Annotated in this window: 53 protein-coding genes (2 of these 53 running past the window's edge); 35 read left to right on the top strand and 18 right to left on the bottom strand. The window is 64.2% G+C overall.

The window, feature by feature from the left end:
- The 7 genes from ACVJ5M_RS39055 to ybaK all read left to right on the top strand — a co-directional run.
- Positions 1–654 carry the 3' portion of a molybdopterin molybdotransferase MoeA gene (locus ACVJ5M_RS39055; RefSeq protein ID WP_063985267.1) on the top strand. Its footprint begins 603 nt before the window's first position, so only the last 654 of its 1,257 coding nucleotides appear in the window; its start codon lies beyond the left edge, outside the window; the stop codon is at positions 652–654.
- 43 nt (positions 655–697) lie between these two features.
- Positions 698–961 carry a sulfurtransferase TusA family protein gene (locus tag ACVJ5M_RS39050; RefSeq protein ID WP_014497569.1) on the top strand — a complete coding sequence of 88 codons (264 nt, stop codon included), beginning with the start codon at positions 698–700 and terminating at the stop codon, positions 959–961.
- Positions 962–1,282: 321 nt separating this feature from the next.
- Positions 1,283–2,938 carry an OFA family MFS transporter gene (locus tag ACVJ5M_RS39045; RefSeq protein ID WP_063985266.1) on the top strand — a complete coding sequence of 552 codons (1,656 nt, stop codon included), beginning with the start codon at positions 1,283–1,285 and terminating at the stop codon, positions 2,936–2,938.
- Positions 2,939–3,048: 110 nt separating this feature from the next.
- Positions 3,049–3,321 (top strand): hypothetical protein, encoded by a 273-nt coding sequence (locus ACVJ5M_RS39040; protein ID WP_063985265.1) that lies wholly within the window; start codon positions 3,049–3,051, stop codon positions 3,319–3,321.
- 152 nt (positions 3,322–3,473) lie between these two features.
- On the top strand, positions 3,474–5,177 hold the full coding sequence (locus tag ACVJ5M_RS39035) for an NADH-ubiquinone oxidoreductase-F iron-sulfur binding region domain-containing protein (protein ID WP_063985264.1): 1,704 nt from the start codon (positions 3,474–3,476) through the stop codon (positions 5,175–5,177).
- Positions 5,174–7,942: a formate dehydrogenase subunit alpha gene (fdhF, locus tag ACVJ5M_RS39030; RefSeq protein WP_063985263.1), complete on the top strand. Its 2,769-nt coding sequence runs from the start codon at positions 5,174–5,176 to the stop codon at positions 7,940–7,942. Before ACVJ5M_RS39035 ends, fdhF begins: the two co-directional genes overlap by 4 nt.
- Positions 7,943–8,188: 246 nt before the next feature.
- Positions 8,189–8,662 (top strand): Cys-tRNA(Pro) deacylase, encoded by a 474-nt coding sequence (ybaK, locus tag ACVJ5M_RS39025; RefSeq protein WP_063985262.1) that lies wholly within the window; start codon positions 8,189–8,191, stop codon positions 8,660–8,662.
- A gap of 10 nt (positions 8,663–8,672) precedes the next feature.
- On the opposite strand, the gene ACVJ5M_RS39020 is transcribed toward ybaK, so the two are convergent.
- On the bottom strand, positions 8,673–9,356 hold the full coding sequence (locus ACVJ5M_RS39020; protein ID WP_063985261.1) for a GntR family transcriptional regulator: 684 nt from the start codon (positions 9,354–9,356) through the stop codon (positions 8,673–8,675).
- Positions 9,357–9,506: 150 nt separating this feature from the next.
- Here ACVJ5M_RS39020 and tcuA point away from each other — a divergent pair, with 150 nt between their 5' ends.
- The 4 genes from tcuA (at position 9,507) to ACVJ5M_RS39000 (ending at position 12,798) form a co-directional block, all read left to right on the top strand.
- Positions 9,507–10,898: an FAD-dependent tricarballylate dehydrogenase TcuA gene (tcuA, locus tag ACVJ5M_RS39015; RefSeq protein ID WP_063985260.1), complete on the top strand. Its 1,392-nt coding sequence runs from the start codon at positions 9,507–9,509 to the stop codon at positions 10,896–10,898.
- Complete coding sequence (gene tcuB / locus ACVJ5M_RS39010; protein ID WP_063985259.1) at positions 10,885–11,991, top strand: tricarballylate utilization 4Fe-4S protein TcuB; 1,107 nt, start codon at positions 10,885–10,887, stop codon at positions 11,989–11,991. Before tcuA ends, tcuB begins: the two co-directional genes overlap by 14 nt.
- A gap of 71 nt (positions 11,992–12,062) precedes the next feature.
- Positions 12,063–12,221 (top strand): DUF5993 family protein, encoded by a 159-nt coding sequence (locus ACVJ5M_RS39005; RefSeq protein WP_187387802.1) that lies wholly within the window; start codon positions 12,063–12,065, stop codon positions 12,219–12,221.
- 10 nt (positions 12,222–12,231) lie between these two features.
- The gene (locus tag ACVJ5M_RS39000; protein WP_063985258.1) at positions 12,232–12,798 is read left to right on the top strand and encodes a disulfide bond formation protein B; all 567 of its coding nucleotides are present in this window, start codon (positions 12,232–12,234) and stop codon (positions 12,796–12,798) included.
- Here the strand turns inward: ACVJ5M_RS39000 and ACVJ5M_RS38995 are convergent.
- The 3 genes from ACVJ5M_RS38995 to ACVJ5M_RS38985 form a co-directional block, all read right to left on the bottom strand.
- Positions 12,791–13,486 (bottom strand): esterase/lipase family protein, encoded by a 696-nt coding sequence (locus ACVJ5M_RS38995; RefSeq protein ID WP_063985257.1) that lies wholly within the window; start codon positions 13,484–13,486, stop codon positions 12,791–12,793. The two genes, ACVJ5M_RS39000 and ACVJ5M_RS38995, sit on opposite strands and share 8 nt — an antisense overlap.
- The gene (locus tag ACVJ5M_RS38990) at positions 13,479–16,883 is read right to left on the bottom strand and encodes an acyl-[ACP]--phospholipid O-acyltransferase (protein ID WP_063985256.1); all 3,405 of its coding nucleotides are present in this window, start codon (positions 16,881–16,883) and stop codon (positions 13,479–13,481) included. Before ACVJ5M_RS38990 ends, ACVJ5M_RS38995 begins: the two co-directional genes overlap by 8 nt.
- Before the next feature lie 361 nt (positions 16,884–17,244).
- Positions 17,245–17,511, bottom strand: a complete 267-nt coding sequence (locus ACVJ5M_RS38985) for a hypothetical protein (RefSeq protein WP_063985255.1) — start codon at positions 17,509–17,511, stop codon at positions 17,245–17,247.
- A 51-nt stretch (positions 17,512–17,562) separates the two neighbouring features.
- Between ACVJ5M_RS38985 and ACVJ5M_RS38980 the strand changes: the two genes are divergently transcribed.
- Positions 17,563–18,195: a TetR/AcrR family transcriptional regulator gene (locus ACVJ5M_RS38980; protein ID WP_283018848.1), complete on the top strand. Its 633-nt coding sequence runs from the start codon at positions 17,563–17,565 to the stop codon at positions 18,193–18,195.
- Between the two features lie 13 nt (positions 18,196–18,208).
- On the opposite strand, the gene ACVJ5M_RS38975 is transcribed toward ACVJ5M_RS38980, so the two are convergent.
- The 4 genes from ACVJ5M_RS38975 to ACVJ5M_RS38960 all read right to left on the bottom strand — a co-directional run bounded on the left by ACVJ5M_RS38975 (position 18,209) and on the right by ACVJ5M_RS38960 (position 24,983).
- Positions 18,209–20,797, bottom strand: coding sequence for an autotransporter outer membrane beta-barrel domain-containing protein (locus tag ACVJ5M_RS38975; protein ID WP_231144288.1), 2,589 nt, complete (start codon positions 20,795–20,797; stop codon positions 18,209–18,211).
- Between the two features lie 311 nt (positions 20,798–21,108).
- Positions 21,109–22,422 (bottom strand): GGDEF domain-containing protein, encoded by a 1,314-nt coding sequence (locus tag ACVJ5M_RS38970; RefSeq protein ID WP_041955081.1) that lies wholly within the window; start codon positions 22,420–22,422, stop codon positions 21,109–21,111.
- Positions 22,423–22,668: 246 nt separating this feature from the next.
- Positions 22,669–23,973 (bottom strand): nicotinate phosphoribosyltransferase, encoded by a 1,305-nt coding sequence (pncB, locus tag ACVJ5M_RS38965; RefSeq protein WP_028159033.1) that lies wholly within the window; start codon positions 23,971–23,973, stop codon positions 22,669–22,671.
- An 80-nt stretch (positions 23,974–24,053) separates the two neighbouring features.
- On the bottom strand, positions 24,054–24,983 hold the full coding sequence (locus ACVJ5M_RS38960) for a LysR family transcriptional regulator (RefSeq protein ID WP_063985254.1): 930 nt from the start codon (positions 24,981–24,983) through the stop codon (positions 24,054–24,056).
- Between the two features lie 95 nt (positions 24,984–25,078).
- Between ACVJ5M_RS38960 and pcaH the strand changes: the two genes are divergently transcribed.
- The gene (pcaH, locus tag ACVJ5M_RS38955; protein ID WP_063985253.1) at positions 25,079–25,861 is read left to right on the top strand and encodes a protocatechuate 3,4-dioxygenase subunit beta; all 783 of its coding nucleotides are present in this window, start codon (positions 25,079–25,081) and stop codon (positions 25,859–25,861) included.
- 4 nt (positions 25,862–25,865) lie between these two features.
- Positions 25,866–26,492, top strand: a complete 627-nt coding sequence (pcaG, locus tag ACVJ5M_RS38950) for a protocatechuate 3,4-dioxygenase subunit alpha (RefSeq protein WP_063985252.1) — start codon at positions 25,866–25,868, stop codon at positions 26,490–26,492.
- Positions 26,493–26,516: 24 nt separating this feature from the next.
- Here the strand turns inward: pcaG and ACVJ5M_RS38945 are convergent, their stop codons facing one another.
- Both ACVJ5M_RS38945 and ACVJ5M_RS38940 read right to left on the bottom strand, forming a co-directional pair.
- Positions 26,517–27,131 carry a LabA-like NYN domain-containing protein gene (locus ACVJ5M_RS38945; protein WP_063985251.1) on the bottom strand — a complete coding sequence of 205 codons (615 nt, stop codon included), beginning with the start codon at positions 27,129–27,131 and terminating at the stop codon, positions 26,517–26,519.
- 400 nt (positions 27,132–27,531) lie between these two features.
- Complete coding sequence (locus ACVJ5M_RS38940) at positions 27,532–28,437, bottom strand: helix-turn-helix domain-containing protein (RefSeq protein WP_354099742.1); 906 nt, start codon at positions 28,435–28,437, stop codon at positions 27,532–27,534.
- A 51-nt stretch (positions 28,438–28,488) separates the two neighbouring features.
- Here ACVJ5M_RS38940 and pobA point away from each other — a divergent pair, with 51 nt between their 5' ends.
- A complete protein-coding gene (pobA, locus tag ACVJ5M_RS38935) occupies positions 28,489–29,661 on the top strand; it encodes a 4-hydroxybenzoate 3-monooxygenase (RefSeq protein ID WP_231144289.1) in 1,173 nt (390 codons plus the stop codon).
- Between the two features lie 177 nt (positions 29,662–29,838).
- Positions 29,839–30,903 carry an SDR family oxidoreductase gene (locus tag ACVJ5M_RS38930; protein ID WP_063985249.1) on the top strand — a complete coding sequence of 355 codons (1,065 nt, stop codon included), beginning with the start codon at positions 29,839–29,841 and terminating at the stop codon, positions 30,901–30,903.
- 26 nt (positions 30,904–30,929) lie between these two features.
- Here the strand turns inward: ACVJ5M_RS38930 and ACVJ5M_RS38925 are convergent, their stop codons facing one another.
- The 3 genes from ACVJ5M_RS38925 to ACVJ5M_RS38915 all read right to left on the bottom strand — a co-directional run bounded on the left by ACVJ5M_RS38925 (position 30,930) and on the right by ACVJ5M_RS38915 (position 35,096).
- Entirely contained in the window at positions 30,930–33,080 is a 2,151-nt protein-coding gene (locus ACVJ5M_RS38925) for an adenylate/guanylate cyclase domain-containing protein (RefSeq protein WP_354099741.1), read from the bottom strand.
- A gap of 18 nt (positions 33,081–33,098) precedes the next feature.
- On the bottom strand, positions 33,099–33,770 hold the full coding sequence (locus ACVJ5M_RS38920) for a hypothetical protein (protein ID WP_283018482.1): 672 nt from the start codon (positions 33,768–33,770) through the stop codon (positions 33,099–33,101).
- Positions 33,771–33,956: 186 nt separating this feature from the next.
- A complete protein-coding gene (locus tag ACVJ5M_RS38915) occupies positions 33,957–35,096 on the bottom strand; it encodes a response regulator (protein WP_063985246.1) in 1,140 nt (379 codons plus the stop codon).
- A 286-nt stretch (positions 35,097–35,382) separates the two neighbouring features.
- Here ACVJ5M_RS38915 and ACVJ5M_RS38910 point away from each other — a divergent pair, with 286 nt between their 5' ends.
- From ACVJ5M_RS38910 to ACVJ5M_RS38855, 12 genes are all read left to right on the top strand, one after another.
- Entirely contained in the window at positions 35,383–35,706 is a 324-nt protein-coding gene (locus tag ACVJ5M_RS38910; RefSeq protein WP_063985245.1) for an STAS domain-containing protein, read from the top strand.
- A complete protein-coding gene (locus tag ACVJ5M_RS38905) occupies positions 35,706–36,071 on the top strand; it encodes a response regulator (protein WP_008142319.1) in 366 nt (121 codons plus the stop codon). Before ACVJ5M_RS38910 ends, ACVJ5M_RS38905 begins: the two co-directional genes overlap by 1 nt.
- Positions 36,068–38,155, top strand: a complete 2,088-nt coding sequence (locus ACVJ5M_RS38900; protein WP_063985244.1) for a chemotaxis protein CheA — start codon at positions 36,068–36,070, stop codon at positions 38,153–38,155. Before ACVJ5M_RS38905 ends, ACVJ5M_RS38900 begins: the two co-directional genes overlap by 4 nt.
- A complete protein-coding gene (locus tag ACVJ5M_RS38895; protein ID WP_166350025.1) occupies positions 38,155–38,616 on the top strand; it encodes a chemotaxis protein CheW in 462 nt (153 codons plus the stop codon). Before ACVJ5M_RS38900 ends, ACVJ5M_RS38895 begins: the two co-directional genes overlap by 1 nt.
- Positions 38,617–38,654: 38 nt before the next feature.
- The gene (locus ACVJ5M_RS38890; RefSeq protein ID WP_063985242.1) at positions 38,655–40,352 is read left to right on the top strand and encodes a methyl-accepting chemotaxis protein; all 1,698 of its coding nucleotides are present in this window, start codon (positions 38,655–38,657) and stop codon (positions 40,350–40,352) included.
- Between the two features lie 36 nt (positions 40,353–40,388).
- Positions 40,389–40,865 carry a chemotaxis protein CheW gene (locus tag ACVJ5M_RS38885; RefSeq protein WP_063985241.1) on the top strand — a complete coding sequence of 159 codons (477 nt, stop codon included), beginning with the start codon at positions 40,389–40,391 and terminating at the stop codon, positions 40,863–40,865.
- Between the two features lie 60 nt (positions 40,866–40,925).
- Entirely contained in the window at positions 40,926–42,728 is a 1,803-nt protein-coding gene (locus tag ACVJ5M_RS38880) for a methyl-accepting chemotaxis protein (RefSeq protein ID WP_354099740.1), read from the top strand.
- 138 nt (positions 42,729–42,866) lie between these two features.
- Positions 42,867–43,721, top strand: a complete 855-nt coding sequence (locus ACVJ5M_RS38875; RefSeq protein ID WP_063985239.1) for a CheR family methyltransferase — start codon at positions 42,867–42,869, stop codon at positions 43,719–43,721.
- A gap of 16 nt (positions 43,722–43,737) precedes the next feature.
- Positions 43,738–44,829, top strand: a complete 1,092-nt coding sequence (locus ACVJ5M_RS38870) for a protein-glutamate methylesterase/protein-glutamine glutaminase (protein ID WP_063985238.1) — start codon at positions 43,738–43,740, stop codon at positions 44,827–44,829.
- Between the two features lie 5 nt (positions 44,830–44,834).
- Positions 44,835–46,562: a chemotaxis protein gene (locus ACVJ5M_RS38865; RefSeq protein ID WP_187387801.1), complete on the top strand. Its 1,728-nt coding sequence runs from the start codon at positions 44,835–44,837 to the stop codon at positions 46,560–46,562.
- A gap of 149 nt (positions 46,563–46,711) precedes the next feature.
- Entirely contained in the window at positions 46,712–47,158 is a 447-nt protein-coding gene (locus ACVJ5M_RS38860; RefSeq protein ID WP_028150364.1) for a hypothetical protein, read from the top strand.
- Positions 47,159–47,282: 124 nt separating this feature from the next.
- Positions 47,283–47,567 carry a hypothetical protein gene (locus ACVJ5M_RS38855; RefSeq protein ID WP_063985237.1) on the top strand — a complete coding sequence of 95 codons (285 nt, stop codon included), beginning with the start codon at positions 47,283–47,285 and terminating at the stop codon, positions 47,565–47,567.
- 24 nt (positions 47,568–47,591) lie between these two features.
- On the opposite strand, the gene ACVJ5M_RS38850 is transcribed toward ACVJ5M_RS38855, so the two are convergent.
- The 3 genes from ACVJ5M_RS38850 to ACVJ5M_RS38840 form a co-directional block, all read right to left on the bottom strand.
- On the bottom strand, positions 47,592–47,957 hold the full coding sequence (locus ACVJ5M_RS38850; RefSeq protein ID WP_014497531.1) for a VanZ family protein: 366 nt from the start codon (positions 47,955–47,957) through the stop codon (positions 47,592–47,594).
- A gap of 499 nt (positions 47,958–48,456) precedes the next feature.
- Positions 48,457–48,708 (bottom strand): hypothetical protein, encoded by a 252-nt coding sequence (locus ACVJ5M_RS38845; protein ID WP_063985235.1) that lies wholly within the window; start codon positions 48,706–48,708, stop codon positions 48,457–48,459.
- Positions 48,709–48,932: 224 nt separating this feature from the next.
- On the bottom strand, positions 48,933–49,106 hold the full coding sequence (locus ACVJ5M_RS38840) for a hypothetical protein (RefSeq protein WP_187387800.1): 174 nt from the start codon (positions 49,104–49,106) through the stop codon (positions 48,933–48,935).
- A 435-nt stretch (positions 49,107–49,541) separates the two neighbouring features.
- Here ACVJ5M_RS38840 and ACVJ5M_RS38835 point away from each other — a divergent pair, with 435 nt between their 5' ends.
- The 4 genes from ACVJ5M_RS38835 to ACVJ5M_RS38820 all read left to right on the top strand — a co-directional run bounded on the left by ACVJ5M_RS38835 (position 49,542) and on the right by ACVJ5M_RS38820 (position 51,368).
- Entirely contained in the window at positions 49,542–49,793 is a 252-nt protein-coding gene (locus ACVJ5M_RS38835; RefSeq protein WP_063985234.1) for a hypothetical protein, read from the top strand.
- Between the two features lie 254 nt (positions 49,794–50,047).
- Positions 50,048–50,254 (top strand): hypothetical protein, encoded by a 207-nt coding sequence (locus tag ACVJ5M_RS38830; protein WP_283018484.1) that lies wholly within the window; start codon positions 50,048–50,050, stop codon positions 50,252–50,254.
- Between the two features lie 394 nt (positions 50,255–50,648).
- Positions 50,649–50,894 (top strand): hypothetical protein, encoded by a 246-nt coding sequence (locus tag ACVJ5M_RS38825; RefSeq protein WP_063985233.1) that lies wholly within the window; start codon positions 50,649–50,651, stop codon positions 50,892–50,894.
- 51 nt (positions 50,895–50,945) lie between these two features.
- Positions 50,946–51,368, top strand: coding sequence for a hypothetical protein (locus ACVJ5M_RS38820; RefSeq protein WP_028159056.1), 423 nt, complete (start codon positions 50,946–50,948; stop codon positions 51,366–51,368).
- A gap of 28 nt (positions 51,369–51,396) precedes the next feature.
- On the opposite strand, the gene ACVJ5M_RS38815 is transcribed toward ACVJ5M_RS38820, so the two are convergent.
- Together ACVJ5M_RS38815 and ACVJ5M_RS38810 are read right to left on the bottom strand one after the other, a co-directional pair.
- Complete coding sequence (locus ACVJ5M_RS38815; protein WP_063985232.1) at positions 51,397–52,131, bottom strand: metallophosphoesterase family protein; 735 nt, start codon at positions 52,129–52,131, stop codon at positions 51,397–51,399.
- Between the two features lie 132 nt (positions 52,132–52,263).
- Entirely contained in the window at positions 52,264–52,569 is a 306-nt protein-coding gene (locus ACVJ5M_RS38810) for a hypothetical protein (RefSeq protein ID WP_245328482.1), read from the bottom strand.
- Positions 52,570–52,914: 345 nt separating this feature from the next.
- Between ACVJ5M_RS38810 and ACVJ5M_RS38805 the strand changes: the two genes are divergently transcribed.
- From ACVJ5M_RS38805 to ACVJ5M_RS38795, 3 genes are all read left to right on the top strand, one after another.
- A complete protein-coding gene (locus tag ACVJ5M_RS38805) occupies positions 52,915–54,339 on the top strand; it encodes an undecaprenyl-phosphate glucose phosphotransferase (RefSeq protein WP_063985231.1) in 1,425 nt (474 codons plus the stop codon).
- Between the two features lie 141 nt (positions 54,340–54,480).
- A complete protein-coding gene (locus tag ACVJ5M_RS38800) occupies positions 54,481–55,575 on the top strand; it encodes a glycoside hydrolase family protein (RefSeq protein WP_063985230.1) in 1,095 nt (364 codons plus the stop codon).
- Positions 55,576–55,609: 34 nt separating this feature from the next.
- Positions 55,610–56,283: the 5' portion of an acyltransferase family protein gene (locus tag ACVJ5M_RS38795; protein WP_063985229.1), read on the top strand. The gene runs 487 nt beyond the window's last position; the window shows 674 of its 1,161 coding nt (coding positions 1–674); it begins with the start codon at positions 55,610–55,612; its stop codon lies beyond the right edge, outside the window.

Raw genomic sequence — 56,283 nt, 5'->3', positions numbered from 1 at the left:
TCGCCCGGCGAGCCGCGCGCGGCCTCACAGCTGTTCGATTCCAACCGCTTCATGCTGATGGCGATGCTGCGCCGGCTCGGCTGCGAGGTCTCCGACCTCGGCATCTTGCGCGACGAGCGCAATGCGCTCGCGGATGGATTGAAGCAGGTTGCAGGCAGCCACGATCTGATCCTCACTACCGGCGGCGTCTCGACCGGCGAGGAGGACCACGTCAAGGCGGCTGTCGAGAGCATCGGCTCGCTGGTGCTGTGGCGGATGGCGATCAAGCCCGGCCGTCCCGTTGCGATGGGCATCATCGGCGGCACGCCGCTGATCGGCTTGCCCGGCAATCCCGTCGCCAGTTTTGTCACCTTCGTCCATGTGGTGCGGCCGACGGTGCTGGCGCTTGCGGGCAGTCTGCCGGAGCCGCTGTTGCCGATCCCGGTGCGTGCCGCGTTCACCTACAAGAAGAAGATCGGCCGCCGCGAATATGTTCGCAGCTCGTTGCGACGCGGAGAGGACGGTGCGTTGGAAGCGGTCAAGTTTCCGCGCGAAGGCGCAGGCCTGTTGTCGTCGCTGGTCGAGACCGATGGCCTCATCGAACTCGGCGACGACATCACGCGTGTCGAGCCGGGCCAGAGCGTGGGTTTCTTGTCCTATGCGGATTTGCTCTGAGCCTCGCGTTGACGCCATCGCCTCACCCCGCCATGTTGCGCCCATGACCAGAACCACGCTCGATCTCACCGGGTTGAAATGCCCGCTACCTGCCCTGAAGACGCGCAAGGCGCTCAAACCGTTACAGCCGGGTGATCAGCTCGAAGTGCACTGCACCGACCCCTTGTCGGTGATTGACATTCCGAACCTGATCCGCGAGACGGGCGACACGGTGGAGATCACCGAGCGCAACGAGGCGCGCATCGTGTTCTTGATAGAAAAGATCAATGGATCGATAGAGAAAACCAATGGTGCGCTGCGTTCGTAGTGCACGGTCACTCTGCTGATACCTACCTTTTGTCTATCGACATCAATCGTGGCTTCTGCCCCAATTGACAACCTCCGTGCAGGCGCGGAGGTTGAGTCTTGTCTGCGATACGCGGATGAACGGGCCAAGCTCACGAAGCCTGCACGGTGTATCGGCATAGAGCCCCGCTCGAGGGGTTAACGACTCGGACGCGCGTGACGATCCTGGCGCGCGTCGAATGATTGTGCGGAGCAGCAGGGACCGTTGGCTGCGTCGCGAGGGCTGAGGACCAGGATTGCAGCGGCAGGCTTGCTCAGAAGGGCAACTGCAGGGGAGGACTACATGGCAACAATCGAGAGCGCTGGAACACTTTCGGGTGCCGGCGCAGGTTTTCTGGATCGCGAGCGAACCATCGCGACCGCCGGCTTCAATCGCTGGCTGGTGCCGCCGGCTGCGCTCTGCATCCATCTCTGCATCGGCATGGCCTACGGCTTCTCGGTGTTCTGGCTGCCGCTGTCGCGCGCGATCGGGGTGACCGCGCCGAAGGCGTGCGCAGACATGTCGCTGTTTCAGGAGCTGTTCACGACCAGCTGCGACTGGAAGGTCGCCAGCATGGGGTGGATGTACACGCTGTTCTTCGTGTTGCTCGGTATCGCGGCCGCGGTTTGGGGCGGCTGGCTGGAGCGCGTCGGTCCGCGCAAGGCCGGCTTCGTCTCGGCGCTGTGCTGGTGCGGCGGCCTCTTCCTCGGTGCGATCGGGGTCTACACCCATCAGCTCTGGCTGTTGTGGCTGGGTTCGGGCGTGATCGGCGGCATCGGTCTCGGCCTTGGCTATATCTCGCCGGTGTCGACGCTGGTGAAGTGGTTTCCGGACCGCCGCGGCATGGCGACCGGCATGGCCATCATGGGCTTCGGCGGTGGCGCCATGATCGGCGCGCCGCTGGCGAACCTGTTGATGAACTACTTCAAGACCCCGACCTCGGTCGGCGTCTGGGAGACCTTCGTCGCGATGGGCGTCATCTACTTCGTGTTCATGATGATCGGCGCGTTCCGCTATCGCTTGCCGCCGCCCGGCTGGCAGCCCGAGGGCTGGACCCCGCCGTCCAAGGCCAACGCGATGATCTCGAAGAGCAACGTCCATCTCAACGACGCGCACAAGACGCCGCAGTTCTGGCTGATCTGGTGGGTGCTGTGCCTGAACGTGTCGGCCGGCATCGGCGTGATCGGCATGGCCTCGCCGATGCTCCAGGAAATCTTCGCCGGCAAGCTGATCGGCCTGCCGGACGTCGGCTTCAACGCGCTCGACGCCGGGCAGAAGGCGCAGATCGCCGCGATCGCCGCGGGCTTCGCCGGATTGCTGTCGCTGTTCAACATCGGCGGCCGCTTCTTCTGGGCATCGCTGTCGGATAAGATCGGGCGCAAGAACACCTATTACACGTTCTTCATCCTCGGCATCGTGCTCTACGCGCTGGCGCCGACGTTTGCAGCGATGGGCTCGAAGCTCCTGTTCGTGCTCGGCTTCGGCATCATCCTGTCGATGTATGGCGGCGGGTTCGCCACCGTGCCGGCCTATCTTGCCGACATGTTCGGGACCCAGTTCGTGGGCGCCATCCACGGCCGGCTGCTGACGGCGTGGTCCACCGCGGGCATCATCGGTCCCGTCGTGGTGAACTACATCCGCGAGTTCCAGCTCGCGGCGGGCGTGCCGCGCGATCAGCTCTACAACACGACCATGTACATCCTGTGCGCGATGCTGATCGCGGGCCTGATCTGCAACTACCTGATCAAGCCGGTCGATTCGAAGTGGCACATGAAGGACGCCGACGTCGCCAAGCTGCAAGCGGCGAGCGCCAGCGCCGCTGCCGCGGGGCCGCACGGCTCCTACGGCATCGGATTTGGCGGGCTTGACGTCAAGGCGGCGCTGTTCTGGGCCTTCGTCGGCGTGCCCCTGCTTTGGGGTGTCTGGAAGACACTGGAGAGCGCGGTCAAGATCTTCTGATCGCCGTCGAGACTGCCGCGGGATGCTGATCATCGGCGTCCCGCGGCGTTCGCCTTTTAGACATCATCGAGAGTCGGACTTAATCAAGAGTGGGACTTAGGGGGATTGAAATGCTTCGCACCCGAATTTGCCTTGTGGCCGTGTTGCTTGTCGCCGGCCTTCATGCCGCATCCGCGCAGACGACGCCGCCGGCGGCGCCTGCCGCAACGACCGAAGCCAAGCCGGGCAAGATCAAGCTCACCATGCAGAAGCTGAAGGACATGAAGGCGAAATGGGCGGCCAACAAGCCGAAGCTCAAGGCCTGCCGCGCCGACGTGAAGTCCAAGGGCCTCGCTGGCGACGACCGCTGGTTCTACATCGAAGAGTGCATGAGCAAGACGTGAGGCCGCGCCGCAAATCGGGTCGATGAAGGGGCATGAAGCTGGGCGGCTGCATGCCCCTTAAATGCTTATCGGAACGCATGAATTCTCTTGGCATCTGGTATGCCAGGGGCTAGAGTTGGACTCGTTCTAAAGAAGAGATACGAGACGCATCGATGAGTCACGACGTGCACGAGGTCCGCCCGTTCGAACATCCGGGCGAGGGACGGAAGCGAGCCAAGGCCACGCCCAAGGGGCGGCAGGTCGATCCCACCGCCGCGCACGAAATCGAGCAGCTGCTCGGCGACAAGCCGCGGCGGCGCGATCTCTTGATCGAATATCTGCACCTGATCCAGGACAAATATCACCAGATCTCGGCCGCGCATCTCGCCGCGCTCGCCGACGAGATGAAGCTCGCCTTCGCCGAGGTGTTCGAGACCGCGACCTTCTACGCGCATTTCGACGTGGTGAAGGAAGGCGAGCCTGATATCGCGCCGCTGACGATCCGCGTTTGCGATTCTCTGACCTGCGCGATGCTGGGCGGCGAGAAGCTGCTCGCCGACCTGCAGAGCACATCGGGTCCGGGCATCCGCGTCGTGCGCGCGCCCTGCGTCGGCCGCTGCGATACCGCGCCGGCGGCTGAGGTCGGTCACAACTTCGTCGATCACGCGACCGTGGCCAATGTGATGGCGGCGGCGAAGGGCGGCGACACCCACGCGCATCTGCCTGAGTACGTTGACTACGACGCCTATGTCGCCGGCGGCGGCTACAAGCTGCTCAATCGCGTGCGCTCGGGCGAATTGCCGAAGGACGATCTGCTGAAGGCGCTCGACGACGCCTCGCTGCGCGGCCTCGGCGGCGCCGGCTTCCCCACGGGCCGGAAATGGCGCGCGGTGCTTGGCGAACCCGGCCCGCGGCTGATGGCGATCAATGGCGACGAGGGCGAGCCTGGCACGTTCAAGGACCGCGTCTATCTCGAAAGCGATCCGCATCGCTTCATCGAAGGTATGCTGCTCGGCGCGCATGTCGTGCAGGCCTCCGACGTCTACATTTATCTGCGCGACGAATATCCGGCATCGCGCGAGATCCTCGAGCGCGAGATCGCAAAGCTTCCGCCAGGCGGTCCGACGCTGCACATGCGCCGTGGCGCCGGCGCCTATATCTGCGGCGAGGAATCCTCGCTGCTCGAAAGCATCGAGGGCAAGCGCGGATTGCCCCGGCACAAGCCGCCTTATCCGTTCCAAGTCGGCCTGTTCGGCCTGCCGACGTTGATCAACAACATCGAGACGCTGTGGTGGGTGCGCGACATCGTCGAGAAGGGCGCGGACTGGTGGAAGGGCAACGGTCGCCATGAGCGTCACGGCCTGCGCAGCTTCTCGGTCTCGGGCCGCGTCAAGAACCCCGGCATGAAGCTGGCACCCGCCGGCATCACCGTGCGCGAATTGATCGACGAATATTGCGGCGGCATGGCCGACGGGCACCAGTTCTATGCGTACCTGCCGGGCGGCGCGTCGGGCGGCATCCTGCCGGCGTCCATGGACGACATCCCGCTCGATTTCGGCACGCTGGAGAAATACGGCTGCTTCATCGGTTCGGCCGCGATCGTGATCCTGTCGCAAAAGGACAGCGTGCGCGCGGCGGCGCTGAACCTGATGAAGTTCTTCGAGGACGAGAGCTGCGGCCAGTGCACGCCGTGCCGTGTCGGAACCCAGAAGGCGGCGCAGCTGATGCAGAAGCCGGTCTGGAACCGCGCACTTCTGGAAGAATTGAGCCAGGCGATGCGCGATGCCTCGATCTGCGGGCTCGGACAGGCGGCATCGAATCCGCTGTCTACCGTGATCAAATATTTCCCTGACGAGTTCAAGGAAGCGGCCGAATGACCAAAATTACGTTCGAGCTCGACGGCAAGCAGGTCGAGGCCAAACCCGGCGAGACGATCTGGCAAGTTGCAAAACGCCAAGGCCGCGAGATTCCGCATCTGTGCTATTCGCCGGCGCCCGACTACCGCCCCGACGGCAATTGCCGCGCCTGCATGGTCGAGATCGAGGGCGAGCGCGTGCTCGCCGCGTCCTGCAAGCGCACCCCGTCGGTCGGCATGAAGGTGAAGACCGAGTCCGCGCGTGCGGTGTCGGCGCAAAAGATGGTGATGGAGCTGCTCGTCGCCGACCAGCCGGCGCGCGAGACCTCGCACGATCCGGATTCGAAGTTCTGGCACTGGGCCGAGACCACAGGCGTCACCGAGAGCCGCTTCCCCGCAGCCGAGCGCTGGGCGACCGACGACAGCCATCCGGCGATGCGCGTCAATCTCGATGCCTGCATCCAGTGCGGCCTCTGCGTGCGCGCCTGCCGCGAGGTCCAGGTCAACGACGTCATCGGCATGGCGTATCGCAGCCATGGTTCGAAGATCGTGTTCGACTTCGACGATCCCATGGGCGAGTCCACCTGCGTCGCCTGCGGCGAGTGCGTGCAGGCCTGCCCGACCGGCGCGCTGATGCCGGCCGTCATGCTCGACGAGAAGCAGACCCGTGTCGTCTACGCCGACAAGAAGGTGGATTCGCTCTGCCCGTTCTGCGGCGTCGGCTGCCAGGTGACCTACGAGGTCAAGGACGAGAAGGTGATCTACGCGGAAGGCCGCGACGGCCCCGCCAATCACAATCGTCTCTGCGTCAAGGGCCGCTTCGGCTTCGACTACATCCACCATCCGCATCGTCTGACCAAGCCGCTGGTTCGGCTGCCGAATGCGAAGAAGGATTCCAACGACCAGGTCGACCCCGCCAATCCCTTCACGCATTTCCGCGAAGCGAGCTGGGAAGAAGCGCTCGACATCGCAGCCAAGGGCCTCGTCAGGATCCGCGATGAGAAGGGCGTGAAGGCGCTGGCCGGCTTCGGCTCGGCCAAGGGCTCGAACGAAGAGGCCTATCTGTTCCAGAAGCTGGTGCGCACCGGCTTCGGCTCGAACAATGTCGATCACTGTACGCGGCTCTGCCACGCCTCGTCGGTGGCGGCGCTGTTCGAAGGCCTGAGCTCGGGCGCGGTGTCGGCGCCGTTCTCGGCTGCGATGGATGCCGAAGTCATCATCGTGATCGGCGCCAACCCGACCGTGAACCATCCGGTCGCCGCGACCTTCATCAAGAACGCGGTCAAGCAGAATGACGCAAAGCTGTTCGTGATGGATCCGCGCCGGCAGACGCTGTCGCGCCATGCGACCAAGCATCTGCAATTCAAGCCGGGCTCCGACGTCGCCATGCTGAATGCGATGATCAACACGATCATCACCGAGGGTCTGACCGACGACCAGTATATCGCCGGCTACACCGAAGGATTTGAGGACCTCAAGGAGAAGATCAAGGAATTCACGCCGGAGAAGATGGAGGCGATCTGCGGCATCCCGGCGCAGACGCTGCGCGAGGTCGCGCGGACCTACGCGCGGGCAAAGTCGTCGATCATCTTCTGGGGCATGGGCATCAGCCAGCACGTCCACGGCACCGACAATGCGCGCTGCCTGATCGCGCTCGCGCTGATCACCGGCCAGGTCGGCCGTCCCGGCACAGGTCTGCATCCGCTGCGCGGCCAGAACAACGTGCAGGGCGCCTCCGATGCCGGCCTGATCCCGATGTTCCTGCCGGACTATCAGCCGGTGAGCCGCGACGATCTGCGCGGCGCGTTCGAAAAACTGTGGCACCAGGATCTCGATCCCGTCCGCGGCCTGACCGTGGTCGAGATCATGAACGCGATCCATGCCGGCGAGATCACGGGCATGTATATCGAGGGCGAGAATCCCGCGATGTCCGATCCCGATCTCCAGCATGCGCGCCAGGCGCTCGCCATGCTCGATCATCTCGTCGTGCAGGATCTCTTCGTCACCGAGACCGCGTTCCATGCCGACGTCATCCTGCCGGCCTCGGCCTTTGCCGAAAAGGACGGCTCGTTCACCAACACCGATCGCCGCGTGCAGCTCGCGCGCCAGGTGATCAAGCCGCCGGGCGATGCGCGGCAGGATCTCTGGATCATCCAGGAGATCGGCAAGCGGATGGGCCTGCCCTGGAATTATTCCGGCCCCGGCGACGTCTACACCGAGATGGCGGAGTTGATGCCCTCGCTCAAGAACATCAGCTGGGAGCGGCTGGTGCGCGAAGGTGCCGTGACCTATCCGGCCGACGATCCGAACAAGCCCGGCAACGAGATCATCTTCACCACGGGCTTCCCGACCGCGAGCGGCCGCGGCAAGATCGTGCCGGCCAAGGTCATCCCGCCGGATGAGCTGCCCGACGCCGAATATCCGATGGTGCTCTCGACCGGCCGCGTGCTCGAGCATTGGCACACCGGCTCGATGACGCGCCGCGCGCAGGTGCTTGACCAGATCGAGCCGGAGGCGGTCGCATTCATGTCCCCGAAGGACATGCACCGGAAGAAGCTCGCGCCCGGCGATTTCATCCGGCTGGAGACCCGCCGCGGTGCGGTCGAGGTCAAGGTCCGCTCCGATCGCGATGTGCCCGAGAACATGGTGTTCATGCCGTTCTGCTACGCGGAGGCGGCGGCCAACTTGTTGACCAACCCGGCGCTTGATCCCTTCGGCAAGATCCCGGAGTTCAAGTTCTGCGCGGCCAGGGCCGAGCGTGCGGAGATGCGGGACGCGGCGGAGTAATACTCCGCCGTCGTTGGGCGGCGTAGCACCGTCAACGCCCACTGTCGTCCCGGCGAACGCCGGGACCCATACCGCGTGATCTCGCGATTGCGGACGGTCGCAGCCCCTAACGACTAGGCTTCGCCAAACTCCTTCCTGTGGTTATGGGTCCCGGCGTTCGCCGGGACGACACTGAAGGTGTGGCGCGTATAGACATCCTCCTTGCCATGGCTTCGCTCCTCGCAATGACGGTGGTAAACATCGTGCATGTCCAAAGTCACCCCAGCCACGCGCGCGCTTGCAGCCGCCGGCGTTGCCTTCACTGTCCACACCTACGACTACGATCCTGACGCCGAGAGCATCGGGCTCCAGGCGGCGTCGGCCCTCGGTGAAAATCCGTCGCGCGTGCTGAAGACGCTGATGGCGCTGGTGGACGGCAAGCCGATCTGCGTCGTCGTCCCGTCCGACCAGGAAGTCTCCATGAAAAAGCTCGCCGCTGCCGCGAGCGGCAAGTCGGCGCAGATGATGAAGCCGCCGGAGGCCGAGCGCGTCACCGGCTACAAGGTCGGTGGCATCAGCCCGTTCGGGCAGCGCAAGCCGGTGCGCACCGTGATCGAGCAGAGCGCGCTCGCGCATGATCAGGTCTATCTCAACGGCGGCCAGCGCGGCTTGCAGGTTCGGCTGAAGCCGGGCGACGTGCGGGATGTCCTGAAAGCGGTCGTCGCGGATGTGGTCGCGTGAGCGCCGCGCGTTACTGCTTCTGCAGCAACTTGAGCCGGCAGCGCAATGCCTCGCGGATATGCGCCCGCGCAAGCTGTTCGGCCTTGTCGCCGTCGCGCGCGGCGATGGCGTCGATGAGGGCCTGATGCTCGCCGTGGCTGGTCGAGGGTCGGCCTGTCACCGTGAAGGTGGTCGGGCCCAGCAGCGCAATCCAGTCCTGCAATTCGCGCGAGGCGTTGTCGAGATAGCGGTTGCGCGCGGCGCGGCAGATGGCTTCGTGGAAGGCGCGGTTGAGCCGCGCCATCTCGGCAGCGTCTGGCGCCGACGCCTCGATAAAGGCTTGCTCGATATCCCTGAGCGCGTGGACTTCGGGCGCTGAGGCGTGCTCGGCGGCCAGGCGCGCTGCAGCACCTTCCATGATCTCGCGCATGGCGTAGAGCTCGAGCACCTCGGAAATGTCGAGGTCGCGCACGATCAGCCCGCGGCCGCCGGCGGGCTCGACGAAGCCGCGGGCCGCGAGACGGCCAAGCGCCTCCCGGACCGGCGTGCGGCTGACCTTGAGCCGCTGCGCGACCTCTTCCTCGCGCAGCCGGTCGCCGGCGCGGTAACTGCCGGCCTGAAGCGCCTCGCACAGCGAGCGGAACACGGCTTCGCCCAGTGCCACGCCGCCGCCGCGTGCGATCGATCCGCCTGACTTTGCCGCGCGCTTGGCCATGTTTCCTCACGGCGCATCCTGCCCATGCAGAGATGGCACTTGCAGTACCGATGTATATCTTTGTATACAAACGTACGCAATGGCTGCCCTGGGTCGATCGGGGTCCTCGGCGGCAGAATGTCTCTAACTTCGTCGCATCGGGCAGACGGGATGAGCAGCAAATACGACGTGCTGGTGATCGGCGGCGGCAATGCGGCACTGTGCGCGGCGATCTCGGCGCGCCGCGGCGGGGCCTCGGTGCTCGTGCTGGAGGGCGCGCCAAAATTCTATCGCGGCGGCAACACGCGTCACACCCGCAACATGCGCTGCGCCCACGATGCGGCGACTGAGATCCTGACCGGTCCCTACACCGAGGAGGAGTTCTGGCAAGATCTGCTGCTGGTGACGGGCGGCCAGACCGACGAGGACCTCGCGCGCCACATGATCCGGGAGTCCAAGGACATCCTGAACTGGATCGTGGAGCAGGGCGTGCGCTGGCAGCCCTCGCTCGGCGGCACGCTGAGCCTTGGCCGCACCAACTCCTTCTTTCTCGGCGGCGGCCGCGCGATGTTGAACGCGCTCTATCTCACCGCCGAGCGGCTCGGCGTCGACGTCGAATACGACGCCGAGGTCACCGATCTCGTGATCGAGGACGGCATGTTCCTCGCCGCGCGTCTCAAGCGGCCGATCAAGGGCGAGACCGAGATCCGCGCGACGTCGCTGGTCGCCGCTGCCGGCGGGTTCGAGGCCAACATCGAATGGTTGAAGCAATATTGGGGCGAGGCCGCTGACAACTTCCTGATCCGCGGCACGCCCTATAATCGCGGCTCGATCCTGAAGATGCTGCTCGACAAGGGCGTGCAGGAGGTCGGCGATCCCACCCAATGCCATGCGGTCGCGATCGACGCCCGTGCGCCGAAATTCGACGGCGGCATCATCACCCGCCACGACTCCGTCGTGTTCGGCATCGTCGTCAACAAGCATGCCCAGCGATTCTACGACGAAGGCGAGGACATCTGGCCGAAGCGCTACGCGATCTGGGGCCGGCTGGTCGCGGCGCAGCCCGACCAGATCGCCTATATCATTTTCGACTCGACCGTCGTCACCAGCTTCATGCCGACGCTGTTCCCGCCGATCGCCGGGCAGACCGTCGCCGAGCTGGCCGGCAAGCTCGAGCTCGATCCGGCCGCGCTGGAAAAGACCATCACCGAGTTCAATGCGGCCGTGCGGCCCGGCACCTTCGATCACACCATCCTGGACGATTGCGTGACTGAAGGCATCACGCCGCCCAAGACGCACTGGGCAAGGCGGATCGAGACGCCGCCCTATCTCGCTTATCCGGTGCGGCCCGGCATCACCTTCACCTATCTCGGCACGCGCGTGAACAAGGAGGCGCGGATGCTGATGGCTGACGGCAAGCCGTCCGCCAACATGTTCGCGGCCGGCGAGATCATGGCGGGCAACGTGCTCGGCAAGGGCTACGCGGCCGGCATGGGCATGACCATCGGCAGCGTGTTCGGGCGGATCGCGGGACGGGAAGCGGCGAAACATGCACGGAACTAGAATTCTGGACGAAGCCGACCGTCTGATGACGGTCTGTAATTCCTGCCGCTACTGCGAGGGTCTTTGCGCGGTATTTCCCGCCATGGAGATGCGGCGCGCCTTCTCCGATGGAGATCTCAACTATCTCGCAAACCTCTGCCATTCCTGCGGCGCCTGCTACGTCGATTGCCAGTTCTCGCCGCCGCACGAGTTCAACGTCAACGTTCCGAAGACGCTTGCGGTTGCGCGTGCCGAGTCCTATGCGGCCTATGCCTGGCCGCTGGCGTTGTCCGGTGCCTTCGCCCGCAACGGGTTCGTCATCAGCGTCATCGCCGCGCTCAGCATGGCCGCCTTCATCCTCGGCTTTGCCGCCCTCAACGACCACAGCGTGTTGTTCGGTGTGCACACCGGCCCTGGTGCCTTCTACAAGCTGATGCCGCACAACGCGATGGCCGCATTGTTCAGCGCCGCCTTCCTCTACGCGATCCTCGCGCTGGTCATGAGCGTGCGTGCCTTCTGGCGCGACATCGGCACCCCCATTGGCGGTCGCGCCGACGGCGGCTCGATCTTCCAGGCGATCCGCGATGCCGGGGAACTGCGCTATCTCCACGGCGGCGGCGTCGGCTGCTACAACGAGGACGACAAGCCGACCGACCGGCGCAAGCTTTTCCACCACCTGACGTTCTACGGTTTTCTGCTGTGCTTCGCCGCGACGTCGGTGGCGACGCTCTATCACTACCTCTGGAGCCGGGAGGCGCCGTATCCGTGGTGGGATTTGCCCGTGGTGCTGGGGACACTCGGCGGCATCGGTCTCATCGTCGGTCCGATCGGCCTGTTCGTTGCGAAAACGCGGCGTGCACCGGAGTTGCTCGACGAGCAGCGCTACGGCATGGACGTCGGCTTCATCGCCATGCTGTTCCTGACCGGCTTCACCGGCATGGCGCTGCTAGTCCTGCGCGAGACCGCGGCCATGGGGCCGTTGCTGGCCCTGCATCTCGGCGCAGTGTTCGCGCTGTTCATCACCATGCCCTATGGCAAGTTCGTGCACGGCATCTATCGCTTCGCGGCGCTGGTGCGTTATGCGCAGGAACGGCGCAGCGAAGCCGGCTCTTGAGAGGCATGCGCGGCTGACGTATTTCTTGGGCCGTTCGCGCACAGCGCGAATCGCTTAGGGAGCCCGCGCTCATGTACATGTTTCTGCCTTTCCTGCTGGCGCTCGCGGGCTGCGCGAGTGCCTGGCGTTCGCGTGCGGGACTGAGCTATGCGCTCTGGAGCGCAACAATCGTGGTCACGGTCGCATGGTTCTTCCACCACGCGACCGATCCGCTCAAATTCTCGTTCTGACGGTGTCGAGATGAGCCCTGCAGAGCTGAGCGAGCAACGGCCGGTCGGCGCGGTCCTGAACATGCTTGGGCTGCTTGGGATCTCGTTGATCCTGACGGTGGCGTTCGCCTATCAGCTTGCGCTCGGCGAGCTGCCTTGCCCGCTTTGCCTGTTGCAAAGGGCCGGGTTCATCGCGGTCGGCATGGGGTTCCTGTTCAACCTGCGCCTCGGCGAACGCGGGTCTCATTACGCGATGATCCTCGTGGCCAGCCTCGTCACCGGCTTCATCTCGATGCGGCAGGTATCGCTGCATCTTGCGCTCGGCGATCCCGGATACGGCTCGGCGCTGTTCGGGCTGCATTTCTACACCTGGGCGCTGATCGCGGCGATCGGGATCGTGTGTTATGTCGCGCTCGTCTTCATCCTGAAGGATGTGACCGGCAAGCGAGACGGGGACGCGCCTTTGAACGGTGCGGCATCGAACACGGTCTTCGCGATCTTTGCGTTGCTGGTCGCCGCCAATCTCTTGTCCACCGTGCTGGAGTGCGGCGCGGGGCAGTGCGACGACAACCCGGTTCGCTATCTCCTGCTCAAGTGATCGGATTGAAGCGGCCTTCGTGCAGGAACGCGATCGTCTGCTCGATCGCGACGGCATTTCGTGGAAGTCCGGTGTGCGATGCCTTGACGACGATGTGGTCGGCCATGTCGGCCAATTTCGCGCTTTCGACGGAAACGCGTCCGTCATTGGGCCGCGGCAGGACAAAGGCCGAGGTGATTGGCGCGGTGGTGCGGCATCCCGCGATGACGCCGATCGCATAATCGGGCGACGGCAGGGCGGCGAGCACAGGGGGCTGGGCTGTCGAAAGCTGCGAGCCGGCCGGACCGAAAACAGCGCGGTAGAGCGAAAGGTCCTTCAGGAGATCGGCGACTTCGCTGCCGCCGTTGGGCGTGCCCAGCATCACGACACGGCCGAGCCGCACCGGACGATATCTCGCGATGTAAACCCGGGCGAGTAGCCCGCCCATGGAATGGGCGACGAAGTGGATAGCGCCGTCGCATTGCGCTGCAAACGCGGCGACCGGCGCGTGGATGTCTTCCGCAAGCTCCTCGAGCGGCTTCTTGCGGCTGGGGTAGCCGAGATTGAGCGTGGCGAAGCCGTGACGCTGCAACGCCCGATCCAGCCTCTTCAGCGTCCAGGCACCGACGCCGATGCCGTGAAGCAGGACGACGCCGTCGCACCGGGCTTCCGCCGGAGCGACGGCCGTGGACTTGTCGTCTTTACGCAACCTCGCGCTCCGGCGAGGACGCCTGCTCACGGGCCATCGTCGTTGCCGTGACATAGTCGGTCTTGCCGGTGCCGAGCAACGGCACCTTGTCGACCACCATGATCGCCGCAGGCACGGTCAGCTCGGACGCGCCAATCGCCTTGGCCTGGCCCTGCATCGCACTGCGCTCGGCGGTCTTCTCCGTCGTCAGCAGCACGATGCGCTCGCCCTTGCGCTGGTCGGGGATCGACACGGCGACCGAGGCGGCTTGCGGCCACAGCGTCGTCGCGATGCTCTCGACCGCCGACAGCGAGACCATTTCGCCCGCGATCTTGGCGAAGCGCTTGGCGCGTCCCTTGATGGTGATGAAGCCGGCCGCGTCGATCGCCACGATGTCGCCGGTGTCGTGCCAGCCCTCGGCGAGCGGTTCGAGCACGCCGGGGTTTTCGGCCCTGAGGTAACCGAGCATCACGTTCGGTCCGCGCACCGAGAGGCGTCCACCTTCCTCGATGCCGGGGACCGGATCGAGGCGGCTTTCCATCAGCGGCGAGAGGCGGCCGACGGTGCCGGGGCGATTGGCCATCGGCGTGTTCATCGCCAGCACCGGCGCGGTCTCGGTGACACCATAGCCTTCCAGGATGCGGATGCCGTAGCGCTCCATGAACACCTGACGTGTGCGATCCTTCACCGCCTCCGCGCCGGCGATCACCAGGCGCAGCGTGCGGAAGTCGTAGGCGTGCGCCGAGCGCGCATAGCCGGTGAGGAACGTATCGGTGCCGAACAGGATCGTGGCGCCGGTCTGGTAGATCAGCTCTGGCACGATGCGGTAGTGCAGCGGCGAGGGGTACATGTAGATCGGAATGCCAGCGAGCAGCGGCATCATCATTCCGCCGGTGAGCCCGAACGAGTGGAACACCGGTAGCACGTTGAACACCTTGTCATTGGCGTTGGCGTCGACTCGCGCCAGCGCCTGTGCGGCGTTTGCGAGGATATTGCGGTGGGACAGCACCACGCCCTTGGGCGTGCCTTCCGAGCCCGACGTGAACAGCACGACGGCCGGATCATTCGCCTCGCGAGCGACACGCGGCGCGGTGCCTGCGAGCAACCCCTTGATCTTGTCGGCCGTACCGATCGAAGCGCGGACATCCTCGAGATAGACGACGCGGGCTTCCGCGGAGATCGCGGCCATCAGCTTGTCGAGCTTGCCCTTCTCGATGAACGCTTTCGAGGTCAGCACGGTCTTGACCTGCGCGGCCTTCATGGCGGCGAGGACGTTGACCGGGCCGGCGGAGAAGTTGAGCATCGCCGGGACGCGGCCGATGTTTTGCAGCGCCATGAAGACGACGGCGACGCCCGCGGAATTCGGCAGCAGCACGCCGACATTCTCGCCGGCTACCGTGCCGGCTTCGAGCTTGCGGCTCAAGACCTGCGCGCCGAGGATCAGCTTGCGATAGGTCAGCTTGGTGCCGAGCGCGTCCTCGATGATGACCTTGCCGGTATCGCGGTCGCGATAAGCATGTCCGAGCGCTTCGAACAGCGTGTGATCGAGCATGGCGTTCTTGACCATGGCGTCGATCATCACGTCCTGGAGCGCGGCGCCCGCGGCATTGCGGCGTGCCTTGCCCTTCAGCGACGGATCGACCGGAAGCTTGACCGGCGGCAGGATCGTAACCGTCACCCGCGGAAACCACGAGCGCTTGATCTGGCTGCCGTTGAGATAGCTGAGATGCGAGCGCTGCGCGCCCTCGATGCGAATGGGCACGACCACCGCGTCGGCCTTGTCCGCGATCATCGCGGTGCCGTCATAGACCTTCATCAGCGAGCCGGAGACGGTGATGCGTCCCTCCGGGAAGATGACCACCGGCTCGCCGGCGGCGACGAGCTTGATCAGGTCGCGTGCGGCCAGCGGCTTGGTCGGGTCCATGGTGTAGTGCTTGACCACCCGCAGGAACGGCTTGGCCCACCAGGCCTTGGAGATGCCGGTATCGACCGCGAAGCTGGCATCGATCGGGAGCACGGCGTGCAGCAGCGGGCCATCGATCAGGCTGACATGGTTCGGTGCGATCAGCATGCGCGTGCCCGGAGGCGGCAGGTTCTCGAGGCCACGAACCTCGGTACGGAACAGCGCGCGGAACAGCAGCCCGCCGAAATCGCGTACGCCTTCCTTGCCCCACTTGGTCAGCACGAACCACACCGCGCCGAAGCTGGCGACGCCGAGGCCGAAGAAGATCCAGCCGATATGGAGGCCAGCTGCCTGGAGCAGTGCGACGAACAGCGAGCCGACCACCATGAAGGCAGCCTGCAGCACGTTGCCGGCGGCGATGATGCGAGCGCGCTCGGTCGGTTGCGACCAGGCCTGGACGGCAGCAAAGGACGGAACGACGAACAGGCCACCGCCGAATGCGAAGGCGACGAAGTCGATCAGCATGCGCAGGCCGGCGAACGAGGTTGCGAAGTCGACCGCGGCGATGTCCTGCCCCTTGGCGGTCACACCGATGGCCCAGGCGAGATCAAGGCCGGCAAACCCCATGATGATCGCGCCGATCGGCACCAGCGCGAGGTTCGGGCGGACGTGGCTCAGGCTGGCCGCGAACAGCGAGCCGATGGCGATGCCGATCGCGAAGGTCGCAAGACACAGCGTCACCACGCCTTCGGTGCCACCGACGACCTCCTTGACCAGCGCCGGCAGCAGCGACAGCACGATGGCGCCGACCAGCCAGAACCACGAGACGATCACGGTGCCGTCCCACAGCCGCTTGTCCGCGTAGAGCGTCTTCAACAGGCCGACCGTCGAGGTCCAGGGATTGGCGGTGACGGGCAGGTCGGGGGCGGATGGCGTCGTCTGCGGAATGCGGGAGGCGAAGGCCCAGGACAGCAGGGCCAGCAGGACCACGGCCGATGCAACCCAGCCCATATGCGCGGAGCCGGCCACGAACTGGCCGCCGGCGACGGTGCCGAGCAGGATGGCCATGAAGGTGGCGCCTTCGACCAGCGCGTTGCCGGTTGCGAGCTCACCGAGCTCGAGCTGGTCCGGCAGCATGGCGTATTTCACGGGACCGAACAGGGCGGCGATGACGCCGAACAGCGCGAGCGCCGTGAACAGCAGCGGCACCGAGTGCAGGAAGAAGCCGGCGGCGGCAAAGGCCGCCGCAAAGATCTCCGCGAATTTGAGCCGCCGAGCAACGACGGATTTGACGTATTTGTCGGCGAGCTGGCCGCCGAGCCCCGACAGGATGAAATAGGGGAAGATGAAGACGGCGCCTGCGACCGTCACCAGCGCGTCGCCGTGGCCGGTCGCGGCACTGTAAAGCAGGATGATGACGAGTGCGTTCTTGAGCACGTTGTCATTGAGCGCCGAGAAAAATTGCGCCCAGAACAGCGGCGCAAAGCGGCGTGACGACATCAATTCCCTGATCATGACAAGTCCTGTTTTGGGAAGGCAGCCTGAGATTGTTACGTTGTCGGTGAGGCGTCACGACCGGAAGCTTACGGGACGAACGATGGCTGGATGACGACGGTCGCCGGCCTGCTCTGTCCCCTCGACCCTTCCGATCCTGTTGGTCTCCAAATGGTCTCGTTAGGTTCGCAAATATCTGGTCGCAGCCGTGGTTCGGACGGACTGGCCGCGCTTTTCCGGATACCGCGCGGAGCGATGAGGAAAAGTTGAACCGCATCGCCAAAGGCCGCGACATCGGCTGCGAATGTCGGGACATGGTAAGTCCTTCCTTGCAACCGGGTCTTGCATTCGAGCCGACCGGAACGTCCCGGGTGCGCACGCCTCAGGTGAGATGAGCGAGGTGGCGAAAGGGCGAGAGGCGGCCGAGCAGGCTGAACCGACGGCCCGCGTGACGGCTACGGGCGCGGCTCGCCCGCCACATCCGAAAGGTCGCGCGGCGCTCGGTGAGCACGCCAGCGATGTCGCAGGCATTTGCGATGCGATCGATCGGTTGCATCGCGAACTTGAGGACGGCCCGGCCAAGGCCGGCCACGAGAGCTGCGGCGTCGTCGACGAAGGTGGTGGCGATATCAACAGCGAGGGTTTGCATTTTGCAGATCTCCGGGTTAATTTGAACAATGTTCACATGAGTAGCTTGAAAATGAACAATGTTCAAGAAGAATCGCCACGCGACCAGAAAAAAAATCGGCGGAGGCTCCAGATCCTGGAGATCGCCCGCGACATTATTTCAGCTAAGGGGCTGAGATCATTGAAGGTTCGTGACGTTGCGGAGGCTGCCGGCTGCTCGGTGGGCAGCGTCTATAACGAGTTCGGCGACTTCGACGGGGTGATCCTGACGGTCAATCGGGAGACGGTTCAGGCGCTCACGGTGCGGCTTGGCGAGGTCCCGGGGGAAGATCCCGTTCGCCAGCTCTACGGGCTGGCCGCGACCTATCTCGAATTTTTCGCCGAGCACGCAAACCTGCTGCGCTCGTTGTTCGAGCATCGGATGGAGGACGACCGTCCTTATCCCGACGACATCCTTCAGATGGTGATGGACGCTTTCGCGCTGATGCATCCACCCCTGGTGCAGCTGCTACCGGCTGCGGACGACGTGCGGATCGCGCTGCTGTCGCGCACGCTGTTTTCCGCCGTGCACGGAATCATCTCGCTCGGCCTCGAGGAGCGCATGGTGGCGGTGCCGCCCCAGATGCTGCGCCAGCAGGTCGAGCAATTCGTCGATACGCATCTCGCCGGCCTCGGGATCGTGCCGGTCGGCGCACGGTCGCCTTGAGGAGGCCAAGCGGCTACCAAGCGTATCGCAGGCTCGCGGTGCCGGAATAAGTGGTGCTGCGCGCCGCGAACTCGCCGTCGAACTTCGCCGACAGGGCAACGCCGTTCGAAAACTTCAGCTCGGCACCGGCAGATGCGAGCGCGGTGTTCTTGGCCGGCGTTGCGCCATTGACGATGAAGCTCGCGCCGGGCAGCGTCTGGAATGCGGCGACGAGCGTCGGATCGCTCACCCAATCATGGGCCCAGGCCGCGCGGCCGCGCAACGTGAGGACCGAGTTCGGCGTGACCAGCGTCGCGCGATCGAAGCGCGCGCCGAGCTCACTCCGTGTGTCGGAGGCCGTGCGTCCCTGATAGGTCAGGCCAAAGCCGCTGCCGGCCAGATCGGCCTCGGTATAAGTCGGTGTGCGAAAAGCCTGCGCCTGCGCCGCCACGTACGGCGTGAAGCCGCCAATCGGCGTGGCGAAGCGATAGCCGCCCTCGATGCGGCCTCCGACGGTTTGCGCGTCGAATTTGGCGGTGAGCTGGTTGCCGAACGGAGCGAGCCGGTCTGTCGACATCCAATGATTGGCCACGGCGAGAGAGGCGGCGAAATAGGCCGGCCCTGTACGCACGGCGGTGTAGACGCCGGCCTGGATTGCATCGCTCTTGCCGCCGCCGATCGCCTGCGCGAGGTCCCATTTGGTGCCGCCGCCCGACAGCGCGAAACCGACCAGCGCATCGCGGCCGAAATGATAATCGGCGCCGGCCGCGACGCCGCCGGTGCGCGCGCCGAGGTCGTGACTGCCGATCACGACGGGGTCGCCGCTGGTGCGGTTGGTACCGCCGAACGCCGTGCCCCAAGCCGTCCAGCGCTCCGCAAAGACCGGCGCTTTCATGGCAGGCGTCCCCAGCACCTTGTTGTAGGCGAGGGCGATATCGTCCGGCAGCGCGGCGCGTTCGGGGCTGAAACCAAGCGCCGTGTCGCCGGTGCTCATGCCACTGCGTCCACCTACGAACGGATCAAGCATGAGGCCGAGGAATTGGCTCGTGAACTGGAAGGCGCCCTGCTGGGCGCCGGTGGCGGCTTCACCCGAAAGCTGGTCCAGACTGTAACGGAGTTGGGCGTCGCTCTGGCCTGCGAAGGAGGAGAGGAAAGGCAGGTTGGGACCGAACGCGCTCAAGGCGCCGGCCACGGCCTTCTGGTTCTGCGTCTGGGCGAGGGAGAGGAATGCGGCGTTGTTGTAGTTGAGCGTCAGGAAGACGCTGAACCCGTCATAGCTGAGGGAGGAAGCGAAGAGCAGCGGATTGTATCCGCTGACAGTCACGCCCGAGAAGCTGCCGGTGACGCCAGTCGTCGTGCTCAGGATCGTGTATTGCGTCGAGGGGTTATAGGCGCCGGCGATCGTGTTGACTGCGACGGTGCCGCCGTTCAACGCTGCGCTGACCGCGAGGATCTTCTCGGATTGTCCGGTAGCGGTGACGGAGATCGCGTAGGTCGAGCCGGCGTTGAATGTGACATTGCCGGAGCTCGTCAGCGTACCGAGATTGCCGGGCAAGACCGTGCCGCCCGATAGCACCGTGATATTGCCGATCGCGCCGTTACCGCTGAGGATGCCCGCGCTGACGGTCGTCGCGATGTTGGGCATCGAGCCGTTCACCTCGACGGTGCCGGCCAGGACATTCATGGTCGCGATCTCCGTCGTCGAGCCGTTCATCGTCCAGGTGGAGCTGCCGGTCTTTTCCAGCACCTCGAATTCCCGGAACTGACCGGCCGCGCCGAATATGCTGAGATTGAACGCTGCGTTGGTGGCCCCGCCCAGGCGCAGCGTGTCCGTTCCGTTGCCGCCGAGGACCCATCCCGTGATGCTCGATCCCGCTCGCAACTCGAAGACGTCGTTGCCTCCCTTCAGGTCGACAGCCGTGCTGACGCCACCGCTGATGATCGTGCCTGAGTTGATGATGGTGTCCTGATTGGCCGAGCCGATGATTGCCGTGCCCGAGGCACTCGAGATCGTGCCGGCGTTGCTGACGACGTTGCCGTCGGCCGCGCCGCTCAGATCGACGGCCGCGACATTGATGGCATGGACAAAGCCGCTCGACAGGATGTTCGCCTGATTGTTCGCCGACCCGGCACCGATGCTGATGCTGATGGCTCCGGTGACGCCGTTTCCGACCGTACCTCCGATCACGATGATGTTGTTGCTCGAATTGGCCAGTGCGAGCCCCGACGTGCCGAGGCTCGATGACCCAACCATGGCGCCGGCATCCACGGTGATGGTGTTGCCGCCGCCGCCGATCACTGCAATGCCGTCGCTGTTGGCGGATGTGACCGTTGCGTTGCCGAAGACCTTGGCCGCGCTATTGGATGCCGCCTCGAGGACAACGCTGGCAAAGGTCGGGTCATTCAGAGAGGTCGCGGTGCCGTCTCCAATGTTGACGGTGACACCGCTGACCACGGGCGCCGTCTTGATCTGGGTGTTGCCCGCTCCGGTGCAGGTGATCGAATCGCCTGACTGCAGCGCTGCCTGCGCGCCGCTTCCAGTCACCACACAGGCCGCCTCTGCCGGCGTCGCGAGCCACGGCAGCGCACCACCTGCGGCAACAGCGCCGATCGCGGTGCTCAAGAGAAACGCACGCCGCCGACACGTCTTCGCGCGACGGATCCGGGGCGGGGGCAACAAACCATTCCAGGGCACCTGCAAACTCCTCTTTCGGCACGGTCCGGGCGGAATTCGGACCGCAACGTTGGCTGGTGCCATGCTTAGCGAGGGAGGTTCTGGCCATCGTGGATCAGCGCGCAAGGCGGTGTGGCGGAAAGCGAAAGACGCAGTTTTTTGGGAGCAATGTGGCCGCGGCGTCACATAGCCGCGCCGCTGCGACGCCGTTGGACGATGTCTGCAATCGGATGCCGGGGTTGAGAGGGCGCCGGCGCCTGTCAACCTCGCGCTGCGACGGCCTCGCGCGGACGGGCTGCAACGACGACGACGTCCGGTCTGCCATTGTCGACCTGTACCCGGTTGCGCCCCTTTTCCTTGGCGCGGTAGCAGGCGGCATCCGCGCGCCGCATGGCGTCCTCGAGCGTGGTGTTGCCGTCCGCGATACAGGCGACGCCGATGCTGGCAGTCACCGCGAAGCAACGATCGTCCCAGGCGAAGGTGAACAGCTCGAGCGATCTGCGCAGGCGTTCGGCGATATCGACGGTGGTCGAGGGCGAGCACTGCGGCAGGATCAGGCCGAATTCGTCGCCGCCGAGCCGGGCCACCAGATCATGCGGCCCCCGGTCCTGTTGCAGCAGGCGCGAGACCTGGCAGAGCAGGCGGTCGCCGGCGAGGTGGCCGCAGGTGTCGTTGACGCTCTTGAACTGGTCGAGGTCGAGCAGGATCAGGCCCAGCGAACCCGCCGCGGTGGTGTCCAGCACGCTTTGCAGGCGCGCCTCGAAGGCGCGGCGGTTGGACAGGCCGGTCAACCAGTCGTGCGATGCCTGCCATGCCAGGCGCTCCTTCTCGGCATGCAAAGCATCCTCGAACGCCTGTCGTTGCAGCATCAAGCGCCGCGTGTGCCAGATCAGGAGCAGGATCAGCGTCGCGGCCGCCACGATGTTGATGCACGTCAGCGTGACCTTGATGGCGCGCGAGCCTTCGCCGAGGACGGTCGAGAACCGCTTTGCATGCACCGTGAACTGCGTGTTGAGTTCCGAGAGCCGCGACGACAGCAGCCGCAGGCGGTCGCGGTCCTCAATGGGTCCGTGCGCCAACTCGGACCGGATGACCTCGCCGAAGACGCTGAGCTCCAGCAACATGGGATCGGTGGCCGCCCACTCGTGGATCGCTTCCTGGAGGAAGCTGACGCGGTTGAAATAGCGGAACAGCCAGATCAATCCCGGAACGTCATCGGGATGGTTGCCGCCTTGCAGAAACCCGACGCGGGCGGCCTCGACGTCGACCGGATCGCGCTCGAGTGCCCAGCGCGCGAACTCATCGCCGATGGGAACGGCGAGGGACGCCTGGTAGTGGGTGAACTGGCTCGGTTCGCCTGAATGCAGATAGAGATTGAGGAAATAGACCGCGTTCTTCTGTGACCGCGACCACATCGCTTCGCCCGCGACATAGGCGCGGACCGATGACATCACCTCGAGGCTGAATCCCGCGATCGTTGCCTGGAGCACGACGACCATCACGAATGGCGAGACAAGTTTGATGACGTGAAGGAAACTACGCCCCTTCGTCGACGTCGCTGTTCTGCGAAACACCCTGCATTCCCCAAATCGATCAACGACCCCACCGGAGCGTCGCGCCTGCAACGCCAAGTAGAGGGGAAAGTTGCTTAACTCGACCCCAAGGACGCAGGCGACTGCACTGCAGGGTGAAAGCGTCGTGAAGCGGATGCCCGCAGATCGTTGCAAATGCCGACCAACCGGAACCGATGCGGTCGTGGCGAACCAATGCCTCGCATTCGTCCTGCGCGGTTTACCTGATCGAGAGAGTTTGGTCCGGCGCTAGACCAGCACCGGCTTGCGCACCCGGCCAGCGTCGCCGAACACGCGCAAATAGCGTTCGATCTCGGAGGGCATGCCGGTCGCCTTCTCCGGATTGTCCGAGAGCTTGACGGCCGGGTGGCCGTCAACCGACGACACCTTGCAGACCAGCGAGATGGGATCGAGATTGAACGAGCCGTCCGGCGGGCAGCCGACGAAATCATTGGTGAGGTTGGTGCCCCAGCCGAACGAGAGCCGCGAGCGACCGGAGAAGTGGTGATAGGTCTCCTCAATCGAGCCGACATCCATCGCATCGGAGAAGACGAGCAGCTTGTCCTTGGGGTTGCGGCCCTTCTTTTCCCACCAGGCGATGATCTCCTCGCCGGCCTGGATCGGTGGCGCGCTGTCGGGGCGGAAGCCGGTCCAGTCGGCGACCCATTCCGGCGCATCGCGCAGGAAGGATTTGGTGCCGAAGGCGTCGGGCAGCGCGATCAGGAGATTGCCGCCATAGGTCTGGCGCCATTGGTCGAGAATGCGATAGGGCGCCCAGCGCAACTCCTCGTCGTCCTTGGCAAGCGCAGCCGCGACCATCGGCAGCTCATGCGCATTGGTGCCGATGGCTTCGAGATCATTGTCCATCGCCAGCAGCACGTTGGAGGTGCCGATGAAGGACGGGCCCAGGCCTTCCTTCACCGCCTCGACGCACCAGCGCTGCCAGAGGAAGCCGTGGCGGCGGCGGGTGCCGAAGTCGGAGAGCCGCAAATTCTCGAGCTGGCGCAGCCGCTCGACCTTGGTCCACAGCTTGGCCTTGGCGCGGGCATAGAGCACGTCGAGCTCGAAGCGGCCGCGGCCCTTCATCGCGGCGCGCGACCGCAACTCGTTGAGGATGGCGAGCGCCGGAATTTCCCACATCGTGGTGTGGGTCCAGGGGCCGTGGAAATGCAGCTCGTACTGGCCCTCGACCTTGCGCAGCTCGTATTCGGGCAGCCGGAATTCGGCCAGCCAGCGGATGAAGTCCGCCGAGAACATGTGGGTCTTGCCGTAGAAGGTGTTACCGGCAAGCCAGATCAGCTCTTTCTTGGCGAAGCGGATGGTGCGGGCGTGGTCGAGCTGGGCGCGCAGCTCGCCCTCGTCGATGATCTCGGCCAGCCGCACATGGCGCGAGCGGTTGATGACCGAGAAGGTCACCTGCTGATTCGGATAGTCCTCCCGAATCATCTGCAACATCAATAGCTTGTAGAAGTCGGTATCCAGCAGGCTGCGGATGATGGGGTCCAGCCGCCAGCTATGATTGTAGGTCCGGCTCGCAATATCGGTCACTGTCATGGGACAATTCTAGCGTGGCGGCCCTCGCGCAACCAGTGGGTTTGGCGAAGGGCAGACTTCCCTGAAACCGTAACCGAGGCTCAGTCTCCGGCCGCCGTTGCCGCCACGGTTTCGAGCTGGCCGCGGATCCAGCGATGGGCCGGGTCTTTCTGATAGCGCTGATGCCAGACCATGAACATCGGCAGCTCGGCCAGCGTCTTTGTCCGCGACGCCAGCGGAATCGGTACATGCGCAAAGCCGCGCATCACACCGGAGGCGAGCAGGCTCGGCATGCTGGCCAGCATCTGCGAGCCGTGCAGGAAGGGCGGCACGCCGGAAAAGCTCGGCACGGAGATGGCGATGTCACGAAGAAAGCCGTTCGCCGCCAGCCGGCGGTCGAAGTCGAGCCGCTCGTTGTCGGTATAGACCACCGTGATGTGGCGTGCTGCGAGATAGGCGCTGCGGCCGGCCGGCGCGGTGCGCGCCTTGGGATCGAAGTAGCAGACGTAGTGATCGCTGAGCAGCCGCTTCTGCACGATGTCCACGCCGGATGGCGGCAGCGGCGTGACCATGAGATCGCAGCGGTTTTCGCGCAGCATCGCGGGCGACGGCGATTGCGAGGGGATCACGCGCAGGTTCAGGCTCCTGACCTGTCCCGCGACATGATCGAAGAACCGCGGCAACAGCAGATCGCGCTGGAAATCATTGGCGGCGATCGTCAGCGAAAGCTGCGCGCGCGCCGGCTCGAAGGTGACGCCGCCGGCAAAGCTGCGCATCTCGTCGATCAGCGCCCGCGCTTTCGCAGCCAAGGCCTGGGCATGGGCGGTGGCGACGATGCCGCGGCCGGATTTGGCAAACAGCGGATCGCCCGCGATCCGCCGCAACTTGTTCAGCCCGTGACTGACCGCCGATTGCGTCAGACCAAGCCGCGTCGCTGCCGCCGTGACCGAGCCTTCCTCCAGCACGGCAAGGAACAGTTCGAGGGCGTGGCCGTCGAGCGCCAAATGATCGATTTCCTTCATGTAATTCATTATAATCGATCTATTTATCTTGAGAATAGATCGTCCCATGATCTCCCGATAAGCCGCGCCCCCGGACCCGGGCGCCACAGGGAGAGACAACGCCGATGAACGTCCAGGCGCCAGCCTTGCAGGATCCCCGCCTCAACCGACCCGAGCCGTTCAGCCTTCGCGACGGCGGCTTCTTCCAGCGCGACCGCTCGATCCATCCACCGGCACATGCGCCCGGCTACAAATCCTCGGTGCTGCGCTCGCCGCGCCAGCCGCTGCTGTCGATCGAGAACTCGGTCTCGGAGATCACGGGTCCGGTGTTCGGCCACAACGATCTCGGCCCGCTCGACAATGATCTGATCCGCAACTACGCCAAGGATGGCGATCCCGTCGGCGAGCGCATCATAGTCCATGGCCGCGTGCTGGACGAGACCGGCCGCGGCGTGCCGAACACGCTGGTCGAGTTCTGGCAGGCCAATGCCGGCGGTCGCTACCGGCACAAGAAGGACACCTATCTCGCCCCGATCGATCCGAATTTCGGCGGCTGCGGCCGCGCGCTGAGCGACGACACCGGCTACTATTATTTCCGCACCGTGAAGCCGGGTCCCTATCCCTGGCGCAACTTCGTCAACAGCTGGCGTCCCGCCCACATCCACTTCTCGGTGTTCGGCTCGGGCTTTGCGCAGCGGCTGATCACCCAGATGTATTTTGAGGGCGATCCCCTGATCCCGGTCTGCCCGATCCTGACGACGATCCCGGACAAGGACGCGCTCGACCGCCTCGTGGCGCCGCTCGACCTCAACGCCTCGACGCCGTTCGACTCGCTCGCCTACCGCTTCGACATCGTGCTGCGCGGCCAGCGTTCCACCTATTTCGAAAATCGCACCGCGGGGAACTGAGCCAATGCCGCAGCCGCTCGACTATCTCAAGGAAACCGCCTCGCAGACCGCCGGGCCCTACGTCCATATCGGCCTGATCCCGGCCATGGCCGGCTTCGACATTTTTAAGAAGAACTTTTCTAACGTGCTGGTGACGCCGAACACGCCAGGCGAGCGCATCACGCTGGAGGGCAAGGTGTTCGACGGCAGCGGCACGCCGCTGCGCGATGTGCTGCTCGAAATCTGGCAGGCCAACGCAACCGGCCGCTATAACCATCCGGCCGATCGCCCGGCCGGCCCGGTGGACGAGGAGTTTCGCGGCTGGGGCCGCGCCGGCTCCGATTTCGAGAGCGGGTTGGTGACGTTCGAGACCATCAAGCCGGGCGCGATCACGGACAAGGCAGGCCGCAAAGGCGCGCCGTACGTCAATATCTGGATCGTCGCGCGCGGCATCAACATCGGTCTCAATACGCGGCTCTATTTCTCCGACGAAGAAGCCGCGAATGCCGCCGACCCCGTGCTCAACCTGGTCGAGCCGCCGGTGCGGCGCGCGACGCTGATCGCCACGCGCGGTGAGCGCGCCGGCAAGGTCGTGTACTCCTTCACGATCAATCTGCAGGGGGCGGAGGAGACGGTGTTCTTCGACGTCTGACGATCCGCCGATCGCCCCGCAGGATCATTCCACCTGGTCGCCTCGATTGATCGATCCGCGCGTGGTGGCTTGCGGTGGTTGCGGGCGCATCTCGCGCGATCCCGGCCGCTCGGCCGGGGCGCGCCCCACTCTTGGCTTCAGCTCTGTCAAATCGATGAAGACGTCGGCCTGCCGGCGCAGTTCGTCGGCAACCATGGGAGGCTGGCTCGCAAGCGTGGAGACGACCGTCACGCGGACGCCGCGGCGTTGCACGGCTTCCACCAGTGAACGAAAATCCCCATCGCCCGAGAACAGCACGATCTGATTGACGTGCTCGGCGAGTTCCATGGCGTTCACGGCGAGTTCCACATCCATGCTGCCCCTCATCTTGCGGCGGCCGGTCGTGGCGTCAACGAACTCCTTGGCGAGCTTGGTGACGACGGTGTACCCGTTATAGTCGAGCCAATCGATCAATGGGCGGATTGACGAGTATTCCTGATCCTCGCTCACGGTCGTGTAGTAGAAGGCTCGCAGCAACGTACCTCGGCCGTGAAATTCGCCGAGCAGGCGCCTGTAGTCGATATCGAAACCGAGCGCCTTGGTGGCGGCATAGAGATTGGGGCCATCGATGAAGACCGCAATCTTCTCAAACGAAGACATTATGCACTAATCCCCAGTTCCGCATTGAAGCCGGCAGGTTCAGCCGCCAGGGCTGTGTGCCGGCCGGAAAACGTCGAAGTCGCCGATGGCCCGCGGAAAAAGGCGGCGCAGACGGCCGGAGGGGGGGCCGTCCCGCGCCAGTTAAGGGAGGTTGCTGCTATCAGCGCCAGGATTCCGAATGCAGTCACGTTAATGCGTGCGCATGCCACGCTCAATTGTACGGAGGTAAACGGCGCGTATCCAAAGGGTTGGATGCTCTATACGAAGGTAAGTGGCGCGCTGGTTCGGATCTCGACAGCCCGGCGCGATCGCGGATACGACCGGCCGCAAATGCGCGCCGCACGTCGATGTCTGGATTGTTGCGCGCACCCGAGGACCGGATCATCGACGTGGGATGGCCTCAAGCCTCGCCGCCATGGAGTTGGGCGCGAAAGGCGCGCGGCGACAGGCCCGTGGCCGCGGCATAGACGCGGCTGAAATAGGCGGGATCCTCGAAGCCGAGCGCGTAGGCGATCGTCGAGACCGGCAAATTGGTGTAGACGAGGTTGCGACGCGCCTCGCGGGTCAGCCGGTTGAGGATCAGGTGGGAGGCGGTGTCGCCGGTCGCCGCCCGCGTCAGCCGGTTGAGATGGGTCGGCGTGATCGACAGCGCGCCGGCATAGTCCGCAACGCTCCAGCGTTCCAGATGATGCTGTTCCAACAGCGCCTCGAAGCGGCGGAACAACCCGCTTTCCGCCGTGCCGTTGCCGCCGCTCTCGCTGGTGAGCGCGCGGGCCACCAGCCCGATCATGGCCGCCGACAGTGCACGCAGCACGTGCGCGCGGCCGAAATCGCGCGCGGCGTGCTCGGCGAAGATCTGCTTCATGGTGGTGCGGATCTGCGGCGTGCCGCGCACCACGGCCGATCGGGACAGGGCGCCGCGCAGTCCTTCCGAGGCAAGCAGTGCCTCGTCCAGAATTTCCGCAGCGATGGTCAGCACCCAGCCCTGGGTATCGGGCTCGAAGCGGAAGCCGTGGACATGGCCGACCGGCACATTGACGACCTGCATTGGCCGGAGCGGCACCACGCGCCCGTCGAGCGTCGCCTCGCCACCACCGCGCTCGATCAGCAGCACCTGGTGCAGCCGGGCATGGCGGTGCACGGCCAGCGTCCAGTCGTGCAGCACCGAGCGTGACGCGATCGTCTCGCAATGCACGACGTCGGGCAGATCGCCGGACTCGCCGAAGAGGTTGTAGACCCGGATTGCCGGGGCTGAGGCTGCGCTTTTCATGTTCGAATAGTACAAGACAAAGACGAAACCCTCCATCGGTTTGCGGCGGCGGATCTGCAAAAAACGCAGCGACGGGAGGACGTAAAAATGAAAGTTCAGGTCTGCATCATCGGCGGTGGGCCGTCCGGGCTGCTGTTGTCCCAGCTTCTGCACCTGAAGGGCATCGATACGGTCGTGCTGGAGAAATACAGCCGCGACCACGTTCTCGCCCGCATCCGTGCCGGCGTGCTCGAGCACGGCTTCGCCAGGTTGATGCGCGAGGCGCAGTGCGGCGAGCGGATGGACCGCGAGGGCGAGATCCACAACGGTTTCGAGATCGCGCATGACGGCGTGCTCTCCCACATCGACCTGCACAAGCATTCCGGCGGCAATTCGGTGCTGGTCTACGGCCAGACCGAGCTGACGCGCGACCTCTACGAGGCGCGCGATCGCCTCGGCGGCAAGGTCGTGCACAACGCCGAGGACGTGACGCCACACGATCTGACGTCGGACCGGCCCTACGTGACCTATCGATCGAACGACGAGATCGTCCGCATCGATTGCGACTACGTCGTTGGCGCCGACGGCTTTCACGGCGTCAGCCGCAGGTCCATCCCGAAGGACGTGCTGCGCGAATACGAGAAGGTCTATCCGTTCGGCTGGCTCGGCGTGCTGTCGCGCACGAAACCGGTGTCGCCCGAGCTGATCTATGTGAAGCATGAACGCGGCTTTGCGCTCTGCTCGCTGCGCTCACAAGTGCTGAGCCGCTACTACGTCCAGGTGCCGTTGACCGACAAGGTGGAGGACTGGAGCGACGATGCGTTCTGGACGGAGCTGAAGCGTCGCCTGCCGGACGAGGTCGCCGGCCACCTGATCACCGGGCCCTCGATCGAGAAGAGCATCGCGCCCCTGCGCAGCTTCGTCGCCGAGCCGATGAGCTACGGCCGCCTGTTCCTCGCCGGCGATGCCGCCCACATCGTGCCACCGACCGGCGCGCGCGGGCTCAACAGCGCCGCCTCCGACATCTACTATCTCTACCACGCCATGCTTGCGCATTATCAGCACGGCGACGATTCCGGCCTTGCGGGCTATTCCGCCAAGGCGCTTGCGCGGATATGGAAAGCGCAGCGTTTTTCGTGGTGGATGACGATGCTGCTGCATCGTTTTCCCGACCGTTCCGAATACGAGGACCGGCTTCAGCAGACGGAGCTCGAGTACCTGCTCTCGTCCGAGACGGCGCAGCGGCTGCTCGCGGAGAATTATGTGGGATTGCCGTTTTAGCGACGGTTTGTGACCGCTCAGCTGACGTTGCCGCTCCAAAGGGGAGCTCTCCTCGCGGCACGAGGCGAGTTCGCCTGTCAGGCCGGTTCCCTTTCAATAAGTGGTGACGGACGCCGAAATGCTCTGTTGCCTCGTGCGATCGTTCCTACCTCCTCAACCGAACAGGAGGGCGTAGCGATGACGAACACAGCGCTTGTGGTCGGCGCCAGCGGTATTGTCGGCAGCAATCTCGCCCGCCATCTCAGCGATCGCGGCTGGCAGGTGCTTGGGCTCGCAAGGCGCCCACCAAGCGGCCTCGATGGTGTTCGTCCCATCGCGGCCGATCTGCAGGATCCGGCCTCGCTTCGCGACATCCTGGCGAGCCTTCGTCCCACTCACGTGTTTCTCGCCACATGGCTACGTCAGCCAACCGAGGCGGAAAATATCCGCGTTAACGCTGCGATGGTGCGCAACGTGCTGGGGGCACTTTCCGGCGCAGATACGCTTTCTCATGTCGCGCTGGTCACCGGGCTAAAGCATTACCTGGGACCGTTCGAGTCCTACGGTAAAGGCAGGCTGCCCGCGACGCCATTCCGCGAGGAGCAACCGCGGCTCGATGTCGAGAACTTCTACTACGCTCAGGAGGACGAACTATTCGATGCGGCCAGGCGCGGTGGTTTCAGCTGGAGCATTCACCGCCCGCACACGATCATCGGTTATGCGATAGGCAACGCCATGAACATGGGAACGACGCTTGCCGTCTACGCGACGATCTGTCGAGAAACGGGGCGGCCATTTCTCTTTCCAGGCTCGGCGATGCAATGGACCGGCTTGACGGATATGACGGATGCCAGATTGCTGGCGCGGCACCTGGAATGGGCCGCGACGACGACGGTCGCGCGAGACCAGGCATTCAACGTCGTAAATGGCGATGTCTTCCGATGGAGCTGGATGTGGGCGCGACTGGCCGGCTGGTTCGGGTTGCAGCCTGCCCCCTTTCCAGAGGAAATTTCGCCGCTTGAGCGTCAGCTTGCCGATTCAGGTCGTATATGGGCTGATATCGCGCTCAAGTATGATCTCGTCGAAAGAGACCTCTCCGTCCTTTCGTCGGCATGGCACACCGATGCCGACTTGGGCCGACCTATCGAAGTCGTCACCGATATGAGCAAGAGCCGTAAGCTCGGTTTCCTTGAATATCAGGCGACGGACGACAGTTTTTTCGATCTCTTCAGCAGGTTGCGTGCCGCGAACGTCATTCCTTGAGCCTTCTGACGAAGAGTAAACAACCGCTACTTTCCTTCCAGCGTATTGACTGGCGTCCACTCTGGCGATGGTGGATTTGCGGCGAGGGCTTTTGCGCGCTTGGCGAACAGCGCCGACGCCGGGTCGATCTTCGCGACGCCGTCGAACGCCTCGGCCGCCTTCGCAAACTCCCTTGCCCGCCAGCACGCCAGCCCCTCCGCATACGCTGTGGCCACCTTCGTCTGCTCGGCGCTCTCCGCGCCCTTGTCCGCGAGCGGCTCGAACACCTGGATCGCCTCGCCGCGGCCGAGCACCCTGATCGCATCGAGCTCACGCCAGGCGAAAGTGTCGCCGGTCTGCGCCATCGTCGTTTCCGAGGCCATGATGGCGGTGCCGTAATATTTGTTGGCGCCCTCGAGGCGCGAGGCGACGTTCACGGTGTCGCTCATCACGGTGTAGTTGAAACGGCGGCGCGAGCCGATATTGCCGACCACGGCTTCGCCGCTGTTGAGCCCGATGCGGTGCGACAGGCCGTGGCCTGCGAAGGCGGGATTGCTGGCGTTCAATTCCGCGAGCTTCTCGTGGCACTTCAGCGCGGCGTGAACCGCGTTGCGCACGTGGGCCGGATCGTCGGCCGGCGCGCCGAACATCGCGACGATGGAATCGCCGATATATTTGTCGACATAGCCGCCATGGCTCTCGATGATGTCGGTCATGGCCGAGAGATATTCGTTCATCAGGGTCACCAGCTCGCCCGGCGTCATCGTCTCTGCGATCGAGGAGAAGCCGCTGAGGTCGGAGAAGAACATGGTGACGTTGCGCATCTCGCCGCCGAGCGCCGGCATCTTGCCGGAGGCAACCATGGTGTTGATCACTTCGGGCGCGAGATAAAAGGCGAAGCTCTTGCGCAGAAAACGCTCGTCGCGATCGGCCAGCATGAAGCGGTAGCCGATCATCATCGCGAGCGCCGCCAGGCTCGCGAGCGCGGGCTCTGTCAAGGGCAGCGCCAGGGCATGCACGAACGCGCCGACCGCCACGGCGGCGTAAACGGCGGTGAGGGCGAGCCAGGCGATCACCGCGCCGCCGGGTGCGAGCATGCAGGCCGCGCAGGCGATGATCGCCGCGAACGCAATCGTGAGGACGGTCCGCGCCGGAAAGCCGAGCTCCGTCACGGCGTCGCGCTCGATCAGGTTTCGCACGACGGTAGCATGCACGAACACGCCGGCGATGTCGCTGCGGGCCTTCTGCGCGGTGCCGGCCGGGGCGGGCAGGGCGCAACGCGGTGCGGGCGAGCCGTCATATCCGCCGGAAAGCCGCATCGAGGTGAGCTTGCGGTCCTCGAAGTTCAGGACGGTGCCGAGCAGCACAACCTTGCCGTCGAAGGCGCGGCGGAAGAAATCGCGGTCGCCTTTCTCGACGCAGGCACGCAGGTCGGCGAAAGAATAGGCCGGGACGTCGCGGCCCATGCCACGGTAGTTGAGCGTCAACGTGTTGGGGACCGCGCTCGGGATCGTGTAGCCGGGCAGCTGCATCGCGCCGGATGGTCCGTTCCCGGGCGTCGTGCCGAGCGCACGCGCGGCGAGTTCGACCGCCATCGCAGGGACAGGCTTGCCGTCGATGGCAAAGCTCAGCGGCATCCGCCGGATCACATCATCGGTGTCGGTATGCACGTTGAGGGCGCGGACATTGTTTTTCACCGCAAGTCGTTGTGCGGGGTAGGGTACGTCCGGATGGTCATTGCTGAGGATCTCGCCAAGCACCAGCTTGCCGCCGTCGGAGAGTTGCCGGAGTGCGATGAGGTAGTCCCGGTCAAAGCCCTTCAAGCGGCTGCCGAACGACGCATCGCCGAACGGAATCTCCGATTGCTCGATCGAGCTTGGAAAGATCACGTCGAAGCCGATGACCTTGGCGCCGCCTTCGGTGATGCTTCCGAGCACCCGGCCGATCTCGCGCGTCCAGGTCTGGGTCGGCGATCCCTTGAAAGGGGGAGTGTCGTAGGTCTCCCCGTCGATCGCAACCACGACGACCGGCGATGTTGCGGGATCACGGTGGTCGCCGACCAGCTTGCCGCGCATCGCGGTGAGGATATCGAGCGAGAGACCTTGCAGTGTCTGAAGCGGCGGGGACGTGAAGATCGCGCCCGCAACGAGCGCAATCAGGATGGCCGCAACGATGTCCCGTCCCCCGATCCGCCGCATCGCCCCGTCGCAGACCGCCTATTCGAGCCGCAGCAGCCGACCGACGATCGGCGTCGGCGATGACGTGGCGCTGGCATCGACCTGGAAGGCGTAGCGCTTGGCGCCAAGGATGGCGAGATAGCTGCCGCCCGGGGTCAGTGTCTTTCCGGCCTTGGCAAAGTCGTAGAACTTGCCGCCGACCATGATCTCGCTCTTGAGCGGCACGCTGATCGTGGGCTCCTTGCCGTCGGTACGTTCGATCACCAGCGTGCTGCCGCTCTTGGCCTGTATCAGCGGGGCGACGCCATAGAGCGTCGGCAGCTTGGCCGGCGGCGCTCCCTTGACGTCCGATCGCATGGTGCGGAAGGTCGTTGCGGCGCTCTGGTTGGCCTCGCGCTCGGACAGTTTTGCTGCATTGGTATCGCAGGGCACCTTCTCGCGCTTGACCTCGCCGAGCTGCACGGTGCTCTGCTCGGCGCCGACCAGGACGACGCCTTCGCTGATGGTCTCGCGCTGGCAGGATTTGAGGTAGCTGAGCGTGATGCTGGCCTTGGGCCCGAGCTTGATGATCTTGCCGGGCGCGACATAGTCCATGAACGCGATGCCATCGACCTTGCCCTGGACGTCCTCGACGATCGCGGCAGGGGTCTCCGCCAAAGCGGGGGCCGCAAGACAGAACGCGCCGACACCAGCGCTGATCAGGCTTCTCATGGGAATTCTCATCCAATTCGACCGATAAATCGCCGGTCCCCGTCCTGGTCCGATGCTTAGCAGCGGCGCGTCCAGACAAATGTGACCGGAATCACTCTTGGTTGTTGGTGCACTCTAGCAGGAACAGGTTCAAACCTGCGACCGGAGAAGCGAAGCCGCGGCAAGCTATTTGCCGGATGGATCATGTCAGGCGGCCGGGACGGGCTCAGGCAACCGGTCCTCGACCGCAGGGCTCTCTGCCGCACACTCTATAATGGGCGCGAGAGGGGCTTCGGTCTTCTGATACGGCGTCGCCTGCTGACCGGCGGCGATTTCCACGACCTCGTCCCAGCGCGACAGGAAGGCCTCGACGCAGGCCGGGTCGAACTGCCGGCCCTGGTTCTCGACCAGATAGTCGCGCGCCACGTCGAGCGGCATCGGCTCTTTATATGGCCGGCGCGTCGTCAGGGCGTCGAAGACGTCGGCGACCGCGACGACGCGTGCGGCGACCGGGATCTCGTCTGCCTGAAGGCCGTTCGGATAGCCCGCGCCATCCCAGCGTTCGTGATGGCCTGCGGCAATTTGCGCACCGAGCTGGATCAGCTCGCAGCTGGAGTCCGCCAGGATCTTTTCGCCGATCGTCGCATGGGTGCGGATCACCGCCATCTCATCGTCGGTGAGCCTGCCGGGCTTGAGGAGGATATGGTCGGGGATGGCGACCTTGCCGACGTCGTGCAGGGGCGCGGCCAGATAGATGTCGCGGCAGAGCCGGGGCGGCAGGCCGAGCTGCTCGGCGATGATGCGGCTGTAGCGGGCGACCCGCAGCGTGTGCTCGCCGGTGTCGTTGTCGCGGTATTCGACCGCAAGCGCGAGCCGCAGGATGATCTCCTCCTCGCGCTCGCCGAGCTTCTGGGTCGCGGCCGCGACCGCGCTCGCCAGATCGGCGGCACGGTCGTTCTGCTTGCGCACGGCTGCACCAAGGCGCACCAAGTTGCGCAGGCGCACCGTCATCTCGAGGCTCTGTGGCTGTTTCGGTAAGAAATCGGTTGCACCAACCTGCAGCGCTTCCATCTTGACGTCATCGGTCTGTCGCGACGTGATCATTGCGATCGGGATGTCGGCGCAGCCGGGCAGGGTGCGGAAGGCGCGGATAAAGCTGATGCCGTCCATATGCGGCATCTCGTAGTCGACCAGCACGAGGTCGAAGACGCGCTCGCGTGCGCAAGCCAGCGCCTCGACGGGATCGAGGAACGTCGTGGCCTCGACCAGGCCTTCGGCTTCGATATGACGTTTCAGGAAATTGAGGACAGAGCGGCTGTCATCAACGAGAAGCGCTTGGGTCAGCATCGGCGGCCGGTCTCGTTCGGATGCGAGGCGTGACCTCCACGAATAGCCTTTGCGATTTAACGCGGAGCAAACGCCCGGGCTGCGGCGAACTGACTCAAGACTGCGCACAGCGCATGCGAATTGAGCGAACCATGCACGCCTGCATGCATGCGCGAAGTTCTTCGGTTTGTGACCCGTAGTTGTACGGTGATGCCCATTAGGGGTTTGCACACTCTCCCAAGCGAATAGTCGTCGCGCGAGATTCGCGTCATGCGTGCAGCGAATCCCGAGGAAATCTGGGGGACGAATGCCGTCTGACGTCACTGAGCCGAAGTGGTCCCTACGGCTGCCTGCAGATTGCAGCATCGCTGCGATCCGCAGTGTCTATGACCTGATCCGCGAAGCTTTCGGCCGGCAGGACCGGCTCGAGATCGATTGTTCGAGCGTCGACAAGGCCGACGTAACCTCGATCCAGCTTCTGCTGTCGACCGCCAAGACGGGCGAGGCCCAAGGCCGCCCGGTGGTGCTCACATCGTTCTCCCAGTCTCTGCGCAACACCCTTCGCCGCGCCGGCTTCGCCAGCGATGCGATGATCGATCAGCACTTCCCGCAAAAGAAAGATGGCACCTGATGGCCACGATTCTCACGGTCGACGATTCCCCCAGCATCCGTCAGATGATCAAGGTCGTGCTCGAGCCGGCCGGTCACAACGTGATCGAGGCCGGCGACGGCGCACAAGGGCTCGCCAAGGCGCAGGCCGGCAAGCTCGACCTCGTCATCACCGACCTCAATATGCCCGTCATGAACGGGCTGGAGCTGATCCGGGCGCTGCGCAAGCTGCCGAGCGCGGTCGGCATGCCCATCGTGTTCCTGACCACCGAATCCAACGACACGGTGAAGCAGGAAGCCAAGAGCGCCGGCGCCACCGGCTGGATTACCAAGCCGTTCAAGCCGGAGCAGCTGCTCGCCGTGGTCGGCAAGCTGGTGCGTGCATGAACGCGATGGACCCGACAGAGGTCTTTCGCCAGGAAGCCAGCGAGTTGTTCGAGGTCCTGGAAGGGGCCCTGCTCGATCTCGGCCAGCGTCCCGACGACCGCGAGTTGGTCGATTCCGCCTTCCGCGCCCTGCATACGATCAAGGGCTCGGGCGCCATGTTCGGCTTCGACAAGGTCGCCTCCTTTACCCACGAATTCGAGACCGCGTTCGACCGCGTCCGCAAGGGCGAGATCAAGCCGACGCAGGAGCTGATCTCGGTCGCGCTTGCGGCCAAGGACTATATCCGCGCGCTGATCGAGGATCCGCAGTCGACCGACGACATCATCGGCGAGGCCATCCTCGACGACCTCAAGCGCTTCGTGTTTCCCGACCAGTCCGCCGCGCCCGTCGCCGAAATCGCCGAAGCGCCGCCGCTGGCCCCCGGTGAAAGCAAGCAGGCCGGCTGGCACCTGTATCTGGAATTTGAATCCCACATCCTGCGCAACGGCTCGAACCCGCTCGATCTGCTGGAAGACCTTTGCAAGCTCGGCCCGTGCTTCGTCGTGCCCGTGACCGACGGCATCCCGTTCCTCGACGAGATGGAGCCGGAAGATTGCTATCTGAAGTGGGACGTCAAGCTGCACGCCGCCTGCGACAAGGACGCGATCGACGACGTCTTCATGTTCGTCCAGGACGAGATGAAGCTGACGCTCTCGCCGCTTGAGCAGGTTGAAGCGCCCGCGCCGCTGCCGTTGTTCCAGCTCCTCGACGAAGAGCCGGCTCCCGTGGCCGAGATGGCCGCGCCGGCGGTCGAGGTCGCTGACGCGCCCGTCGCCGCGCAGCCCCTCCTCAAGGCAGAGCCGAAGCCGGAAGCCAAGCCTGAATCGAAGTCTGAACCGAAACCCGAGGCCAAGCGTGACGATCGCGGCATCGCCACCGTCCGCGTCCAGGCCGAGCGTCTCGACGAGTTGATGGACCGGGTCGGCGAGCTCGTCATCGCCCAGGCGCGGCTGACGCAGCTCGCCTCGTCCGGCTCGGATCTCTCGATCAAGATGATCGCCGAGGAAATCGAGCGCCTCGCCTCCTCCCTGCGCGACACCACGATGGGCGCGCGCATGGTACCGATCGGCTCGCTGTTCGGCCGCTTCCGCCGCCTGGTGCACGATTTGTCGCGCGACCTGTCGAAGCCGGTCGAATTCGTCACCACGGGCGAGGACACCGAGCTCGACAAGACCATGATCGAGTGCCTGGCCGATCCGCTGGTTCACCTGATCCGCAACGCCATCGACCATGGCATCGAAGACACCGCGACCCGCTCCGCCAACGGCAAGACGGAGCAGGGCCGGATCGAGCTCGCGGCCGTTCATTCCGGTGCGCAGGTGCTCGTCACCGTGAAGGACAATGGCGGCGGCCTCAACACCGCGCGCATCCGCGCGAAAGCGGAAGAGCAGGGGCTGATCGCCTCCGGCGCCGTGCTGACCGATCACGAGATCCACCAATTCCTGTTCCACCCGGGCTTCTCGACCGCGCAGACCATCTCGGCGCTGTCGGGCCGCGGCGTCGGCATGGACGTCGTCAAGCGCACCATCGAGAACATGCGCGGCACGATCGATCTGTCGACCCGGCCGGGCCAGGGCACCACGGTGACGCTGCGCCTGCCGCTGACGCTTGCGATCATCGAGGGTCTTTTGATCCGTGTCGGCGAGGGCCGCTACATCATTCCGTTGTCGGCCGTGGAGGAATGCATCGAGCTGACCGCCGAGGACGAGCGCTCCCGCGGCCGCAACTTCCTCAACGTGCGAGGCAATCTCGTGCCCTTCCTCAGGCTGCGCGAAATCATGACTGCGTCGGGTACGCCCGACCGGCACCAGAAGACGATCATCATCTCGACCGGTGAGACGCACGTCGGTCTTGTCGCGGACCAGATCATCGGCAACCACCAGACCGTGATCAAGTCGCTCTCCAAGCTGCACTCCGACGTCACGATCTTCTCCGGCGCGACGATTTTGGGTGACGGCACGGCGACGCTGATCCTCGATGTCGCGCAGCTCGTCACGCTGGCGCAGTCGAAGGTCGAGAAACAGCATATCAGCGAGGCGGCCTGATGAACGATGGTTTGACGGGCGAGCATCACGCCGACGCGATGCAGGTCGTAATGATTGGCCTCGGCGAGGAGAAGTTCGCGCTCGACGCAGGCCTCGTGCGCGAGATCATCGATCCCGTGCCGGTGACCAAGGTGGCGGGCGCGCGGGCCTTCGTTCCGAGCGTCATCAACGTGCGCGGCAACGTCATTCCGCTTGCGGACCTGCGCATCCGCTTCGGCATGCCGCAGCTCGACAATTCGGCCGACACGCGCATCGTCGTCATCGAGCTCACGCTCGACGGCGAGCCGGTCCTGGTCGGCGTCACCGCCGACAAGGTCTACGAGGTCACCGAGATATCGCAGACCGACGTGCAGCAGACGCCGCGCGTCGGCATGCACTGGAAGCCGGAGTTCATCCGTTTCATCGCCAAGTGGCGAGAAGAGTTTGTCATCGTTCCCAACATGGAACGCATCCTGAATTGAAATGAGGTCTCGGGGCGAGACTGGGGTAGGGGCTGGAAATGAGATTCACGGTCAAGGCAAAGCTTGCCATCGCGTTCGGTGTGGTCCTATTGCTGTCGATGGCGGCGGGCGGCCTCGCTTATGTGAAACTGAGCGAGATGATCGACACCGCCGACAGTCTGGTGTCGCGTGCCAACCGGATGGACCGTGCGGCGGAGATCGAGAAGGGTATCCTGCTTCAGGTTCGCGCCGAGAAGAACCTCATTCTCGCGCCTGAAGGCGAGGCGGATCGTTTTATCGCCGAAATCGCCAAGCAGCGCGAGACGCTCTCGAAGTTGAAGGAAGAGATCCAGGCCGCGGCTTCCCCCGAAGGCAAGAAACTCATGGAGAATTTCGGCGTCGCGTACGCGCGGATGAACGCCGTTCAGGACGACGCCCTCAAGACCGCCCGGACCGACAAGGCGAAAGCCGCCGAGCGCTCCATGACCGAGGTCCGCAAGGCGGTCGCCGAGGCCATGGAAGCCGCCAACGTCTACGTCACCAACGTCAAGAAGAACATGGCCGCTCAGGCGGCCCAGGCTCACGAGGACGGCAACCGGGCCCAGCTCCTGCTGATCTCGGCCGTGCTGGCTTCGCTTGTCATCGGCCTGATCGCCGCGATCTGGATTTCCTTGAGCATCTCCCGCGGTCTCGGCCGCGCCGTCGGGCTCGCCGGCGCGGTTGCCGATGGCGATCTCAGCCAGTCGATCAAGGTCACAAGCAACGACGAGATCGGCGATCTTGTTACCTCGCTGAACTCCATGGTCGAGAAGCTCAAGCAGATCGTCGCCGAAGCACTCACCGCGGCGCAGAACGTCTCGGCCGGAAGCCAGGAGCTTTCGGCCAGTGCCGAGCAGCTGTCGCAGGGCGCGACCGAACAGGCCTCGTCGGCCGAGGAAGCCTCGTCCTCGATGGAAGAGATGGCCTCGAACGTGAAGCAGAATGCCGACAACGCCAACCAGACCGAGAAGATCGCCGCGCAGTCGGCCAAGGACGCGGAAGCCAGCGGCGTCGCCGTCGGGCGCGCCGTCAATGCGATGCAGACCATCGCCGAGAAGATCACGATCGTGCAGGAGATCGCGCGCCAGACCGACCTGCTTGCCCTCAACGCCGCGGTCGAGGCCGCGCGCGCCGGTGAGCATGGCAAGGGCTTTGCCGTGGTCGCGTCCGAAGTGCGCAAGCTCGCCGAACGCAGCCAGGCGGCCGCGGCCGACATCGGTACGCTGTCGACGGAAACCGTGAAGGTCGCTCGGGAAGCCGGCGACATGCTGTCCAAGCTCGTGCCCGACATCAAGAAGACTGCCGAGCTGGTCCAGGAGATCACGGCGGCCTGCCGCGAGCAGGACGTCGGCTCAGCCCAGATCAATCAGGCGATCCAGCAGCTCGACAAGGTCGGCCAGCAGAACGCCAGCGCCTCCGAGCAGGTGTCCTCGACATCCGAGGAGCTCGCCTCGCAGGCCGAGCAGCTTCAGTCGACCATCTCGTTCTTCCGCATCGAGCATGCCGGCCGCGGCGAGGCTGCCGCGCCCGCGCCGATCGACCGTGCGGTCACCCAGCTCCGCGCCAAGGCCGCGCACATGGCGGCAGCGGACCGCGGCGTCAAGAAGCCCGCGCCCGCCCGCAAGCCGGCGCGCGCGCTGAAGGTCGCCAATGGCGGCGGCTTCGCCTTCGACATGCATGACGGCGAAGACGACCGCGACGCCGAGTTTCAGCGCTGACCGCAACTTGAAAACAATCTGACTCTGGACCGTACCATGGCCGCAACCTCGCAATATCTGACGCTCGGGCTCGCCGGCGAGACGTTCGGCATCAGCATCCGCAATGTCCGGGAAATTCTCGACATGCGGCCGATCTCACGGCTGCCGCATGCGCCGAATTTCCTGCTCGGCATGATCGACGTGCGCGGCAGCGGCTATCCCATCGTCGACCTCCGCACCAAGCTCGGCCTGCCGGCCGTGGAAGCGACTGAAGCGACCCGCATCATCATCCTCGACGTGCCGATGAAGGATCGCCTGGTCGGCGTCGGCTTCGTCGCCGATTGCGTGTTCGAGGTCACCGATATCGACGAGCAGGCGATCGAGCCCATCCCCGAGGTCGGCGGAAAATGGCAGTCCGACTATGCCGCCGGGATCGGCCGCAAGGGCGAGAAATTCGTCGTCATCTTCGATCTCGCCAAGCTGATGGCGAACGACGAGATCCCGGAAGGGCGCGATACCTCTCGCGCCGCCTGAATTTGCAAGCGTGAAGCGTGGTCAAGCGTAAGCACCCCAATTCGAACCAACGAGACTGACATGAGATTCACCGTCAAAGCCAAGCTTGCCAGCGCCTTCGGCGTCGTCATCCTGCTGTCCATGATCGCCGGCGCGGTCGGCTATGTGAAGCTGGCGGACATGGTCGGCACCACCGAGCTTCTGGTCAGCCGTGCGGGCCGGATGGAAAAGGCCGCCGAGCTGAAGGAAGGCATCCTGTTCCTTGTGCGCGCGGAGAAGAACGCGATTCTCGCAGCGTCCGATGCGGAACACGAGCAGTTCCAGGCCGACCTCATCAAGAACCGCGACGCGATCACCAAGTCGAAGGACGAGATCTACGCAGCCGCCAGCGAAAGCGGCAAGAAGCTGATGGAGGTCTTCAACGTCGCCTTCGCCAAGCTCAACGCCTATCAGGACGAGACGGTCAGGCTTGCGAAGACCGACAAGCCGAAGGCCCTGGATCGCTCCATGCATGATGGCCGCAAGGTCGTTGCGGACGCGATCGAAGCGGCCGATGTCTACATCAAGAATGTCAAGAAGAACATGGCTGAGCAGGCCGAGCAGTCAAAGCAGGACGGTGCGCGCGCCGAGATGCTGCTGATGAGCCTGGTCATTGCCTCGCTCCTGATCGCCGCGGTCGCGGCGACCTGGATTGCGCTGAACATCAGCCGTGCGCTGGCGCAGGCGGTGGGCCTCGCTGATGCGGTGGCGATCGGCGATCTCAGCCACAAGATCGAGTCCTCCAGCAATGACGAGATCGGAGATCTCATCAAGTCGCTGAACGCGATGACGGTCAACCTCAACGTGACGGCGGCGCTCGCCAACCAGATCGCGCAGGGCGATCTCATGGTCGAGGCCAAACCGCTGTCGGACAAGGATACGCTCGGCCTCGCGCTCGAGCGCATGGTGGAGAAGCTCCGTCAGATCGTGTCGGAAGCCCTGACCGCGGCGCAGAACGTCTCCGCCGGCAGCCAGGAGCTCTCCGCCAGCGCCGAGCAGCTCTCGCAGGGCGCGACCGAGCAGGCCTCGTCCGCCGAGGAAGCTTCTTCTTCGATGGAAGAGATGGCCTCGAACGTGAAGCAGAACGCCGACAACGCGAACCAGACCGAGAAGATCGCCGCGCAGTCCGCCAAGGATGCCGAGGCCAGCGGCGCCGCGGTCGGCCGCGCCGTCAACGCGATGCAGACCATCGCAGAGAAGATCACGATCGTGCAGGAGATCGCGCGCCAGACCGACCTGCTCGCGCTCAACGCCGCGGTCGAGGCCGCGCGCGCCGGCGAGCACGGCAAGGGCTTTGCCGTGGTTGCGTCCGAAGTGCGCAAGCTCGCCGAACGCAGCCAGGCCGCCGCCGCCGAGATCGGCACGCTCTCGACTGAAACCGTCAAGGTTGCGCAGGAGGCCGGCAATATGCTCTCCAGGCTCGTCCCTGATATCAAGAGGACGGCAGAGCTCGTCGAGGAAATCACCGCCGCCTGCCGCGAGCAGGACGTCGGCTCGGCCCAGATCAACCAGGCGATCCAGCAGCTCGACAAGGTCGGCCAGCAGAACGCCAGCGCCTCCGAGCAGGTGTCCTCGACCTCCGAGGAGCTCGCCTCGCAGGCCGAGCAGCTTCAGTCGACGATCGCCTATTTCCGCATCGAGCAGGGACGCAGCCAGGCCGCTGCGCCGATCGACCGAGCGGTCACCCAGCTCCGCGCCAAGGCGGCGACAATGGCGGCCGTCGAGCGGCCGGCCAAGAAGCCGCAGGCGAGGCCGGCGCGCGCGGTGAAGGCGGCCGGTGGCGGCGGCTTCGCCTTCGACATGAACGACGGCGAGGACGATCGGGACGCCGATTTCCAGCGCTGAGACCCGTCAAGAGGTCGGCCCATCCTTCGCCGGTGGGCCGATCCGCCGTCAGTGATCGTGTAAACGCGTGGGATTCAAGATGGCCCGTTCGGCCCGACATTCAGTGCAGGCGGCCATCGCGGACCGGGGCATTCAGCCATGATGCCCGCCGTGCAGGATACGGTCGTCCATCTGTCCGACCGCCACTTCCGGACCATCGCCGAACTGATCGAGGGCCAGGTCGGCATCAAGCTGCCGCAGGGCAAGCGGCTGATGCTGGAGGGGCGGCTGCACAAGCGCGTGCGCGCGCTGAACTTCTCCGACCTCAACGAGTATGTCGACAACCTGTTCGAGGCCGATCATTTCGACACCGAGCTGACCCATCTCATCGATGTGGTGACGACCAACAAGACCGACTTCTTCCGGGAGCCCCAGCACTTCACCTTCATGAGGGACGTCGCGATCCCGGCCCTGCTCAAGTCGCACGGGCGGAAAAACGCGAACCTGAAGATCTGGAGCTCGGCGAGTTCCACCGGCATGGAAGCCTACACCACCGCCATGGTGCTCGACGACATGACGCGGAACGGCTCGCGGTTTCAGTACCGCATCCTCGGGACCGACATTTCGACCGCGGTACTGCGTCTTGCCAAGACCGCGATCTACACCCGCGACGTGCTGGCGCCGGTGCCGGAGCATTTCCTGAAGCGATATTTCCTGTCGTCACGCGACAAGTTGCGCGGCGAAGTGCGGGTGGTGCCGGAATTGCGGCGCATGACGCATTTCATGAGGATGAACCTCATGGATAAGTCCTACCCCGTCGACCGGGACGTCGACATCATCTTCTGCCGCAACGTCCTGATCTATTTCGAGCGCGAGACCCAGCGCAAGGTGATCGAGCAATTGTGCAGCCATTTGCGGCCCGGCGGCTATCTTCTGGTCGGTCATTCGGAATCGATGATTCACAGTGCAGTGCCGGGTCTGAAGCAAGTTCAGCCAACCATTTTCAAGGTCTAGCCGGAGCGCAACCAGAATGCCGAGGGAGAAAGTTCGCGTACTGATCGTGGACGATTCGGCGTCGGTGCGCCAAATCCTGCAAACGATCCTCAACGACGATCCTGACATCGAGGTGATGGGGGCGGCCTCCGATCCGTTCGCGGCGGCGCGCCGCCTCCAGAACGAAATCCCCGATGTCATGATCCTCGACCTGGAAATGCCGCGCATGGACGGCATGACCTTCCTGCGCAAGATCATGGCGCAGCGCCCGATCCCGGTGATCATCTGCTCCTCACTCACCGAGGAAGGCTCCAACGTGATGTTCGAGGCGTTCGAGGCGGGCGCGGTCGACATCGTGCCGAAGCCGAAGATCGACACCCGGCAGGCGCTGCTCGAATGCTCGACGCGGCTGCGCGAGGCCGTGAAATCGGCAGCGCGCGCGCGGGTGCGCCCGCGGGCGGAGCGCCGTATGATCGAGAGGAAGCTGACCGCCGACGCCATCATCCCGCCGCCGGTGCAGGGTAAGGTCCGGCCGACGACTGAACGCATCGTGTGCATCGGTGCATCGACCGGCGGGACCGAAGCGCTCAACGACGTCCTCGAGATGCTGCCGCCGCACTGTCCTCCCATCGTCATCGTCCAGCACATGCCGGCTGGTTTCACCGCCGCCTTCGCCAGGCGCCTCGACAGCGTCTGCCAGGTCCGCGTCAAGGAAGCCGAGGACGGCGAGCCGGTGCTGCCGGGCTGCGCCTATATCGCGCCGGGCGCCCGTCACATGCTGCTCCAGCGCATTGGCCTGCGCTATCAGATCGCGATCAAGGACGGCCCGCCGGTGTCGCGGCATCGCCCCTCGGTCGACGTGCTGTTTCGCTCCGCGGCCCAGCATGCCGGCGCCAACGCGCTCGGCGTGATCATGACGGGCATGGGCGACGACGGCGCGCGCGGCATGCTGGAGATGCGCAAGCTCGGCGCCTCGACGCGCGCGCAGGACGAGGAGAGCTGCGTGGTGTTCGGCATGCCCAAGGAAGCCATCGCGCATGGCGGTGTCGAGAAGGTCGTCTCGCTGCATCATATCCCGCGCGAGATCATGCTCTGGTATCAGGCCGGACACGTTGCGGTGGCAGGTTGATTGCGATGTCCGCCATTCCGGCCAATACGCTCACCGAGGCGATCGTCGCGATCGAGGATGTCTCGTCGCGGATCGAGGACGTCTTCGCGCGCGTCGGTCACGAGCTCGGTCGCGGTCACCTCATCTTCAAGGAGCTGAACCAGGGCCTCGCGACGCTCTCGGAGGAACTCTCCGGCGCCGAGATCGAGGGCGCCGCCACCGCGCTACAGGAGATCGCCGCGCGGCTCAGCGAGCTGGCAGAGGCGCTGCCGGCCGAGAGCGCCCTGCTTGCGACCATCGGCACGAGTACGGCGGAGGCGTCCGCGCTGCTCAAGCCGCTGTTCAAGCACATCCAGATGATCACCATCATCGCGCGCAGCGCGCGGATCGAGGCGGCCTCGCTCGACGGCGACCGCGAGGGCTTTCTCGCCTTCACGCAGGAAGCCTACGATCTCGGCAAGGCGGTACAAGGTTCGATCGAGGGCTGCGCGCGGGACCAGCAGCGCCTGTCCGAGGCGGTTGCTACGGCCTCCGGTCGGCAGAAGGAGTTCGAGAGCCGTTATCGGAATCAATTGGTGTCGGAGAGCGCCGAGCTCGGCGCAGCCTATTCCGGATTGCGCGGCCAGCGCCGGGACAGCAGCCAGCTCGCCGACCTCGCGAGCACCAGCACCAGGAAGATCGCCGAGGCGGTCGGCGGCGCAATCATTTCCTTGCAGGCCGGCGACAGCACGCGCCAGCGCCTCGAACATGTCTGTCATGGCCTCGGCCAGGCGTCGGAAGCTGCGCCGGGCCTTGTTCCCGAACGGGGCGCGAGCGAGGACGGCGCGCGCGCGATCGGCCAGTTGCAGGCGGCCCTGCTCAGGGACGCCCAGCGCGAATTCGGCGGCGACATCGGCCAGATCGTTCGCGCGCTCACCGCCATCCTGCACGATGCGGGCAATGTCGTCGGCCATGGCCGCAATCTGTTCGGCGGCGCGGATGGCGGCTCGTCATCGTTCCTCGCGCGCATCAAGCAGGCACTGGCACATGCCTCGACCCTGATCGCTACCTGCGAGAGCGCCGGCCGCTCGGTCGACGAGGCGCTGGCCATCGTCGAGGGCACGTTGGCAAAGTTTCGCCAGGCCATCGCAGGACTTGCCGAAGCGACCGTCGACATTACCCTGATCGGAATGAATGCCGGCCTCAAGGCAAGCCATCTGGGCAGCCGCGGCAGCGCGTTCGTCGTGATCGCCAACGAGCTCAAGGCGACCGCCGACCAGGTCTCTGTGGGCGCGGGGCGCCTGCGGCCCGTGCTCGACGGCATCGAGCGCTCTGCGAACGAGCTGAAGGAGCTCCGCGTCCGGGGCGATCCCACGCAGCTCGCCAAGTTCGAGCCGCAGATCCTCCAGGCGCTGCGCGAGGTCGAGGTCGGCAACGAACGGCTCGGCAAGCTGATGAGCCGGCTCGTCGATGAAGGCGCGGAATTCGAGGGCCTGATGAATTCGGCGCAAGGTCTGATGAGCTCGCTAGGCGAGAGCTCCGCGGCCTTGCCTGCGGTTGCCGCGCGGCTCGAGACCGCGAGCGCCGGCGCGCAGCGGCCGCAGCCGGAGGCGCAGGATCAGGCGATGCTCGATGATCTCTTCGCGCGCTACACGATGGAGCGCGAGCGGGACGTTCACCGGGAATTCCTGCAAACGCTTGGCCTTGCGTCGATCGCCGCCACGCGCCGCGTCGAAGCGGTCGAGACCGCGGATGACGGCATAGAGTTGTTCTGACGTTCGCCGCCGGCGTCGCGCGTCGGCGGCAATTCGACGGATTGGGTTTTCCGAGCATTAACCTTGCCCGAAGGGCTGGCCGTTAGGTCATTGTCGCGCCCCAGAGTTGGTCGCAAATACAGGGCGATCTTCACCTCGGAAAATTCCCCATGCTGAGAGACGGTAAATACGCTGCCTGGTTCAGGACCCCACGAGGTCAGGGCACCGGCATCGTGGATCTGGCCGAGGGCCGGATCTCGGGCCGCGACAGCTTCTTTACTTATGGTGGTTCCTACCGGGTCGATGAGCAGCACTTCTCGGCCGTCCTGACCGTGAACCGGCATGCTGACGGTCCGTTGAGCGTCTTTGGGCCTGATGAGGTCGAGGTCAAACTTTCGGGTGTGTGCAACGGCCTGGTGGCGAGCTGTTCGGGAACGGCCAAGGAAGCACCCGACGTGAAGTTCGAGGCGACGCTGATCTACAGCCAGGAAGATGCGCCGGCAGCCGACGCCAAATGCGCGGTCGTGAAGCTCAACGCCGACAAGCTGCCCAAGGGCCTCGACAACCGTTCCCGGCCGCGTCACCCGTTCACGCCGCCCAAGGCGCCTGTGTCGTAAGGTGCCGGTTTTTAGCTTTGCATTGACGCTGTTGTCGCGAAATCACGGCGCGACTGGACTGCGGCAACACTAGTTTTAGAGGTGAAATCTAGGTTGGGGCCCATAACAAAAGGCGGACAGGGACATGCCTCAGATCTGGATGACATATGACGAACTCGCGACCCTCAGCGGCTGCAGCGCTGCCGAGGCCAGGATGCAGGCGATGCATCTGTCGCTCGATCGCCGCAAGAGCCGCGACGGGAACACCCGCGTCAAGCTGAACCTCGCCTTGATGGCCCGGTTCTTCGAGACCGTTCGCGAAGCCGAATTCGACCTCGATGACGCGATCACGGCGCTGCGCGATGCTCACCGGCAGATGTCCGGGGTTCTTTCGACGAGTCAGCCGAGCTTGCGGAGCGGAGTGGCGTAAGTTCTCGCGGCGCCGGCGGCCGCCTCAGGACGGCGGCCTCGGCAGGAAAGCCAGGATGGTTTGGGCCAGAAGGACGCCGACGGTGCCGCCGGCGGCCTTTTGCAGCACATCGATGAATCGTGGATCACGATCCGGCGTCACGGCCTGCAAGACCTCTAACCCGACTGCGACGGCGATCACGAACGCGCAAGCCAGCTTGACGCGCCCCGGTAGCAGGAAGGACAGCAGGAAGCCCAACAGGCCGTAGGCGCTGAAGCGCTCGATCACGACGACCCAGTAGGCCTCCGCGTGGCCCATGAGTGCCGGCCGGCCCGCGAGCTTGGCCAGCGTCGCATAGACGATGAGCACGAGACAGATAACCGCGGCTGCGATGAGATGATTGCGGCGCATTGCGCCAACATAGCCGGTCGACCGGCTGGCCGCTTTCGAAAGCCAAGAACATCGTTAAGGTTCACAAACCCTCGATGGCATGAACCGAGGTTCACGGGCAAGCCGCGCAGCCGTGGCTACGGCCCAATCCGCACGCATGCAGTTGACGTCAAACGTGGCGGTGTAGTCGCGATCTCACGCGGACGGCGCTGAGTTGGCGAGGGCAGGCATTCATCTGCCAGTTCTTCGGCCTGGTGATCCAAAGCCGGACTGCCAAGAACAGGATGTTGATGCCGAACCAGATCGACATCACGATAAGGAAAGAGCTTGCCATGACGGCTCCGCCTCCCGCTTTTCTTTCGAAAACAATGCGGAGCGCGGCTGAGAGTTCCACCGTCAGGGGAACGGGCAGGCGATCGTCCCTGCCCAAATTCTCGTCATCGACAAAACCAGGCCACCCCGGTCAAGCACGAAGCAACGCGCCAGACCGCATGACCAAGCTGTTCGCAGGGACCGACGTTCAACGCCGATTGTAGGTCCAGCCCTTGTCGACATTGGTCGGGTAGTGGGCTGCGAAGTACGGATTCTTGAGGCAGTTGCGCGCGGGATCGAAAATCCAGTCGGCGCATTCCCGGTAATTCAGGAATCGGCAATCGAAACCGAAGGCGCACCACGGCGCGCCGTTTGGAAATCCGAACCCCACGGGGACTTGCGCCGACGCTACTGAGGGCAGAGCCAGGAGCAGAGCTACGGCGAGCGCGCGGGACAACATGGTGCATTCCTCCAACAATCTATCAAACTGAGACCGAAGCCGGTCCGGCGATCGTTCTGCGCCGAAAAGGGACGATGTTCAATCTTCATCGTTGGATAGTCTAACATCCGGGCACGGAGAGATCGAGAGCGCCGAAAGCGATCGGCCCATGTCGATTGGCGGCTGCCATTCATCGATTGATGAGGCGGACGCGCCCGTCCATGACGTGTCGCGCGCGGCCGACGCTAGCCCTTCTTGGGGCCCTTGGATTTCAGCGACAGGCCGAGGCGCAAGGCCATACGCTTGATCGCATCGGGCGAGCGCCCGAGAAGTTTTGCTGCCTCTTCCAGCGAAGTCGAAGACTTGGCCAATTCCATCAGCCGGCGGTCTTCCTTGAACGACCAGGGCCTGCGCGCCATAACCGAAATCATCCTCTCGTCGACACAAAGACAAAGCCGCCAAGCGGACCCACGTTCGCTCGACGGCTTTGCTTGGGTGGGGCCGGGCCTGGGGGAGCCCGGTGAGAAGATGGATATGCGATCCACTAAGGTTCGCAACAAACAACGCGGATTAAGCTAACTGCTCAACCTTACCGCGATGAAATCGGCGCGTTGCGCTCCGTATAACCACGGAGTTTCGCTAACCAAGATCGGTCTGCACGCTTTGATGGTGGGGATCGAGGATGCTCTGCCACGACGTCCGGTTGTCGCAGAACCGGCGCACGGTCTTCGCAAGTCCGCGCTCGAAATCCTTGCAGGGGGCGCCTGCCGATATCGGAAGATCACGACCCCGCGTCTCGGCGCTGCGGCGAGACGCGGCAGCTCCACCAATCCGCGCGGACTGTTCTGACGAGCATGGAAGAAGTGTCGGCCGATCGTCGAGCCGTCGCCGACAGCCGTCGAAACAGTGACCGGTCCTTCGACGTGGTGGCGATGAAGATGTTCCTGATGCCTGCGAGCGTCAGGATGAATCGCAGACACTGGATCATCGGCTTACCGAAGACAGGCAGGAGCTGCTCGGACGCCATGCTGACGATGGAGGCGAGCAGGGAACTTGTTCCCTGCGCCCTCAATGTCCTCCAAGCTCAGGCGGCAATCTCCCCTTGATAATGGATGGCACGGCGTTTCGGCGTCAGCACTTGTGCGCGATTAGGAATTAAGTGCTTCGAGATCACGACATTGTTTGCTTCGAAATCACGACGTCGATTCGAGCGATCAACTTGAATTGAATCGGCGCCGGTTGGTCGCAACGGCTTCGAACGAGAAAAAAATTCAATCGCGATGCATGCGGCAGCGGTTTGACGAGCAGTATTGTGCTTCTCTCGGTTGAGTCGTCACGAGATCGTCGAATTCGTTCGGCTATGGTGCGCGCGCACGAACAAATCAAAATCAACAAAATCAAGAAGACCGAGATGCTTCAAAAGGCGCGAGCGGCACTTCCTCTCACCAAGCTCAGAGAGCGGGCGTTTGAAGGCGCGTTTTTCAGCGTTGCGCTGATCGCGATGGCGGGCTGGGTGTATTTCATCACGCTGATGCTGGTGCGATTGTTCCTCTGGTTTTTCGGTTGACGCACGAGCCCGATCAGTTCGCATGCAGGGTGCTGCCCAAAAAATCCCTGGCATGACGAGAAAATCAGCGGCGGTGATCATGATCTCGACACAACTCGAGGATGAGACTGCCAGTGTCACTGGAACGAATTGCGAATGATGCTGCTCGCGATCCTTGTCTCGCTCCTCGCTGGCTTTGGCGCAGGCTATGCGACACGCGCGCTGCGGCCTCGCGAGCGCACGGAGCGCCATCCGTTCCACCGTCCCTACAGTCCCACCGCGTTCCGGCAGAACAGTTCATTGGCGAGGGCGCGGCGTGCATTCTAAGGATTTACAACCGGCGTGCGGTTCTCGCCGTTGCGACTCGCATGGCGGCGGAGGGGAGTGAAGCATGACGGGATTTCGGGGAGACGCCATGACGAGCCCGACGTACAACGCGCCACGGCGGTATTTCGTCGACGGGGGAGGTCGCCGCGTCCTGATCGGCCTGACGCCCGAGGAGACGTTCGAGTTCGAGCGGCTCGACAGCGAGCAGGCGCAGGTCGCGCCCGATGCCGGCGAGCAGCGCAGGCTCGAGCTCTATGAGAAGCACGAGGGTGCCTGGAGGGCCTGGATGGCGCAAAGCCGCACCGAGCGACGCGAAGGATTCAGCCTTTATTAACCATCGCGGGCCCATTTTCTGGTCTGGCGCCTCGAACCGGAAAATGCACGCATGTTTCAGCTCTTCCTGCGGGCCCGCACCCATAACTTCCTGAAAGACCGCTTCGGCGGCGAGCAGGTGTTCCGCGCGCGCTCGCCCGAGCGCGACGCAGAAACAGATCGCACCCGCATCGAAGCCATCATGATTGCGATCGATGACGCCCTGCATGCGGCGGAGCGCGAGCAGTCAGGTCTCAACCGCCGGGTCGAGGACGTGCTGGCGCGCGCCGCCGTGACGATCGGGAACGGCGACGACGAATATCTCGAGCGCGAGGCGCTCGACAATCACCACCAGGACCTGTTCGACAAGGAAATCCTGAACGGCCAGCGCCGGCTCAAGGAGCTCGGCGCCTCGATCGCCCATTTCAAGTTCCTGAAGGCGGCGATGCTGAGCCGTTTCCCGGACTACCGGCCTCCGGCGAGCCCCACCAACTGACGCCTGATACGGCGCGCGAGCGAGACCGCTAGATCGCGAGCATGCTGTTGCCCTGAATGGACAGCAGCGTCAGGTTTCCGGTGGCATAGGCCCCGGTATCGATGTTGGCCCGGTTCTCGAGCAGCTCGGCCTGCTTCACCGGCGTATGGCCGTGCACGACGTATTTGCCGAAGCGCCTATTGCTTTGCAGGAACTCGTCCCTGATCCACAACAGGTCCTGCTCGCGCTGCTCGGAGAGCGGAATTCCCGGACGCACCCCTGCATGGACGAAGAAGAAGTCGCCGCATGTGAAGGTCGGCCGCAACTGGCGCAGGAACGCGATGTGCTCCGGCGGCATCACGGATGTGAGCTCGCGAACCAGATCGGGCAACTCGTCCTTGCCAAGGCCGGGCGCGGCCGACACGCCGTACGACATCAGGGTCTGGAGCCCGCCGAACTGAAACCATTCGGCGGCGCGGGCGGGATCTTCCAGCACCGAGGTGAAATAGGCCTCGTGATTGCCCTTGAGAAAGACGGTGTTGCGGCGGCGGCTGCGGTTGATCAGGAGATCGAGGGTATGACGCGAGTCCGGTCCGCGATCGATGTAGTCGCCGAGGAAGACCTCGATCGCGCGAAACGGCCGGCTGTTCGCCATGTCCGCATCGATCACGGCGAACATCTGCTCGAGCAGATGCGCGCAGCCGTGGATATCGCTGATCGCATAGATGCGCACGCCGTTCGGTAGCTTCGGCCGGGGCGAACTTCGGGGCGCAATCATGGACATGGGGTGCAACTCTTTCAAAGAGCTTCGCCCGGGATGTCAATATGCTATCGGAGAATTTGGGTGTCCGAGCAGGTTTTTTTCTACCCCTGCCGGCAAGCCTGCGCCTGCCCGATCATTCACCCGCGCTGCGAATCACCTGTCCACAAGCTTGCGCGAGGCTAGCCGAAGCTGCGGCTGTCGAACGAGGGTGCGGCCTTGCCGCGATAGGCCCGCCGCTCGCGCGCGCACCAGAACCGCGCCGCAGAAATAGCCAAGCTGGAGCACCGACGCGAAGACGAGAATCGTCACAACGATGTGAGCTGAATCATGTCCCTGCCACGCGGAGCCCACACCGAGGATCGTCGCACCGAGAACGATGGCGGGCGGCAGGATGAAGATCCGGAATCGGCCTCCCAGCAACGATCCGATCAGCAGACTGAAAATGGCAACCGTACTCACGACGCAACTCCTCGAATTGGTCACGAGTGTTAATGGCCGCGGCCTAATAACGGCTTAAGCGGCATGGTTGAACAGCCGTTCAAATGCGCGCGACAATGCTGTGCGAAAATGACGCGATTTGGTGTGAAACGCGGCGTGATGCCTGCTTAATTGTCACGCGTGTGACAGTAGTTTGAGCATTGTTTTGCTGCGACGCTGCATTGCATGAAAATCGATTTGATTTTTTCGGTGCACTGCCGCAATGTCGCTTTGTTTAGTTAAGATATACTTCGGCGCACATCGAAAAAATTAGATCGATTTGCTCGCAATTCTGATTGCGAGTGGTGACGAGGCAGCGAGGTTCGGATGGCTGTAGCAACTTACGGTTCGGAAAACTATTATTCGGTTATCTCGAACCGACGCGGTGCCCTCCAAAGACCCCTGCAAGTGGCTTTGATCGCCGGAGACTTCGTCGCCGTACTGCTCAGCTATTTCGTGGCGAGCGGCCTGTATCGCGTGCTCGTGATCGAGCAGGACTCATCCGTCGGAGCAGGCTTGGTCGTCGGCGCGGTGTTCGTGACCATCGCTTACTTCCAGGGCGTCTACGATCACCATCGTCTGCTGAGCACGGTCTGGCAGCTGCGCAAGGCCCTGGCGGTCTGGCTGATCTCGCTGACCATTCTCGCCGTCGAGGCGTTCCTGCTCAAATCGTCCGCGGACCTGTCGCGCGGAACCACGCTGCTGTTCGCCGCGACCGGCGGCGTCGCCTTGGGCGGTCTGCGCGTGCTGTGGCGCCTGGCGCTGACCTCGAGCTACGCCAAGGGCCGTCTGGTGGACCGCAAGGTCGTGCTGCTCAGCCTCAAGCCTCTCGATTTCACCTCGACCCGGTTCAAGGATCTGCGCAAGCACGGCTTCAACGTCGTGCGACATTTCGTGCTCGATCCGTCTGAAGAGGGCGCGGGCTGGGATCACGAGATTCGCGACATCACCCGTCAGGCGCGCACGGCGGATGTGGAAGAATATCTCCTGGTCATCGACTGGGACGAGATGCCGCTTCTCCAGAAGCTGAGCCAGCATCTGCGCGTTGTCCCCCAGCCGATCCGCCTTCTGCCAGATTTCCCGATCGCCGATCTGGTCTCGCGTCCGTTCCAGCCCGTCAGCGGCACGGTCGCGATCGAGATCCAGCGCGCGCCGCTCAGCGTGTTCGAGCAGGCGCAGAAGCGCTGCCTCGACATCGGCCTTGCCTCGTTCGCGCTTCTGCTGCTGGCGCCGCTGCTGATCACGGCTGCGATCATGATCAAGCTCGATTCCAAGGGCAAAGTGATCTTCAAGCAGGCCCGGCGCGGCTTCAACGGCAAGCAATTCGATATCTGGAAGTTCCGCTCGATGACGGTGGCGGAGAACGGTCATGTGGTCACGCAGGCGACGAAGAGCGACGCGCGGGTGACCCGTGTTGGCCGTGCGCTGCGGCGGACCAGCATCGACGAACTGCCGCAGCTCTGGAACGTTCTGCGCGGCGAGATGTCGCTGGTCGGGCCGCGCCCGCATGCGCTCGCGCACGACAATTACTACGATCCGATCATCAGCAACTACGTGTACCGGCATCACATGAAGCCGGGCCTGACCGGTTGGGCCCAGGTCAACGGCTTCCGCGGCGAGACGCCGACCATCGATCTGATGGAAAAGCGGGTCGAGTACGACATCTGGTACGTCAGCAATTGGAGCATCTGGCTCGACATCAGGATCATCCTGAAGACCGCGCTGGCGCTGATCCATCAGGAAGCCTACTGAGCCAGGCCGACGTCGGGCGCGCGTTGCCGCGCCCGACCCGCACGCCGCCCGTGCAGAGGGGAAACGGCCTGCATTTTGCAGCATGTGATTCGTTGCTGCCCCTTTGACGATTTGCACCCCCGAAACGCCGAGCCTTGCAGATTGAGCCATCGCCTCGCCAAGTTCGTCGCCGTGCCGTTGCTCGTCACCTGGGCGATCGCTGCCGCCTGTTCTCATGCGAACGCGTTGGAGTGGGGGGTCGGCGGACCGCCGCAAAAACGCAGGGATCTCGCGCCGATCTTTCAGCTCATGAGGGAGCGGGGGCTCACGCAATACAGGACCGGTCTCAACCTGACGCAAGATGCCGAGCCGGGCGAAGCCACGATGTTCCGGCAGACCATTGCGCTCGCCAGAAAATATTCGATCACGCTTCACCCTCTGATCAACTTCCCCTTCCGCTACGGTGACCGCACCGACAAGGGGCGGTACCCCAAGGGAGACCGGGACGCGCTCTACAGGCAGGGCTACGACCGCACCTACGCGTTCGTCCGGCAATTCAAGGACGATGTGTCCGACTGGGAGCTTGAGAACGAGATCAACCTGCTCGCGGTCGATTCCGACGGGAAGAAGCTGTTCGGGCGCGGCATGACCGCGGCGGACTTCGAAATGCCGGTGATGGAAGACTGGGCCCAGGTGTTGCACGGCGCGTCCGATGCCATCGACCAGATCAACCGCGAGACCGGAAGTCGTCTGCGCAAGGTGCTGAACACGACGTCGACGATGCTGGGCTTCCTCGACTTCATGGAGTCCCGGGGCGTGAAATACGACGTGATCTCCTACCACTATTACGAGGTGGCGGGGCAGAACCCGCATCGGCACTGGAATGGACGCAATCCGCCCTTCGACCTCTTCAAGAAGCTGGCGTCCTATCACCGCCCGGTGACGTTCAACGAGGTCAATTGCGCCGAGATCTACAAGCCGGCCTATGGAAATCGGCCCGGCGATCCCCTGACGGAGCAATGCCTCCGCTCACTGCGGGACACCTTCCAATATCTGAAGAACCAGAAAGACGTCGAGATCGAGAGTGTGATGGTCTACGAGCTGTTCGACGAGCCGCAGAAGAAGCCGCCGGAGAACAGGTTTGGGCTGATGTACGAGATCGACAGGCCCAAGGTTGCGCTCTTCCTTCTTTCGGAATTTGCCGGCGGCCGCCTGTCGGCTGAAGAATCGACTGAGTTGAGAACCAGGGGACTGTAGCTTTTCGGTCTCCGTGCGAAGAAAAGAACCTGCAATGCCTTTACCTGGATCTGAGCGCGTCAACACCGAGAAGTCGGGCAGCATCTTGGGCTTCAACGGGCTGCGCGGTCTCTCGGTCGTCCTGGTCTATCTCAATCACAAGTGCGGACTGCAGTTCTACTCGGGCAGCGTCGGCGTCTGGATATTCTTCATCCTGAGCGGCTTCCTGATCATCGGCGAGCTCAACAGGCAGCGAGGCAAGGTCGGGACGGCCGCGTCCCGGCCCGCGGCGGAAATCGTCACCTTCTGGGTCAAGCGGGCGACGCGCATCTTTCCCGCATATTATGCGCTTCTCGCCATCCTCTTCCTGGCCCGGTCCTATTTTCAGCACGCGGGGCCCGATCTCGGCTTCCGCTATCACGTCGTGTACCTGTCGAACTACTGGATCGGCAGCGTCATCGGCGGGACTGCCGGTCCCTTCGGCGTGCTCTGGACGCTCTCGGTCGAGCAGCAGTTCTACGTGATTGCGCCCTTCCTGTTCATCCTGCTTCCGCTGGAGCGCCATTTCGTCACCTGCATGAGCGTCGTCGCCCTCGGGTTGATCGGCCATTTCCTGATGTATTCATCGGGCTTCAATCACACCGCCATCCACACCTTGTCGCCCTGGAATTTCAGCCTGATCGCGTTCGGTGGCGCGATCACGATCCTGCATCTTCGCAGGCAGGGATG

It is taken from the genome of Bradyrhizobium sp. S3.7.6 (genome assembly GCF_054061875.1).
This window is presented reverse-complemented; position numbering and strand designations above follow the sequence as displayed.

Excerpts from the sequence above, each read along its gene's own strand:
- ACVJ5M_RS39050 (WP_014497569.1), top strand. The coding sequence starts at position 698 with ATGACCAGAACCACGCTCGATCTCACCGGGTTGAAATGCCCGCTACCT.
- ACVJ5M_RS39045 (WP_063985266.1), top strand. The coding sequence starts at position 1,283 with ATGGCAACAATCGAGAGCGCTGGAACACTTTCGGGTGCCGGCGCAGGT.
- ACVJ5M_RS39040 (WP_063985265.1), top strand. The coding sequence starts at position 3,049 with ATGCTTCGCACCCGAATTTGCCTTGTGGCCGTGTTGCTTGTCGCCGGC.
- ACVJ5M_RS39035 (WP_063985264.1), top strand. The coding sequence starts at position 3,474 with ATGAGTCACGACGTGCACGAGGTCCGCCCGTTCGAACATCCGGGCGAG.
- fdhF (WP_063985263.1), top strand. The coding sequence starts at position 5,174 with ATGACCAAAATTACGTTCGAGCTCGACGGCAAGCAGGTCGAGGCCAAA.
- ybaK (WP_063985262.1), top strand. The coding sequence starts at position 8,189 with ATGTCCAAAGTCACCCCAGCCACGCGCGCGCTTGCAGCCGCCGGCGTT.
- ACVJ5M_RS39020 (WP_063985261.1), bottom strand. The coding sequence starts at position 9,356 with ATGGCCAAGCGCGCGGCAAAGTCAGGCGGATCGATCGCACGCGGCGGC.
- tcuA (WP_063985260.1), top strand. The coding sequence starts at position 9,507 with ATGAGCAGCAAATACGACGTGCTGGTGATCGGCGGCGGCAATGCGGCA.
- tcuB (WP_063985259.1), top strand. The coding sequence starts at position 10,885 with ATGCACGGAACTAGAATTCTGGACGAAGCCGACCGTCTGATGACGGTC.
- ACVJ5M_RS39005 (WP_187387802.1), top strand. The coding sequence starts at position 12,063 with ATGTACATGTTTCTGCCTTTCCTGCTGGCGCTCGCGGGCTGCGCGAGT.
- ACVJ5M_RS39000 (WP_063985258.1), top strand. The coding sequence starts at position 12,232 with ATGAGCCCTGCAGAGCTGAGCGAGCAACGGCCGGTCGGCGCGGTCCTG.
- ACVJ5M_RS38990 (WP_063985256.1), bottom strand. The coding sequence starts at position 16,883 with ATGATCAGGGAATTGATGTCGTCACGCCGCTTTGCGCCGCTGTTCTGG.
- ACVJ5M_RS38985 (WP_063985255.1), bottom strand. The coding sequence starts at position 17,511 with ATGCAAACCCTCGCTGTTGATATCGCCACCACCTTCGTCGACGACGCC.
- ACVJ5M_RS38980 (WP_283018848.1), top strand. The coding sequence starts at position 17,563 with ATGAACAATGTTCAAGAAGAATCGCCACGCGACCAGAAAAAAAATCGG.
- pncB (WP_028159033.1), bottom strand. The coding sequence starts at position 23,973 with ATGACAGTGACCGATATTGCGAGCCGGACCTACAATCATAGCTGGCGG.
- ACVJ5M_RS38960 (WP_063985254.1), bottom strand. The coding sequence starts at position 24,983 with ATGAATTACATGAAGGAAATCGATCATTTGGCGCTCGACGGCCACGCC.
- pcaH (WP_063985253.1), top strand. The coding sequence starts at position 25,079 with ATGAACGTCCAGGCGCCAGCCTTGCAGGATCCCCGCCTCAACCGACCC.
- pcaG (WP_063985252.1), top strand. The coding sequence starts at position 25,866 with ATGCCGCAGCCGCTCGACTATCTCAAGGAAACCGCCTCGCAGACCGCC.
- ACVJ5M_RS38945 (WP_063985251.1), bottom strand. The coding sequence starts at position 27,131 with ATGTCTTCGTTTGAGAAGATTGCGGTCTTCATCGATGGCCCCAATCTC.
- ACVJ5M_RS38940 (WP_354099742.1), bottom strand. The coding sequence starts at position 28,437 with ATGGAGGGTTTCGTCTTTGTCTTGTACTATTCGAACATGAAAAGCGCA.
- pobA (WP_231144289.1), top strand. The coding sequence starts at position 28,489 with ATGAAAGTTCAGGTCTGCATCATCGGCGGTGGGCCGTCCGGGCTGCTG.
- ACVJ5M_RS38930 (WP_063985249.1), top strand. The coding sequence starts at position 29,839 with ATGACGAACACAGCGCTTGTGGTCGGCGCCAGCGGTATTGTCGGCAGC.
- ACVJ5M_RS38925 (WP_354099741.1), bottom strand. The coding sequence starts at position 33,080 with ATGCGGCGGATCGGGGGACGGGACATCGTTGCGGCCATCCTGATTGCG.
- ACVJ5M_RS38920 (WP_283018482.1), bottom strand. The coding sequence starts at position 33,770 with ATGAGAAGCCTGATCAGCGCTGGTGTCGGCGCGTTCTGTCTTGCGGCC.
- ACVJ5M_RS38915 (WP_063985246.1), bottom strand. The coding sequence starts at position 35,096 with ATGCTGACCCAAGCGCTTCTCGTTGATGACAGCCGCTCTGTCCTCAAT.
- ACVJ5M_RS38910 (WP_063985245.1), top strand. The coding sequence starts at position 35,383 with ATGCCGTCTGACGTCACTGAGCCGAAGTGGTCCCTACGGCTGCCTGCA.
- ACVJ5M_RS38905 (WP_008142319.1), top strand. The coding sequence starts at position 35,706 with ATGGCCACGATTCTCACGGTCGACGATTCCCCCAGCATCCGTCAGATG.
- ACVJ5M_RS38900 (WP_063985244.1), top strand. The coding sequence starts at position 36,068 with ATGAACGCGATGGACCCGACAGAGGTCTTTCGCCAGGAAGCCAGCGAG.
- ACVJ5M_RS38895 (WP_166350025.1), top strand. The coding sequence starts at position 38,155 with ATGAACGATGGTTTGACGGGCGAGCATCACGCCGACGCGATGCAGGTC.
- ACVJ5M_RS38890 (WP_063985242.1), top strand. The coding sequence starts at position 38,655 with ATGAGATTCACGGTCAAGGCAAAGCTTGCCATCGCGTTCGGTGTGGTC.
- ACVJ5M_RS38885 (WP_063985241.1), top strand. The coding sequence starts at position 40,389 with ATGGCCGCAACCTCGCAATATCTGACGCTCGGGCTCGCCGGCGAGACG.
- ACVJ5M_RS38880 (WP_354099740.1), top strand. The coding sequence starts at position 40,926 with ATGAGATTCACCGTCAAAGCCAAGCTTGCCAGCGCCTTCGGCGTCGTC.
- ACVJ5M_RS38875 (WP_063985239.1), top strand. The coding sequence starts at position 42,867 with ATGATGCCCGCCGTGCAGGATACGGTCGTCCATCTGTCCGACCGCCAC.
- ACVJ5M_RS38870 (WP_063985238.1), top strand. The coding sequence starts at position 43,738 with ATGCCGAGGGAGAAAGTTCGCGTACTGATCGTGGACGATTCGGCGTCG.
- ACVJ5M_RS38865 (WP_187387801.1), top strand. The coding sequence starts at position 44,835 with ATGTCCGCCATTCCGGCCAATACGCTCACCGAGGCGATCGTCGCGATC.
- ACVJ5M_RS38860 (WP_028150364.1), top strand. The coding sequence starts at position 46,712 with ATGCTGAGAGACGGTAAATACGCTGCCTGGTTCAGGACCCCACGAGGT.
- ACVJ5M_RS38855 (WP_063985237.1), top strand. The coding sequence starts at position 47,283 with ATGCCTCAGATCTGGATGACATATGACGAACTCGCGACCCTCAGCGGC.
- ACVJ5M_RS38850 (WP_014497531.1), bottom strand. The coding sequence starts at position 47,957 with ATGCGCCGCAATCATCTCATCGCAGCCGCGGTTATCTGTCTCGTGCTC.
- ACVJ5M_RS38845 (WP_063985235.1), bottom strand. The coding sequence starts at position 48,708 with ATGTTGTCCCGCGCGCTCGCCGTAGCTCTGCTCCTGGCTCTGCCCTCA.
- ACVJ5M_RS38840 (WP_187387800.1), bottom strand. The coding sequence starts at position 49,106 with ATGGCGCGCAGGCCCTGGTCGTTCAAGGAAGACCGCCGGCTGATGGAA.
- ACVJ5M_RS38835 (WP_063985234.1), top strand. The coding sequence starts at position 49,542 with ATGGAAGAAGTGTCGGCCGATCGTCGAGCCGTCGCCGACAGCCGTCGA.
- ACVJ5M_RS38830 (WP_283018484.1), top strand. The coding sequence starts at position 50,048 with ATGGTGCGCGCGCACGAACAAATCAAAATCAACAAAATCAAGAAGACC.
- ACVJ5M_RS38825 (WP_063985233.1), top strand. The coding sequence starts at position 50,649 with ATGACGAGCCCGACGTACAACGCGCCACGGCGGTATTTCGTCGACGGG.
- ACVJ5M_RS38820 (WP_028159056.1), top strand. The coding sequence starts at position 50,946 with ATGTTTCAGCTCTTCCTGCGGGCCCGCACCCATAACTTCCTGAAAGAC.
- ACVJ5M_RS38815 (WP_063985232.1), bottom strand. The coding sequence starts at position 52,131 with ATGTCCATGATTGCGCCCCGAAGTTCGCCCCGGCCGAAGCTACCGAAC.
- ACVJ5M_RS38805 (WP_063985231.1), top strand. The coding sequence starts at position 52,915 with ATGGCTGTAGCAACTTACGGTTCGGAAAACTATTATTCGGTTATCTCG.